Here is a 57671-nt window from a genome sequence, read left to right as displayed (position 1 = left end):
ACTTCTTCGGCAATAGCAAGGAAAAATCTCCAAAGAATTTCGGCTTATACCACAAAACATTGTCAACGCAGTATCACAAGGCGCTGAAAGATCAGCATTACGGGAAAGTGTTCTCGCTGGCCAATGCCATGCAGAATCATGTTTCGCTGGCATCGATCAGGCCGTCAGAATTGGCGCCCGGTGTATTGCCTCGCGTGGATGATGTCAAATCCGCAGCAAAAGGATTGTTCAAGGGCGCGCAGAACCAGAAATACATTAAGAAGGTTGCTGACGCGATGTTTGCCGGTACATTGGCGGGTAAAGGCGCAACCGACGGGCGCGTGTGGGACGATACCGAGCTTAAAAACGTGTTCGGTCTGGATAAAACCGGCATATCACTCTATCGGCAGGCGCGCGCAGCGGTCGATGCAAGTATCGACGAGCTGGCGGCGGCGGAAGGGTACGCGATGGCGCAGCACATTGTTCCCAAAGACATGCGCCGCATGATCATCGATGAGCCCGGAATTGCCGGTACATTGCTCAAGAGCGAGGTGGAGCGGCAAGCCAACGTGCTCAATATTGCGATACAAAGCGCCAGGAAGCGCGGCGACGATGAAGGTGCTGCGCGTCTCGCGGCATTGCAGGAATCCTACGCCAGCACGCTCAAAAACCTAAACACGATATTCGATACCGCTGCCGGGCTAAAGAAAGGTGGCTATGCTCCATTGATGCGCTTTGGCAAATGGACGGTGACGGCACAGGAAATCGATCCGCAAACCGGTGCAGTGGAACGCGATGAGAACGGCAGCCCGGCAACGGTCTACTTCGGCAAGTTCGATACCGAAAGCGAAGCTATGGCAGCGCTCGACCGGATGAAGGAAAAATACAAGGATCGCAATGATATTCGTGTCGATTCTGGTATTGATAGCGAAGATTCGCACCAACTGTATGCCGGTATTTCGCCGGAAACGGTTGCGCTGTTCGGTGAAGCAATTGGCGCCGGTGATGTGGCAAATAAATATTACCAGATCGCATTATCAGAACGCAGCGCGTTGAAGCGCCGCCTGGAAAGAAAAGGCACTCCGGGTTACAGCCAGGATTTGCCGCGTGTGCTGTCCAATTTCATTACCAGCAATGGCCGTTTTTCTGCGCAGCGGTACTATCTGCGCGATCTAAACGAATCCATCCGCACCATCCCGCAGAATAAAGGCGACGTGAAGGATGAGGCGATTCAACTGAAAAAATTCATTGTTGACCCGGGTGATCCTGCCGCGCCGCTATCAACCGTGATGTTCGCCTGGTTCTTGGGTGGTTCAGTCGCGGCGGCTATGATCAATATGACACAGCCGGTTATGATGACCGGTCCGTACCTGTCGCAATTCGGATTGAAGAGTGCGACGAGCGAATTAACCAAGGCAATTCCTTACGCTATGGGCAAAAAGGAAATTACCGATAAAAGTCTGAAGGACGCGCTGCAACGCGCAAGCCGTGAGGGCGTGGTCGATGCTCAGGAAATTTTCCACCTATATAGTATGGGTGCGCAAAGTATCGCATCCGGTTTGATCGGCACGCTATCGCGCATACCTGGAGCTGGCAAAGCGATCAAGGCCGGTAGCGACAATGCGCGCGCGCGTATCAATGCATTCCTGACGCTGTGGGGTTCCATGTTCTCGCTGGCGGAGAAATTTAACCGCAAGCTGACGTTCATCGCGGCCTGGAACATGGCCAAAGAAAAAGGAAATGCCAATCCTTACGCCTTTGCGGTCCGGGCGGTCAACGAAACCCAGGGCATATACAATAAAGTGAACCGGCCTAATTGGGCACGCAATCCAGCAGGGCGCACTATCCTGACGTTCAAGCAATTCAGTTTGATGTACGTGGAAATGCTGTCGCGCATGTGGAAGCGTGGCGGACCGGAAGGAAAACGCGCGGCACTCATCATGCTGGCGGTGTTGATGCTGGCGTCCGGCGAGGAAGGATTGCCATTTGCGCAAGACTTGGATGATCTGATTGATACCATCGGCCAGTTATTCGGGCTGGACACCAATATGCGCAGAAATAAGCGCGAAGCAGCGTATCAAATCTTGGGCGACAAGCTGGGCGATATGTTCTTATATGGTATATCGTCGCAATTGCCGCTGGATGTATCTGGCCGGTTAGGGCTTGGCAATTTCATACCGGGCACTGGATTGCTAAAAAAATCGGATGAGCAAATGCGCACCCGCAACGCAATCGAGTTACTCGGACCAGCGGCCGGCATGGGATCCCAATTGGGCGATGCATACGACGCAGCAACCGAGGGAAATAGCGGAAAAGCATTGCAGAATCTCGCGCCCAAGGCTATCAAGGATATTCTTGCTGCCGAAGAAATGGCACGAAAAGGATATTCCAGCGACTTCAAGGGCCGAAAAGTGACTGACGTGGGATTGAGCGATGCTGCAATAAAGGCATCCGGATTCAATCCGACCAAGATCGCCAATGTGCACAGAAAGACAATGCCGCTACAGCAGGATATTTCTTTACAGAAAATCACCGAAACCAGCATAGCGAATCAGTGGGCGCGCGGAATCATGGAAAATGACAAGGCCATGATCGATGAAGCGAAGAAACGCCAGGACGATTGGAACAAGAAAAACCCAAGAATCCCGATAGCCATTAACGGCAATCAAATCCGTGACCGGGTTCGCTCGTTGAATACCGATAAGAACACCCGGCTGCTGAAAGACTCTCCGAAGGAAATGCGCGGCAGGATAGGCTTGGAATTGTTGGATTGATGACAGCAAACAAACCCGCTCCGGCGGGTTTTTAATTCCGTCGAATTCGACGGAATTAACCAATGTTGATTTTTTCGACCACAAATGAGGTATGGAAAATCAACATCACTTCTGAAGTTGCATCAAGTCAGCGCAAGCAATTCGCTAAAAAAGTGCGGTTTTGTCAATCAGGCCAAAAAAGCAAACTGACATAAATGCTTGAGCATGAAAGCACAAGAAAAATCTGCAAAGTAACCCCGGTGTAACCCCGGAAAAAAGAAAGAGGTTGAGCATCGCTGCTAACCCCTTCTTTTTAATTGGTAGGTCGTGGCAGATTCGAACTGCCGACCAACGGATTAAAAGTCCGCTGCTCTACCGGCTGAGCTAACGACCCGAAGCGCAGCATTATACCTGAATCAATTACCGATAGAAATGGCTTTATCAGATTGAGTGTTTGTTCTTATGCTATAAGAGATACGGCTATAATGCCTAGCACACTGACAATAGCGCGAGTATTGGATAAAATGTATGCAAAAATACTGTAGGATTACCGGGAAATTTACTGTAAATTTCAATGCCATAAAAAATAAAATTTTTATGATCTCGCTACAAAATCAAATCCATATCCTTCTGGTATTTATTCTGCCAGAATCAACAAGTAACAAGTGGTATTGAAATCAAGTGGCATCATTAAGGCGACAGGAAGCGGAAGTCCGGTTCGTATTTTTAAAAAAACCGTAAGCCAGTCGAATAATGGTAGATCAACTCTATTTTTGTGATTAAGGAAAGTAACTGATAATGCTGACACATTTGCAGCGCTTAGAAGCGGAGAGCATACAAATCATGCGGGAAGTCGTCGCGGAGTGCGAACACCCGGTGATGCTTTATTCCATTGGTAAAGACAGCGCTGTCATGCTGCATCTGGCGGTAAAGGCATTTTACCCCTCGAAACCGCCGTTCCCTTTGCTTCATGTCGATACGACATGGAAATTCAGGGAAATGATTGAATTTCGCGATGTCATGGCGAAAAAACTCGGGCTCGAATTGCTGGTTCATATTAATCCACGCGGTGTGGAGAAAGGAATAAATCCGTTTACGCACGGCTCGGCGGTTCATACGGATATTTGGAAAACCGAAGGGTTGAAGCAAGCGTTGGATAAGTACGGTTTCGATGTGGCTTTTGGCGGCGCGCGCCGGGATGAAGAGAAATCCCGTGCGAAGGAACGCATTTTTTCCATCCGCTCGGCGCAACATCGTTGGGATCCCAAGCTGCAACGGCCGGAACTGTGGCGGTTATATAATGCGCGTAAGAATAAAGGTGAGAGTATCCGGGTATTCCCGCTTTCCAACTGGACTGAACTCGATATCTGGCAATATATTTATCTGAATGACATTCCCATAGTACCGCTTTATTTTGCCAAGGAACGTCCTGTCGTCGAGCGCGATGGCACATTGATCATGGTGGATGACGAACGTTTGCCGATGCGGGAAGGCGAACAGCCGATGATGAAGACGGTGCGGTTCCGCACCTTGGGTTGTTATCCGCTTACCGGCGCAATTGAAAGCGAAGCGAATACGCTGACGGCGATTATTCAGGAAATGCTGCTGGCAAGAACCTCCGAGCGGCAAGGCCGGTTGATTGATCACGATTCCGCCGGTTCGATGGAAAAGAAAAAGCAGGAGGGTTATTTCTAATGGCGCACGTATCGGATTTGATCGCAGAAGATATCGAGCTGTATTTAAAAACGCATGAAAACAAGAGTCTGCTCCGGTTTATAACGTGCGGCAGTGTCGATGACGGAAAAAGCACTCTGATCGGCCGATTGCTTTATGAATCGAAGATGTTATTTGAAGATCAATTGACTCAATTGGAGGTTGATTCCAAGAAAGTCGGTACGCAAGCGGGCGATCTGGATTTTGCGCTGCTGGTTGATGGACTGGCGGCGGAACGTGAACAGGGCATTACCATTGATGTCGCGTACCGCTTTTTTTCTACCGACAAGCGCAAGTTTATCGTTGCCGACACACCCGGGCACGAACAGTATACGCGCAACATGATCACCGGCGCGTCGACCGCTGATGTGGCCATTATTCTGATCGATGCGCGCAAAGGGGTGTTGACTCAGACGCGGCGGCACAGCTATTTGGTTTCTTTAATCGGCATCAAGCATGTGGTGCTGGCGATCAATAAGCTCGATATGGTGGGATATTCCGAAGAGGTTTTTAACCGGATCGATCACGACTATCGCGTATTCGCCAAAAAGGTCGGATTGCAAAATATTGTCGCCATCCCGATGTCGGCTTTGAAAGGCGATAATATTACCGAGTTAAGCAGGAATACACCGTGGTATAGCGGCGACACATTGATGAGCTATCTGGAGAATGTGCAGGTAGAAGATGCCGCTGAGCAATCCGGCGTTTTCCGTATGCCGGTGCAATGGGTGAATCGTCCCAATCTGGATTTCCGCGGTTATTCCGGCATGGTGGTACGCGGCAGTGTCAAGCCTGGCGATCCCGTCTGCGTTCTGCCATCCGGCAAGGAAAGCCGGGTGGCGCGCATCGTCACCCAAGACGGCGATCTTGACCGGGCGGTTTGCGGACAATCGATTACGCTGACATTGACGGATGAGATCGATATCAGCCGAGGCGATGTGTTGGCGACAACCGATTCACCGCCCGGCGTGGCCAATCAGTTTGCAGCGACTGTGGTTTGGATGATCGACGAACCGCTGCTTCCCGGCAGGCCGTACTTGATGAAGATTGGTGCAAAAACGGTAACCGCCACTATTTCCGAGTTGCAGCATAAGGTCAATGTGAATACGCTCGAGCATATTGCTGCTACGCAGCTTGAGCTCAATGAAATCGGCATTTGTACTCTCGCTACGGATCAACTGATCGCATTCGATCCGTATAGCGAAGATCGTGATACCGGTGGTTTTATCATGATCGATCGCCTGACCAATAATACGGTAGGGGCGGGCATGCTGCACTCGGCCGTACAGCAATCGCACAGCCGCGCCGGGTGGCAAACGGTCAGTGTGAATAAACAAGCGCGCGCCGCCCTCAAGGGACAAAAACCGTTCATCTTGTGGCTTACCGGATCCGGCAACAGCAAGTCGGCTATCGCTGTTTTGCTCGAGAAAAAGCTTTATTCGTTAGGCAAACACACTTATCTGCTGGATGGAGATACTATTCGTCACGGCTTGAATAAAGATCTCGGTTTTACCGATGCCGACCGGATTGAAAATATCCGGCGCACTGCGGAAGTAGCCAAGCTGATGGTTGATGTCGGACAAATCGTGCTGGTTTCTCTGATTTCACCGTTTTCCGACGAACGTAAAATGGCGCGTGAATTGGTGGCACAGGGCGAATTTTTTGAAATATTTGTCGATGCAACGATCCAGACGGCAGAAGCGCGAGAGCTGAAGGAATTGCAAAAAGGCGATCGCAGCAAAGTTAATTCTACCGGCGAAGCACCGGATAATCCGGAAATCCGTATCGATAGGGCTATTCAGACCCCTGAGCAGGCGGTGGAGCATATCATCCGTTACCTGACGCAAGCGGGCGTGCTCAGTTAATAGCACTATTGCCCGATAAATCATCGCATGCATCAGTGTGGCGCGATTGGCGGCGATGCGAACGAATGACCGTGCCACATCAAAGTCTCTGACTAGACTCGTAAGTTTTATGGTTCATTAAATCATTTTGTAACCGTTTTCATGCCACAGTGTCATCGTGCGCTTGAAAAATTGTAAAGCGTTCGAGCAAATCTATCACTTTTCATCGGATTAATTATCATGATTCTTGTTACAGGCGGTGCTGGATACATCGGGTCGCACACTTGCGTCGAATTGCTAAATGCGGGATTTGACATTACGGTTTTCGATAATTTTTGTAACAGCAATCCGGAAGCACTGATGCGCGTGCAGAAAATTACCGGCAGGAAACCTGGATTAATTACCGGCGATTGCCGTGATCGGGCCGCCTTGACGGCAGCGTTACAGCAAAGTAAAGCCAAAGCGGTTATCCATTTTGCCGGACTTAAAGCCGTCGGGGAATCGGTTGAGCAGCCGCTTTCCTATTACGACAATAACGTCGCCGGGACATTGCGGCTATTGGAAGCGATGCAAGCATGCGATGTCAAAACATTAGTATTCAGTTCTTCGGCAACGGTTTATGGTGATCCGGTACGCCTGCCGCTAACGGAAGATCATCCACTGACTGCAACGAATCCCTACGGACGCAGCAAGCTGATGATCGAAGAGATTCTGCGCGATTTACAGCGCAGTGACAATTCATTCCGGATCGGTATATTGCGGTACTTCAACCCGGTGGGGGCGCACGCCAGCGGACTGATCGGCGAAGATCCGCAAGGAATTCCGAATAACTTGATGCCTTTCGTGGCGCAGGTCGCGGTGGGGCGAAGGGAAACTTTGAACGTATGGGGAAACGATTACCCTACGCCAGACGGCACCGGCGTGCGCGATTATATTCACGTCGTCGATTTGGCACAGGGGCATCTCAAGGCTCTGGAGGTACTGGAAGCGTCGCGTCATACGCAAGATAGTCAATATTCCGGCTGTTTGACCGTAAACCTAGGCACCGGACGAGGGTACAGCGTATTGGAAGTGGTGCATGCCTACGAACAGGCAAGCGGACGGCCGATCCCGTACCAGATCGCTCCCCGGCGTTCCGGTGATATTGCTGCTTGTTATGCGGATCCAAAGCGCGCTTTCGAATTGCTGGGCTGGCAAGCCAAACTCGGATTGGATGAAATGTGCACAAGCAGTTGGCATTGGCAAAGCACCAATCCGAGCGGCTATCAAAGCTGACCGGAGCTACTTTTCCGGACTACCGGAATCGGATGAGGGCGGTTGTGGCGACTCACTATTAAGGAGAACTTAAATGAAAGCGATAAGAAAGGCTGTTTTTCCTGTTGCCGGATTAGGTACACGTTTTTTACCGGCGACCAAGGCGAATCCCAAGGAAATGCTGCCGATCGTCGATAAGCCGTTGATTCAATTTGCTGCGGAAGAAGCGGTTGCCGCGGGTATCGACGTACTGATTTTCATCATCGGGCGTAACAAAAGCTCCATACCCGATCACTTCGATAAGGCATTTGAGTTGGAAGCGAAACTGGAAGCGGATAGAAAGCATGAAATGCTGAATATTGTCCGCAATATCCTGCCGGCGCGCATCGATTGCGTTTATATCCGGCAAGCCGAAGCACTGGGACTGGGACATGCGGTTTTATGCGCACAATCGGTTGTCGGCGATGAACCGTTTGCGGTTTTACTGGCGGATGATTTGATCGATGGCGGCAAACAATGTTGTTTGAGTCAAATGGTGGATATTTACGCGCAGCACCATTGTTCAGTCTTGGGAATCGAAAAGGTCCCTCATCATACGGTTAACCGTTATGGCATTATCAACGGTGCATCGATTGCCAATAACTTGTCCAAAGTCAACGCAATCGTCGAAAAACCTCCGGTCGATGAGGCGCCATCCGATCTCGCGGTGGTCGGACGCTATATCCTGACACCGCGCATTTTCAAGTTGCTGGAAAAAACGGAACGCGGTGCCGGTAATGAAATTCAGCTGACGGATGCGATCGCGAAATTGCTGCAAGAAGAATCGGTGCTAGGCTACGAATTTGACGGCAAGCGTTACGACTGCGGCAGCAAATCCGGTTACTTGGAGGCTACTGTGGAATTCGCTCTGCAACATCCTGAGCTTAAGCAGGAATTTTCATCCTACTTAAATGATTTGGTTAAAAGCTTTCCCCAAATAACGAAATAACACACATTATGTTCAAAAAAACAGGGCGGTAAATCCAAATTCGGACTTACCGCCCTGTTTTAATTACCGGCTGATCGATTTCCGCCGGATTTAATCGGCTTTCTTTTTGCGGAACGGTAACTTATTGAACAGCGGCAGGCACAGTAATCCGACAAGTGCGCCGATCAACATCATGCCGTAGCTCTGCAAGTTATTATTGGTGAATGCCGTAATCTGCCGCACCATTGCGCTCTGTTCCGCTTTATCCGAAACTTTGGGCAGTTTTTCCGCTTCGTACGTATCGTTGATGTTATAAGGCGTCACACCGGGAATGCTCGGTATGTTTTCCGCTCCCTTGCCGACGACCAGCTGCGCTTTCATGCCTTTTTCCATGTGATGGGAAATATCGCAATGCACCAGAAACGTGTCATCCGATCCCGGCACGATGATGGTGCCGGTGACCGTTTTAGGTCCCGTCACTTCCAAATGGAACATGCCGTATTTATAAAGATATTTAGGCAATCCGTGCATCATGAATTGATGCCGGATGTTATCTTCGTTGACAAAGTGCCAGGTGACTTTGGAACAAGGTTTTACGTGCCATTGCTGTTGATCGAACGCGAAAGCGGTGCCGGGGAATCTGGCGGCATATTTTCTGCCGGCGCGTACGGTAATTTCCACTTCCTCGGAAATGCTCTTACAGCTGCTGGGCAATTTGTCGAGATTTTGCCCCATGATCATGGTGCCTTCGTGGTCCATAATATGATCATGATCCATATGATGATGGTGATGTCCGTCGCCATGTTCCGTGGATTGCGTGCTGGTGGAATGCATGCTGTGGTCGGTATGCTGCTCCGCGCTAATGTCGTGACCGCTATGATCGTGACCGCTGTGATCATCCGCTTGCTGTTCCTCTGTGCTTGCTTGAGTTGAATCCATGCTATGACTACTATGATCATGCTCGTGGGTTGTGGCTGCTTTGTCCTGAGCGGTGGCGTTCGTACCGACAGCGAGAATTCCAGCGAGTAAGAAAGTAATGGTTGTCGTCTTTATCATTTTTGGTTACTCCCTTTAATTCCTTTTAGGCGGGAAACTGCCGCGATAGCGCTTTGTTTGATTTGCTCTCGTTTGGCGAAAATCAGATAAATGACCAGTCCTATCAGCAGACCGATCGCACCATTCAGCAAAGAGGTCTGTGCCTGGGCGCTGAGGCCGGTTTGTCCGCCGGGGGAGCCGAGGCTTGACCATTCATCCAGATCCTGCCAAACGGGTAGCCTTCTTTCGAAATATTCCTTGGTAAAGTATTTGTTCAGATCGATGCCGAAGTGACTGACTTTCGGCAGGCCGCTGCCGTTCAGATAGGATTTGTACACGATCGAGCTCATACTGCCGCCTTCGGCCATGCCGTTGGTGGTGATACCTTTTTCCCGGTGATCATGGATCAGCCAGTCGCCTTCGCCGTAACTGTGTTTGCCGTCGTTGACGGTTTCCAGTTTCAGATCGAGGCGTTGCGCCGGTGCCATATCGAATACATCGCGCATGATCTGGGCAACCGGATTATGCTCCACGCCGTCATAGTGCGTGATCGTGGCATGATGGCCGTGCGTATGGACCGCGATCGACTCGCCGCCGCTATTGAGCAGGCGCAATTTAATTTTCTGATCGGGTTCAACGATAATCAGCGATTCTCTTAGCGTATAAGGAAACGACAATCCGTTCAACGTGTAATAATCCTCGGTCGAATCGGTGATGTCGTAGCGTTGATTCATATCGCGCGCGATGAGCCGCGGATCATTGTATTTCTGAATGATGTCACTCAGTTCCTTATCCATCGCGTGATAGTGGAGATCGTATTCCTGATCGAAATTTTCGCGCACTGCAACCGATGGATGGCGGACATGGCCCGCACCGATATTCAGGGTTTGCAGCCAATTGTTGGGCCGGTTTTCTTCTACGACGATCATCCCCGCCAGACCCATAGCCAAGTGCGTATGTGTCTGTACATGACAGTGATAGAACATGGTGCCGGGTTGTCTTGCCTGGAATTCATATACACGACGTCCGCCTGGCATCAATTCAACTTCGCTGGTCTGCGGTACACCGTCCTGACCGGCATGATCGCCGTGTGAGAAAGGATGATCTACGCCGTGCAAATGAATGCTGTGCGGGAAATAATGCGTGTTTTCCAGCACGATTTGCACGATATCGCCGACTTCGACGCGGATCACCGGAGAAGGGAGTCTCAATAACGGATTCGCCCGGACGCTCTCAAAATTCTCGGTCGACATGCCGCTGGTTTTCGGTGCAAATACCCAAGCACCCGGTTGAACGCCGGGAGCAATGTCGAATGTCGGTACCAGACCGGGGAAATCGGGCGACTTGCCGTTCAATTCCATGATTTCCAGTTTGATGATAATCCGGTCGGGATCACCATCGCCGTCCAGATCATCGGTTTTGATGATGGCATCCGGTGAAAGACCGGTCTTCATCAGCGTATCCATCGAAATATGGTTGGTTCCTTTAACCGCCGCCGCGATCCAGGCCGGATTATCCGGACTGCAACCGGGCGATGCTGCTATTTTGACTCCTTCAATTTCCTGAGCTTCGCGCCATGCCGGGGAGATTTTCGGATCACACATCGGCTCGACCGTTAACGCGGCCGGATCAACTTTCACCGTTTCGGGCAGCTTCAGCGATGCCTGAACCGCAGCTGGCGACAGCATGAAGAAAGTCAATAAGGCAATAAAAAAGTGAATAGGCATATCAACGCACCTTTAAAATTTATCAAGTATTAATAAATATGGCTGCTTAGATCAAAAGTTTTTACAAAACCGGGATTAATAGCCAATATCTATCTGATATGACAGAACTGTAGGCGTAATCATTGAGCGGTGTATTGGCTGGCAGGTAAAATTATGAGGTACATCTATCTTCATCTATGCAATACTTCTACATTATCCGTCAAGTTATCATCGGCAATCATTATACAGAACCCAATTCTGCTTTTGTGGTTTTTGCATAATCTGAATGAGATTGCGATTTTTTAATTTTTTAGTAACTATCCGAGTGACAATTCCAGATTTTTTCGCAAACTTAAATCAGCACAATTTGAAATTCCCGCAATCTGTCGAACAAATAAAGAAGGTATGCGTCATTTCCTTCTGCTGCGGCTTGACGGGTTTTCTGTTAACCGCCTGCGGCGGCAGAGCGCCCGCGCAACCGGCGCCGCGCATGGATCAAACGATACCGGTCACAGTCATCGCCATGCAGCCGGTAAAAATGCCGGTCAGTCTGGAAACGATCGCGCAAACCGAAGGTGCCAAGGAAATCGAAATCCGTCCACGCGTGGGCGGCATTTTGCTGAAGCGGTTGTATACCGAAGGGATGGCGGTGGAAGCCGGACAACCACTGTATTTGATTGATCCGGAGCCTTTTCAGAATGCGTTGGCGGAAGCACGGGCGGCGCATAACGAACAACATGTCCGCGTTCTGCGCGCCAAAAGCGATGAAGACCGGCAGCGACAGTTGCTGGCGGAAAATTTCGTCAGTCAGCGCGCATACGATCTGGCGAAAGCCGATCTGGCGATTGCCGAAGCGGCATTGCAAGCAGCGAAAGTCCGGGTGCAGCAGGCCGAACTCAATCTTTCCTACACCACCGTCAGAGCGCCACAAAAGGGAGTGACCGGCCGTTCGCAATTCTCCGAAGGCACCTTGGTATCCGCCAATAGCAGTCTTCTGACAACGTTGACGCAATTGTCGCCGATCTGGGTGCGCTTTAGTTTCTCGGATAACGAAGTCGCACCGGTAGGCGGGCATTTAAACGAGAAAAATGTGCACAGCGTGAAAATGATCTTGCCGGACGGGTCGGAATATCAGCAGGAAGGTAAAATCAATTTTGCCGCGAGCAAAATCGATCCGCTGCTGGGTACGCAGCAACTGCGCGCAACGTTTGACAATAGCGAGCAGCGCATATTGCCCGGAAAGTTCGTCCGTATCCGCGTGACTGCCGGAAAGCCGCGCACGGTGTTCATCGTGCCGCAGATCGCCGTGCTGACATCCGATATGGGGCGCTTTGTGTACGTGGTCAATGAACGGAATGAAGCGGTGCAACGCCCTGTGACCGTCGATAACTGGATCGGCAAGGACTGGATTATTCTGGCAGGATTAAATTCCGGCGATCGCGTGGTGGTCGACAATCTCATCAAACTGATGCCCGGCAAAGTTGTCGAGCCGCAATTGCGTGACGATTCTCCGGCTGCGCCAGCGGGCGCGGCCTTCACCCATTAGCAGCAACCGCATTCATTCATGGCCAGATTCTTCATCACCCGCCCGATTTTTGCATCGGTACTGTCAATCGTCATTGTGTTGGCCGGATTGGCTGCGGCGTTGCAATTGCCGATCGAGCAATATCCGAAAATAACGCCGCCGACCGTCATCGTAACCGCAACGTTTCCGGGCGCGAATGCCGATACCATGATCAAAACCGTGGCTGCGCCAATCGAAGAAAAACTCAGCGCCATTGAAGGGTTGCTATACTTTAATTCCAGCGCCGATTCCAGCGGCCGCTTGACAATTACCATCACATTCGAAATCGGCACGGATATCGATCGCGCCACCTTCAATGTCAGCAATGAAATCAATACCGCGTTGGCGCGGCTACCTGATGAAGTCAGGCGCTCGGGTATCACCGTGCAGAAGCGTTCCAACGACCTGCTGCTGGTTTTTGCGGTAACTTCGAAGGATCCCAATCACACCACGCTGTTTCTCAGCAATTTCATTACCAATAATCTTCTGGATGACTTAAGGCGCGCCTCGGGTGTCGGTGAAGCGCGGATCTTCGGCGCGCAGGATTACTCCATGCGCGTTTGGCTGCGCCCCGACCGGATGGCGCAACTGGGAATCACTACCACCGATATCGCCAATGCCATCCGGGCGCAAAATGCGCAGCCGGCGGTTGGCAAAATCGGCCAGGAGCCGGCGGTTGCCGACCAGCAACTGGTATATACCGTGACCGCCAAAGGCCGGTTATTGGAACCGGAGGAATTTGAAAATATCATCCTGCGCTCGGACGGGCCGCGCGGCGTGTTATATCTCAAGGACGTGGCGCGCATCGAACTGGGCGCGCAGGATTACGCCGCGCAGACTCTGCTGAACGGCGAACCGGGCCTGGGAATCGGCATTTTCTTGCGTACCGGCGCCAATGCGCTGGAAACGGCAGCTGCCGTCAAAGCCAAAATGAACGAGCTGCAACATTATTTTCCCGAAGGTTTGCAATATTTTATTTCCTACGACACCAGCGTGTTCGTCAAAGCATCGATCTGGGAGGTGGTGAAAACGCTGGGTGAAGCCATGCTGCTGGTGGTGCTGGTGGTTTATCTTTTTCTGCAAAGCTGGCGCGCTACGCTGATTCCGGTCATTGCGATACCGATCTCCCTGATCGGCACCTTTGCCGGATTGTGGTTGCTGGGTTATTCGATCAATACGTTGACGCTGTTTGCGATGGTGTTGTCGATCGGAATTGTTGTCGACGATGCCATTGTGGTGCTGGAAAATATCGAACGGCTGATGACGCAGGAAAATCTATCGCCGGTGGACGCCGCCCTCAAGGCGATGCAGCAGGTATCGACTGCGGTGGTCGCCATGACGATGGTGCTGGCGGCGGTTTTTATCCCGGTGGCTTTTCTCGGCGGAATCGCCGGTGAGCTGTATCAGCAATTTGCCGTGACCGTGGCGGTTGCCGCGATAATTTCCGGCATTGTGGCGCTCACGTTGACGCCTACGCTGTGTTCGGTATTGCTGCGTCCGACGCATCAGCATTCGGCTTTTTTTAGCTGGTTTAACGATCATTTCGAGCGTGTGCGCGGAGCGTATGTCGGCACGGTCGGCCTGAGTTTGCGCCATAGCGGACGGAGTGCGTTGTTGTTCGTGGTGATGATCGCGGGGTTGATCTTGCTGGTGAAAAATATTCCGGACGGCTTTGTGCCGCCGGAAGATCAAGGGTACGTCATTGCGGCGGTCATTTTACCCGACGGCGCCACGCTGGCGCGAACCACCAAGACCGCAAACGCCATCAGCACCGAGATGGCGAAGGAATCCGCCGTGGCTTTTCAGTTTGCCGTGAATGGCTTGGATTTCATCGGCGGCGGCAACAAGACCAATGTATCGACGATGTTCGTGCGCTTGAAGGATTGGTCGCAACGCACCACGACGGCGGCCGATATTGTGAGTAAGATGTTTGTAGCCGGCGGACAGCAACCGGACGGCATGGCGATTGCATTTAATCCGCCGGCGATACGCGGTTTGGGCAGCACCGGCGGCTTTGAATTGTACGTGCAGAGCCGCACCAATTCCGATACCGCGCAGTTGACCGCGGTGGTCAATGAATTGATGCGGGCATTGAAACAAGATCCAAGACTCGCTACGGTGAATACTTTTTTGCGTTCGTCGGTACCGCAATATTTTGTCGAAGTCGATGAAGCCAAGGCGATGACGCAGGGGATTGCCATCGCGGATATCTATGCCACGCTGCAAAGCACCATGGGGTCCTTTTACGTGAACGACTTCAATCGCGCGGGGCGGACGTATCGCGTGCAATTGCAGGCGGAAGCCGCTTACCGTATGAAAGCGGAAGATCTCGGTAAGGTCTATGTGCGCGCGAATTCCGATGCGATGATTCCATTGTCGGCGCTAAGCAAAGTCAAGCACATCGTCGGTGCGGAACAACTGGAACGGTTTAACGGATTGCTGGCGGCTAAAATAGTCGGCAGCGGCGCGCATGGTGTCAGCTCCGGTGAAGCGATCGCGCTGGTCGAAGAAATTGCCGCCAGAACGCTACCGGAAGGCTATCAGATTGCCTGGACCGGCACGGCGTTTCAGGAAAAGAAAATGGGGTACGCGGCGATTTTCGCTTTCAGTCTGGCAGTGGTAATGGTTTTTCTAATTCTTGCGGCGCAATTCGAAACCTGGGCGTTACCGCTGGCGGTCATCATGGCGATCCCGTTTGCCATGGTCGGCGCTTTGGCGGCGATTTTGCTACGCGATATGCCCAATGACATTTATTTTCAGATCGGCATGGTGACTTTAATCGGTTTGACGGCCAAGAACGCCATTCTATTGGTCGAATTCGCCAGTCAAAGAATGAAGGAAGGCGTCAGTATCTATGAAGCGGCGATTCAATCGGCGCAACTGCGTTTCCGCCCGATCGTCATGACGTCGATGGCGTTTATATTGGGGGTTGTGCCTTTGGTGATCGCAACCGGAGCCGGTTCGGCTGCACGGCAATCAATGGGAACCGGGGTTTTCGGCGGGATGATCATGGCGACTTGCGTGGCGACGATATTCGTGCCGTTATTTTTTTCCTGGTTTGTACGGTTCCGGCACGCCAAGCCGTCCGCAGGCATGCACAATGAGGCGCGGCCGCCGCTATCGTATAAACCGCTCAGAAGAACGCGGAATTAGTTTACCCGTAGCGCTGAATCCACGTGGGCATCTGCGAATGGACTGCTAATTCGGCTACAATCGCACCTATGAATTTAAGCAAAACGAAAATACTGCAACCAATCCAAAAAAAACTGGGGAATACCAATATTATTTTGGTCGGTATGATGGGCGCCGGTAAAACGACCATCGGCAAAGCGCTGGCGAGTTCCCTGGATAAAGAATTTGCCGACTCCGATCACGAAATTCAGGAGCGCACCGGGGTGAAAATTCCGGTGATTTTTGAAATCGAGGGAGAAGCGGGATTTCGTAAACGCGAATCGGAAACACTGTTTGAACTGACCAAGAAACGAAACATCATTTTGGCGACTGGCGGCGGTGCCGTGTTGCATCCCGGCAATCGTCAATTATTGCGGCAGAATGGCATCGTGATTTACTTGCGCGCATCTGTCAGCGATCTGTACCGGCGCACCCGGTATGATAAAAACAGGCCGTTACTGCAAACGCAGAATTTGTATGCGCGATTGAACGAACTGTATCTGCAACGGGATGCGTTATATCGAGAAACAGCGCATATCATCATCGACAGCGGAAAACAGGGTGTTCGATTTTTAATCCAGAAATTGATCAACAAATTACTATCCATAGATCTCAACACTATTATGCAAGGCGGTCACGGAAATACTATGCAAACCATTACGGTCGATTTTACCTCTTCGTCAGAAAAACGCAGTTATCCGATCCATATCGGACACGGCATTTTACAACGCGCCGATTTGATCGTACCGTATCTGCCGCAAAAGCGTGTCGCCATCGTCAGCAACGCCACGGTTGCGCCACTCTATCTGGAAAAATTGCAAACAGCGCTGGATAAACTGGGAATTCATTCTTTTTCGATCATCCTCCCGGATGGCGAGGCTCATAAAAACTGGGAAACCTTGAATTTGATTTTTGATGCGTTGCTGAAAAATCATTGCGAGCGGAATACTGCGCTATTGGCGCTGGGTGGCGGTGTAGTGGGCGATTTGACCGGATTTGCCGCGGCGACCTATTTACGCGGTGTGCCGTTTATCCAGATACCGACAACCTTGCTGGCACAAGTAGATTCCTCGGTCGGCGGAAAAACCGGCATCAACCATCCGCTTGGTAAAAACATGATCGGCGCTTTTTATCAGCCGCGCATGGTACTGACCGATAGCGCGACACTAGAGACTTTACCGGAGCGGGAGCTGCGCGCCGGTCTTGCCGAGGTGATCAAATACGGCTTGATTCGCGATCCCGCTTTTTTTGATTGGTTGGAACAAAACATGCACCGGTTGCTGGCGCGCGATCCGGTGACGATGAACGAAGCGATTCAACGCAGTTGCGAGAACAAAGCGGAAATTGTCGCGGCGGATGAAAAGGAAAAGGGAATACGCGCTTTGTTGAATCTAGGGCATACCTTCGGTCATGCGATTGAAAATGGCATGGGGTACGGCACCTGGCTGCACGGCGAAGCAGTGGCGGCCGGGACCGTATTGGCGGCGGAATTGTCGCGGCGCATGAAATTGATTAGTGACGCGGATGTACAACGCATTCGCAAGATTTTCACCCAAGCCGGATTACCGGTAACCGCGCCTAAAATGCCGCCGGAAAAATACGTGCAATTGATGGCGCTGGACAAAAAAGTGGAATCCGGAAAAATGCGTTTTATCGTACTGAACCGGATCGGCGAAGCGGTGATGCGTGCGGATATTGCATCCGCCGTGTTGAACGAAACCATTCTGGCGTGCATGGCGGAATGAGTCAGCTGGTTGCATATGCGGTTTCTACCGGTAATTCCCGCGGACGCACGATTCAGGAAGAGCCGCCGGTAGGGCGTAGCGAATTTCAGCGCGATCGCGATCGCATCATTCACTCCGCCGCATTCCGCCGACTGGAGTATAAAACCCAGGTTTTTGTCAATCATGAAGGGGATTTATTCCGCACACGCTTGACGCATAGTTTGGAAGTGGCGCAAATCGGACGCTCGATCGCAAGAAATCTGGGACTAAACGAGGATTTGGTCGAGGCCGTCACATTGGCGCACGACCTGGGGCACACGCCTTTTGGACACGCCGGTCAAGATGCCTTGAATGAATGCATGCGCGATTACGGCGGTTTCGAGCATAACCTGCAATCCCTGCGTGTCGTCGATGTGCTGGAAGAACGCTACGCGGCTTTTGACGGTTTGAATCTCTGCTATGAAACCCGCGAAGGAATAATGAAACATGTCACCAGAAAAAATATTCCGAAACTCGGTGCATTGGGAGAGCGTTTTGTGCAGCATAAAAGACCTTCTTTGGAAGCGCAGCTGGCTAATTTTGCCGATGAAATCGCTTACAACAATCACGATGTGGATGACGGTTTGCGCTCGGGTTTGATTACACTGCAACAGTTGCAAGAAGTATCGATTTTTTCGCGCCACCTAAAACAAGTGCAAGATCGGTATCCTCTGCTGCCGGAACGCAGAATGGTATACGAAACGGTGCGCAGTATGATTAACACCTTGGTGACCGACCTGATCCGGCAAAGTACGAGTAATATCCGGGACGCCGCAGTTCAGAGTCTTTCGGATGTGCATACAGCGCCGCCTTTGATCGGATTTAGCCAGCAAATAAAAAAAGAACAGCAGGAATTGAAGAAATTTTTATTTGATAATCTGTACCGGCATTTTCGTGTCGTACGGATGAGCAATAAAGCACGCCACACGATTGAGCGATTATTCGCGGCTTTTAGTGCGGAGATACAATTGCTGCCGGTTAAGTATCAGGAAAAATTCGAACTGGAGGGGCATCAGGCGATTGCGGATTATATTGCCGGCATGACGGATCGGTATGCGATTAAGGAATATCAACGCTTATTTACTATTGCAGAAAGTTAATTGTGCAGCGATTGTTGCAGCGTCGGCCGGTTTTTCACCGGATTAACAATACACGCGATCGCTATTCACTGGTAATATTAGAAGGATTGAAAGAAAACCTGGCGCTGGCTAGGAGCAGCCTTTCAAAAGAACAATAAAATTGTAGGCTTTGTTAATGACGACACTAAAGAACGATACATTTCTACGCGCTTTACTGAAACAACCTGTTGAGTACACACCTGTCTGGCTGATGCGCCAAGCCGGACGGTATCTGGCTGAATATAACGCAACCCGCGCGCGCGCCGGGGATTTTTTATCCTTATGCAAAAATCCGGGCTTTGCAACCGAAGTCACATTGCAACCCCTGGCCCGTTTTCCATTGGATGCCGCCATATTGTTTTCGGATATTTTGACCATACCTGACGCCATGGGACTGGGATTATATTTTGCCCAAGGCGAGGGACCGATGTTCGAACACCCTTTGCGAGAAGAAAAGGAAATCCGTGCATTGAAAATTCCGGATCCCGCAACGGATTTGCGTTATGTCATGGATGCGGTGTCGGAGATCCGCAAAGCATTGGACAATCGCGTGCCATTGATCGGTTTTTCCGGCAGCCCCTTTACGTTGGCTTGTTATATGGTGGAAGGGCGGGGCGGTACCGAATTCCGCGAAATCAAAACCATGCTGTATCAACGCCCCGAATTGTTGCACCATATATTGGATGTGAACGCGCAGGCCGTGACGGCTTACTTGAACGCTCAGATAGAATCCGGCGCGCAAGCGGTGATGATTTTTGATACCTGGGGCGGCGCGCTTTCGAACGGCGCTTATAAGGAATTCTCGTTGCGCTATATGCAACAGATTGTTGCCGGATTGAAGAGGGAACACGACGGCATGCGCGTCCCAAGCATCGTATTCACCAAGGGTGGCGGCCTTTGGCTGGAAGCCATCGCTGACATAGGTTGCGATGCCGTCGGATTGGATTGGACGATTGATATCGGCGATGCGCGGCGGCGCGTGGGAGATAAGGTTGCGTTACAGGGCAATCTTGATCCGTCGGTGCTTTTCGCTTCTCCCGAAGTCATTGCCAAAGAAGTCGCCAAGATACTGCTGAGTTATGGCAACGGTAGCGGGCATGTGTTTAATTTAGGTCATGGCATTTCGCAATTTACGCCGCCGGAAAATGCCGCAGCCTTGGTGAATGCCGTTCATACCCTAAGCCGTGAATTTCATGTTGTCAGGAATTGAGTGGATTTGAATTATAATTGCAGGTAGTTTTATGCATATATTGATCATTGAAGATGATTTGGCGATCGCTGCCAATCTTTACGATTTTCTGGAATCCCGGGGACATACGGCGGACGCCGCCGTCAACGGTGTCGCCGGACTTCATCTCGCAGTGACACAACGCTTTGACGCCATTTTGCTTGATCTGGGTCTGCCCGGTATGAACGGTATGACACTCTGCCGGAAACTGCGCCAGGAATCGCAGATTGATACACCGATTCTGATGCTGACGGCACGCGACACTTTGGAAGATAAACTAGCCGGTTTTGAGCAGGGAGCGGATGATTATTTGATCAAACCGTTTGCTTTGAAAGAAGTTGAAGCGCGCTTACTGGCAATGCATAAGCGACATGTCGGAAAAGTTGCCAACCGTACCTTGGAGTTTGACAAACTCTCCTTTGATCCCAAAACACTTTCCATTCGTTTTGAAAACAAAAATGTAAAACTTCCACCCAAGTGCATTCGGCTATTAGCGCTAATGATGAGCGAGCCGGGTAAGGTGTTCAGTCGGGAAGAGCTCGAACTGGAGGCATGGGAGGATGTTCAGGAAACCAGCGATACATTGCGCAGCCACATGCATATTTTACGGCGCGCTTTAACCAAGGCGGGTGGGTATGATCCGATCGAAACCGTTCACGGTCTTGGCTATTGCTTAACATCTCGTGCACAGATTTCCGATAGAACGTAGCCTGCGCTACCGGGTCGCCGTAGCATTGGCGACATTCAGTATTTTTACTGTCGGTACCTTATGTATCATTCTTTATTTCGCTTCCGATAACATTGAGGAAGCGCATATTGAACAAGTGATTAAAATGGAAATGGATCATCTTGTTCATCGCTATCAGAAACACGCCGATTTTATTTCCCAAGTCGGTTCGCATCTCAAAAGCTATGTCGTTCGCAATATGGAGGAAGAGCTTCGTCTTCCCGCCTATTTGCGTGGCCTTAATCCCGAATATCACAGAATCTATTATGGAACAGAGGATTTTCACGTCCTGGTGCATGCGATCGGCGAGGTTAAGTTTGTGGTTGCCTATCGGATAACATTACATAAGCAACGCTTGCATGAACTCAGGTTGCTGATTGTATTGTCATGGCTCGTTGTGGTTGCGATCGCTTTCTTTGTCGGCTACTTGCTCGCCAGAGTTTTGGTTCAGCAAGTGACCGATTTGGCGGAACGGGTCAACCGGCTGGCGCCCGGCGATGCTCAGCTTGGCCTTTTGGCGCAACAGGACATGGATGAAGAGGTTGCGCAATTGGCCCGGGCACTCGACGATTATCAGAATCGCATCAAGCGCATGCTACAGCGTGAGCAAGAATTTACCGCGAATATCAGCCATGAATTAAGAACGCCGATCACAACCATACTCACCAGTTGCGAGCTACTGATTGCAGATACCGATATTCCTGCTAAAGCTTATCACCGTATAAAGATGATCGAATCTGCCGCCACTCGCATGGGGGAGCAATTGCAGGCGTTATTGTTCCTTGCGCGTGAGCAAGCGCTTGGCGTTATAGAAACTGTCGCTGTCGCAGAGTGCGTATATGATGCCGCGGATCCGATCTGCACCGAAATCGCCCGGAAAAATCTCACTTTTGAAGTGTTGATCGCGCCGGATGTGGTGCTTACCGTCAACCGGCAAGCATTGCATACCGCATTGATGAATCTGATCCGCAATGCCGTGCAATACACCCAGCAAGGTTACATCCGGATTGAATTTAACAATCAACGTCTTTCCGTATCCGATACCGGCATGGGAATAGAGCCGGCTTATTTACCTTTGCTGTATGAACGGTTCTTCCGCGGTTCCTCGCAAGGAGAAGGACTAGGAATAGGGCTTGCGATTGTCAAACGGATTTGCAATCACTACGGCTGGACGATTGAAGTCGATAGCACACCAGGAAAAGGGACAACTTTTCATATCATTTTCCCTTGAATAACTTGATAAATAGTAAGTGTTGTCTTCACGAATTCTTCACATTTCCTGTGTTAACGTTTCTGCGTGAAGTGCAATTCAGTCACGGGTTTCAGGTCTAGGCAGGGTATTTCTGATCGTCACATACTTCAACCAAGTTGTTACGTTTCATAAAATCTCGGTGCAAGAATTGGATCTCCCAAAAATCTTATGACTTCTGGGATGCGCTGTTTTTAGTTCCGAGTTTGCAATACTCTGAGTGGTGCTGAAGAAGAATTTTTCATAAACCAGAATATACATAATCAATAAAATAGGGAGTGTTGCATGACTACTATACAACCAGTAGTTTTCTTTTTTGTCGCAGGAGTCTTGGCAGGGGTCATAAAATCAGACCTAAAAATACCCGAAGCTCTGTATAAGAGCTTAAGTCTCTTTCTCTTGATCGCCATCGGCTTTAAGGGCGGTGTATCAATGGCTAAGTACGAAATTATGGAAGTGCTGCCCATCGCCGGTTCGATGGTTGTTTTAGCCGCGCTTATTCCACTGACGGCTTATCCAATTTTACGATTCATCGGTAAATTCACCCAAGCCGATGCGGGCGCTATCTCCGCGCACTACGGTTCGGTGAGCGCGGTAACTTTTGCGGTGGGTGTCGCTTTCTTGGCCGCCAAAGACGAGCCTTCCGAAGGTTATATGGTACTGATTATGGCATTGATGGAAATTCCTGCGCTGGTGACCGGTACTGTCCTGGCGCGCGCGGGTGCCGCCGGCGAAAAAACCCAATGGGGTAAGTTGATGCACGAGATTTTGACCGGTACCAGTCTTTATCTATTGATCGTAGGTGTCATCATCGGTTACTACGCAGGTGTAGTTAAACTGGTATCCCCATTGGATAAAATGTTCATGGACCTGTTCATGGGTGTATTAGCATTTTTCCTGCTTGAAATGGGTTTGCTGGCATCGGCGCGATTGAAAGCAGTATTGGATAAAGGTATCTTCATTGTGGCATTTGGTATTCTGTTCCCATTAACGGCTGGAATGTTCGGTGCTTACTTGGGCTGGCTGTTTGGTTTATCGGAAGGCGGCACCATGTTGCTAGCTGTCCTGTATGCTAGCTGTTCCTATATTGCTGCGCCTGCAGCTATGCGCATTGCGGTTCCGGATGCGGATCCTGCACTGTCAATCGGTGCTTCTTTAGGTGTAACCTTCCCCTTTAACATCTTTATCGGCGTACCGATTTATTGGGAAATGTCACATTGGTTTCATGGCATCGCAGTATAGAAACTATTAAATAGTATTTAATGATTATCTGACCTTTCGGGAAAAAAATATGAATAATACAATTGCAATGAAACGATTCGAGATCGTCGTCGGTATTGAGCAACTCGAACAATTGACAGAATTGTTGGATAGGTGCTCAGTGCGTGGTTATACGGTTCTCAAAAATGCTGGTGGGCTTGGATCACGTGGTGTGCGGGACCCTGGTGATGTTTTACTGGAACAGGAAAATGTCATGGTTGTTCTCGCCTGTAAAGATGAACAAGCGCAAAAAGTAGCGAGCGAATTGAGACCGGCATTGAAGGGATTGGGTGGAATGTGCCTGATTTCCGATTGCTTGTGGGTTGAAGGACCGACCGTTTCTTATTAATCACTGTTTTTTAGGTTTTTGTAATTCAATTTGCTGCAATACGTGAGAACATATTTAAGTTCTGCTCGTATTGCAGCAAGCAGAATTTGTCATTAAAAGATTGGAATAGTCAGGTGCATTAGTTATTACCTTATAGAACTCACCTGCACATTTCTGATCATGCAGAAAAAAACTCCTCCGTTATTGCGCATTATCCGCCTGATCCGTTTATTGTTTCATGTAACCTCAGGCTTATTGCAATCGATTATTTATCCCTATTTTCCTCGTCATATTCAGCGAAATATGATGCAGCGCTGGGCCAGCGGATTATTGTCGATACTCGCCATCAGGTTATGTAATCACGGAAGATTACCGACGCTGGAAATGCCGCGTGTATTGTTTGCGGCTAATCACGTATCGTGGCTGGATGTTTGTGTATTAATGGCTGCGTGCCCGACTCGTTTCGTAGCCAAAGCCGAAATCAGCCGATGGCCGGTTTTAGGTTTATTAAGCCGGAATGCAGGCACATTGTTCATTGAGCGTGCAAAACGCAGCGATACCCTGCGGATCAATCAACAGATCAGCGATGTGCTGGATAAAGGGGAGCGGGTAACAATATTTCCCGAAGGCACAACAACCGACGGTACGCAAATTAATCATTTTCATGCTTCTTTGCTGCAATCGGCTGTAACCGCCGATGCTTTGCTTTATCCGGTAGCCATCCGATATCGTGATAGTGCGGGGAATATCTGCAAAGATGCAGCTTATATCGATCCTTCGCTCGTCTTGTCGTTGCAAAAAATCCTCAGTTTGACAAGTATTGATGCAGAATTGACATTCAATCAACCGATTCCATGCGGCATGAAAAACCGGCGGGAATTGGCGCGCTTGTCTGAGCAAGCGATAGCCAGCACGTTAGCGCTGCCTATCGTGCACATGGAAGTTGAAAAATTTTCCGATCTTCCAAACGAATAGCGGACAATTGTCCGCCCCACACACAACCGCTATCCAACGCGACGATGTTATCGGTTATATGCAAACCTAAACCGGACCAATGACCGCAAATAATGGTGGCGTTCCGGCTGACCCGGTGCGGCACATTGAACCAAGGCATATAGCCGGCTGGGATGGATTGCAAATCCCCCTTAAAAACAAAATTCATTTTGCCATCCGGTGTGCATACACGCATGCGCGTCATCGCGTTGATAATCACGCGCAAGCGGATATAACCGGTCAAATCTTCGTGCCAGTAATTGGGTTCGTTACCATACATCCGCGCAAACAATTCACGGTAATTATCTTGGCGCAATGCGGTTTCTACTTCGCGCGCGAGCTGTTCAGCTTGGACGATAGACCATGATGGCAGCAATCCGGCGTGCACCAAAGCATATTGATTTTCGCAATGAAATAACTTTTGCTGCTGCAACCAATGTAATAATTCATCCCGGTCGGGTGCATCGAGAATCGGCTGGAGTGTGTCGCTCGGATGGGTTCTCGCGATGCCGGCAGCGACCATCAACAAATGCAAATCATGATTACCCAGAACCATAATTACTGTATCACCGGCTTGTTTGATATAGCGCAATAGTGCTAAGGAATCAGGGCCGCGATTGACGATATCGCCGACCAGCCAGAGCTTATCCTGCGCAGGATCAAAGCGAATCAGATCAAGCAAACCCCGGAATGCGGTGAAACAACCCTGCAGATCACCAATCGCGTACGTTGCCATGGAAAAATGCGGAAGGATCAGCGCAGACCCAGCACATCCTGCATATCGAACAGCCCGTTTGGTTTATCCGCAAGAAAACGAACCGCGCGCAATGCACCCATGGCAAAAGTCATGCGGCTGCTGGCTTTATGAGAAATTTCCACACGTTCGCCGATACCGGCAAACATGGCGGTGTGATCGCCGACAATATCACCGGCGCGAATGGTCGCAAATCCGATTGTTTCCGGTTTTCTTTCCCCGGTTACACCTTCTCTGCCATAAACGGCCACCCGGCGTAAATCCCTTTTTAATGCGTCGGCGATGACTTCGCCCATACGCAAGGCTGTGCCGGATGGAGCATCCACTTTATGGCGATGATGTGCCTCGACGATTTCGATGTCGTAACCTTCATTCAGCACTTTTGCTGCGATTTCCAGCAATTTGAAGGTAACATTAACACCGACACTCATGTTAGGCGCGAATACAATCGCGATATCCCGAGCGGCTTCTTGCAGCAATATTTTTTCTTCCGGTGAAAAACCCGTGGTGCCAATGACCATTTTGACGCCTGCTTCACGGCATGCAACAAGATGCGCAAGTGTGCCCTGGGGGCGGGTAAAATCGATTAAGTGATCGCAGCTTTTCAATGCCTGTGTATAATCGCTGACAATCGGAACTCCGCAATGGGTACCGATCAATTCACCGGCATCTTTATTCAAATTAGGACTGCCAACCTGCTCCAAAGCAGCTGCAAGCCGCATATCAGGTGCTTGTGTTACCGCTTCCAGCAAGGTGCGTCCCATACGACCGGAGCTTCCGGCAATCGCGATTTTTTGCGTATTCATTTTTGCAATCGATAGTTAAGGTTTGATAGAAACTGTACTTGGAACATTGCAAAGTTCATCGGCATCATCGGTATCTTCGGCATTCATTTCTGGTTGTTTTGCTTTTGCTTCAACCGGCAGGGGTTTGGCTAGCTCCTGAGTACTTGCCAGATGATTATCAAAATTCACTAATGCATCATTCTCAAAAAAAACAGTTAATCTTTTTTGTTCAACGAGATCGCCTTTCTTGCGATAAAGGTAAACATAATCCCAGCGGTTGTCGCGAAACGCATCCATGATCAACGGGGATCCTAAAACGAACAATACCTGGGATTTAGTCATACCGGGTTTTAATTTTTCCAGCATTTCTTCGGTCACCACGTTGCCTTGCTGCACATCGATCTTAAAGAGAACATGGGGTAACAGTGAACACCCGGTTAGCAGCAGAAAAGCAATTAATGCGGAGATTTTTGCAACCATTTTGTTGATATTATATGTTTCCAAAGTGAACACAGCATATGATACAGTAAATAATTTTCGAGGCAGAGATAACCATGGGCAACTTCGACGATCTGAAAAGCATCGATCTCAAAAATATTGGTCTTAAAACGACACTGCCTAGACTGAAAATATTGAATTTGTTTGAGCAGAGCAGTGTGCGTCACTTGTCGGCGGAGGATGTTTACAAGGAGTTGATCAACGAAGGTGAGGACATCGGATTGGCGACCGTCTATCGGGTTTTAACGCAGTTTGAGCAAGCGGGATTATTGGAACGCCACCATTTCGAAAGTGGCAAAGCGGTATTCGAGCTGAAAGGGGACGGTCATCACGATCATTTGGTCTGCTTGCAGTGTGGCCGTGTCGAAGAATTCTACGACGCCGAAATCGAAAAGCGCCAGATCGCGATCGCGAAAGAACGCGGCTTTACCTTGCAGGAGCATTCATTATCACTGTATGCCGATTGCACCAAGCCAAACTGTCCTCATCGTAAATAACGCTACCTCAATGACACTTACGCACAAATTGCGGAAAAAGCTTTTTTCCATTCAACTCAGACGCTGGAAAAAGATTTACTGGCGAGGCTTAGTATTGATGGCGCTCGCATGGGGGCAGGTTGCGCATGCCAATGATAATAACTTTGGCGAATGTATCGCACGAATGAAGTCTCAAGCAAGAGCGGAAGGCATTTCAGATAGTACAGCCCATCAGGTGCTCAGTAGAGCCCGCTTTATGCCAAGAGTTATCGAACTCGACCGGCGTCAACCCGAGTTCACACAGACCTTTGCAAATTATTTTAATACGCGCATCAATGAAGAGCGTATACAGCGTGGACGGGAATTGTATGCCAAACATCGCGCGCTGCTTGATCGGATTCAACACGAAAGCGGTATTCCGGCGCAGTATCTGGTTTCATTCTGGGGATTGGAGACCAACTACGGCGGGCATTTCGGTGATTGGTCCGTAATCGACTCACTGGCGACACTCGCTTGTGATACGCGCCGTAGTGCATTTTTTACTCAGGAATTGCTGAATGCCATGCGCATTGTAGACGCAGGCGATATTACGGCGGAACGCATGGTCGGTTCATGGGCGGGCGCTATGGGGCATATGCAATTCATGCCGTCGACTTTTCTTCGCTACGCCAAGGATGTCGATGGTGACGGGCGGCGCGATTTGTGGGGTAGTATTCCGGATGCGATGGGATCCGCGGCCAACTTTCTGCGCCAGCTGGGTTGGGCTCCCGGTTTGAACTGGGGACAAGAAGTGAGACTGCCACAATCCTTTGACTATGCGCTTGCCGGACGGGATCAAATGTTAAGCCTGGCGGAGTGGACCCAATTGGGTATCACCACAATTACTGGGGCGCCGCTAGCGCCGGCAGAACAAAGAGCAGCGCTGCTTATCCCTTCCGGTTATCAGGGGCCGGCCTTTTTAGTCACCAAGAATTTTTATATCATCATGCGCTGGAACCGCTCCGAATTTTATGCATTATCTGTCGGACATTTGGCGGATCGTATCGCTGGTGCGGCACCATTGCATCGCGCGCCGCCTGCTGATCCGGTAAAAATATCCCGAGAACAGGTACGCCAGCTACAAATGGATTTATTAGCGCTGGGAATTGATGCCGGAGAACCCGATGGCATACTCGGCTCAGCCACCCGCAAGGCGATCAGCCGTTTTCAGCAGAAAACGCAGCGCATTGCCGACGGTCATTTGGATGCAGGCATTTTAATCGCCATTCGTGAAGCGGCGGGCGGCGAATTGCGTTAACAGTAAATGATTGATCAAAGACTGGTAGCGTCCTTTCAATTCGACGTACCGGCTTTAAGCCAGTAAGTGCTCAACCGCTTCCTGCTCGGCAAGCAATTCCTGATAGCTTTTCTGCATTCTCTCTTTGTCTGCCGGACTCGTTTCCAATTCTTCGACGATTTTGTACCGGCCGTTCTGACACGTGACTGGAAAGCTGTAAATGACGCCTGGCGGTATTCCGTAGCAGCCATTCGAAGGAACGCCCATCGAGACCCAATCGCCTTCCCGCGTGCCAAAAATCCAATCCTGCATATGATTAATGATCGCATTAGCCGCACTGGCTGCACTGGACTTGCCGCGGCGTGCTTCAATAATTGCCGTGCCGCGCTTTTGCACGGTCGGAATGAAGTGATTTTCTACCCACCCGGAGTCAGTGATGAGCGAAGAAACCATGTCGTTGCCAACAACGGCATGACTTAAATCAGGAAATTGCGTATTGGAATGATTTCCCCAAACAATCATCCGCTTAATATCCGATACCGGCACCCGGAGCTTTAACGCGACTTGCGACAGCGCGCGATTATGATCCAATCTCAACATTGCCGAGAAGTTGTTGGGATCAAGATCGGGAGCGTTTTTTAACGTAATGTAGGCATTGGTGTTGGCAGGGTTGCCAACGACCAGCACTTTGACATTTCGTTTAGCCGCAGCGTTTAACGCTCTTCCTTGTTCAATGAAAATGGGGCCGTTGGCAGCCAGCAGATCTTTACGTTCCATGTTTTCTCCGCGCGGCCGCGCGCCGACGAGTAAAACAATGTCCGCGTTATTGAATGCCACCTCCGGATGATCGGTGGTGATGATTTCGGTCAATAAAGGGAACGCGCAATCATACAGTTCCATGACAATCGCATCGAAAAAAGGCTGCGCATCGGTTATGTCATGTAACTGCAGAATGACCGGCTGATCTTTGCCCAGCATTTCACCTGCTGCGATACGATAGAGCAGGTTATAACAAATCTGTCCGGTAGCACCGGTGACGGCTATGCGAATAGGCGATTTCATTTTTTTCCAATCCTCGAAAAGCCACCAATAGACTGGAAAATTGGCGGTATATGGGGAAAAGTGGCCAAATTATACTGGTAATCATGCGCTCACGGAAGAGCAAGTTTACTGAAGAGAATATTATCGGTTTAAATTCAACACTCGTTGGCATATCATGTGATTCTTGAATGTCAGCACAGAATACTCATGAAATGAAATACAAGCAAATCTTGCTTAATGTCGTGTCATCACTATTGTTCATAAAAGGGGATCGTATAATGAAAAAAACTCTGATCGTCATCTGCAGCGCTTTAATCCTGTCATCCTGCGCATGGGTTAAGGTCACAGCGCAAGGTGAAAGCGTGCGCCTGGTGCATTCGGCCAAAGCGATCGAGTCGTGCAAAAAACTGGGACGAGTCAATGCAAAAGTTGTCAGTCATGTCATTTTCAACCGCAATGCAGACAAAGTTGCTGAGGAACTAGCCGATCTTGCGCGTAACGAAGCGGCTTTGATGAGCGGCGATACGATTATTCCCATCTCCGAAATTGTCGATGGAAGACGCAGCTTCGGTGTTTATAAGTGCTTCCCACAGCAGCCTAATTAAAAAATAGATTAATGCGTCTTACTGATTGCCATTGTTGATCCTGGGTGACGCAAGCTTATTCAAGCTATCTGAAATAGGGTTAGCACGTTGGGTTGAATGAAATGAAGCTCAACGATTGGCGGTTTCATTGATGATTCCTCACTGCAACTCACGAGCTAAACAGGAGAGTTTTGGGTAGCTGAATCGTCTTACGTCCACTTCGCTTTGCGCGGCCTTATTAAGATTTCCGGTCAACCAGGGGAGGGGTGCTTTTAGACGATGTTTATTTGTCCGGATCCGTGTTTTTTTTCTTTTCCTCGCTGTCGGGAATGACCGTGTCTGCAATTGCACCAGCCGCTTTAACCGTGACTTTGACTGCCGTCGCAGCAGCAGTGACGGCAGCATCGGCAACTGCCACGACAGCACATCCTGTCAAATGAAACAGGAATAGAGCTGCTATGAGTGATCGTAAAGTGGAAAACATAAGTATGTGATTATGGCAGTTATTAAGCCATAACGGCTGTTTTTTGGTCTGCTTGTTAACATCATAGAGAAACCCAACGGTTGGCGGTTTCGCTGATGCTGAGTTATTGTTGGGGTTCGTGCCTCACTCCAACCTAACAGCAAAACTCAAACATGCCACGAAGTAGCGTCAGTTGGAATTATTTGTTCGATATCGATTGTGCTTCCGATGGCGGCAAGAAGCAAAAAGCTAACAAAGAAAACGATAGCAAAAATCACCCGTAGCGGGCCAATCCGCTCATGCGCAACAGTGAATCCACTATCTCTGTCCCAACGGGTTATACCGTTCTTGGTCAATTTGTTATACGACACTAAAAGAGTGATGAAGCTGACGAGCGGAAATCCAATGCCAAAACCGAGCCACCAAACCTTAAAACTTCTTGATAAAGCAGTTGAATAATCCGGTGTCTCTCCTGACGGTGGAATAAGGCGGATCTTGAAAAGCCACTTGCCGGGCGTTGTACCTATTGTAGAAAGGAATAACGATTCGATGAACACCCAAGCAAAAAATACGGCAAGCCCGAACAATTGATCAAATTGATCACTAATCTGCTCGCTGAACGCGTCTGGATAGAGGATGCTGAGACTATGCCACTCACGATGGAGATCAAGTAGAGGTCGAACATACGCGCCCAGTATCGAATCCACGGGCGAATTTGGGCAACAGAAGCCGTAGCCTGTATTGGCATGGGCGAAGTCGTGGACAAAACTACATTGGGTTCTTGCAGCGTTTTCTGATCCGTGGCTTCCAGAGGTGCTCCGCAATGTCCGCAGAATTTCGCATCATCTATTATTTCCTTGCCACATTGCGTACAAAACATCGAATTTTCCCTTTGCTCCAAGGCTATGATTAAAATCGCGCATTCAAAATGTCGCAATATAATACGTCATGAATGAAATCTAAAATATGACGGTTTATGGCGCTTTCTTTTACTTCCAACTAATTGACCCATTTAGCTTTGTCATCATGCCAAATTTATTTCGTTTTCCAAGTTTGGGAACGTAATACCATTGATGTATAGCCAATCTGATTTTTTCCAAGACCCGCAAAACGATCTGTCTCGACGCCCCAATATTCAGTCACACAAAACCGCTGCCCTTAGTTCTAAATTGCACATCGGGATTCAGGCCGACACCGGCTTGGTGGATGAAGAAGCTCAATAGTTGGTGATTTTGTTGATCCTGAAGTTTGTGCTTCACCCTATCTACGAGTTGTTGATCCTGGATGACGCGAGCTTATCCAGGCTACTTGCTATTTGCAAAAGTATTTAAAAAGTCTCTTGATGAATGCATTCAGATTTAGTGTTATGCCGAATGCACCGGGTTTTGCTTCTATGATTTCGGGGGTGCTCTCGATGTCATGTATTAAATCCTGAATCGCCTTTCGCCACCCTGTATTCACATCTCTATTGCCAAGCTGATAATCGGCCTTTTTTAAAGCTGAAAGATCGTATTCATTAAGCTCAGAAGGGTCGCCAGATTTTTCATAGCGCTGTGCGGCGGCAACAATTTTCCATGATTCTTCATCAAGCTGAGCCATTAGATTCTCCTTTTGCCTAACGTGAAGATAAGGGGCAGCGCGCTTTTGCGCGATCCCGTTTGAGCGTAGGGTTATGCCTCATGGTCACTTGGAATAAACCTTTTTGCCTTGTGAATAGAAATGCTTGTAAAAGCATGATGCCTTCGGCGGCTCATCGTGTAAACGCTTTGTTTCTTCTTCGTTGGCGAGCAAGTAGTTATAAAGGAATAAAACACTCTTTCTTGCTACTTTGAGTTTCGGAATGTTCATTACTTTTTCGGAGTCGAGGTGCGCGACAAACTTGTCTCTATACGTTTTCATTTCCTTAATGTACGAGTCAAACTCAAGTGCCGTTTTGCCGATTGCAAGTAATAACCCTTCGAAGAAAGCCGCCTGATTTCTGATGACTTTTCGCCAGTTGTGTTGACCCCGTTTGTCGCCGAAAAGCTTGCACCATTCAAGGACACATACATCGATGAAGTTACCGTTAGCATTAACCCAGAATTGATCTTTGAATATCAACTCTCCCTTTCGCCAGCCAGCCTTGTAGAAAGCCAGATTTCGTAGAAAGTGGTGGCACAGAATTATTACTCGGCGAAGACGCTGTTCACGTGTCATAGCGAAGCAAAACTAGAATTATAAATTCGAAATGACGTAATCAGTTACATCATCAATGAAATATAATACGGTGTTGTTCATTGTATCCCCTTATTTATGAACATATTTACCAAATTTATCTGCCTGACTACCATTATGCCTAACTTGTTTGGTTCCAAAAGCCTGTTGCTGAGCACTATCTATGTTTGGCCCGTTTGATCCTTTCCAACACCCCCAAAACCGTCTGTCTCGATGCCCCAATATTCAACCGCATAAACCCGCTGCCTTCTTGGCCGAATTGCACGCCGGGATTTAGGCCGACACCGGCTTGGTGAATGAAGAAGTGTTTCAGTTGCGCGTCGGTCATGTGCCATTCGCGGCAGTCGAGCCAGAGTAGGTAGGTGCCTTCGGCTTGGATCACGCGCATGTCCGGCAAATGTTCCGCGACGAAGTGTTCGACACTGGTGCGGGTGTCTTGCAGGTAATTCAGCAATGCGGTGAGCCAGGCTTCGCCGTCGCGGTAGGCGGCTTCGAACGCGGCGACGCTGAACGGATTGGAGGCGCTGACGTGGAATTGGCTGAAGATGTGCGTGACGGCGTTGCGCACGGTTTTGTCGGGGATGATCAGTGAGGATAGATTCAAGCCGGGGATGTTGAAGGTTTTGCTCGGCGCGACGGCGGTGATCAGGTTGCTATTGTAGTCAGCGATGGCAGCCAGCACGTGGTGATGGTTGCCGGGGTAGATCAGGTCGTGGTGGATTTCGTCGGAAAATACGATCAGGTTGTGGCGGGTGGCGACTTGTTGCACTTGCTGCAATTCTTGCGGCGACCACACGCGCCCGACCGGGTTGTGCGGCGAGCATAGCAACAGCAGCTTGGCTTCTTTGGCGCACTGTTCCAGGTGATCGAAGTCGATGGTGTAACGGCCATTGTCGAGGCGCAGCGGGTTTTGGATCAGCTTGCGGCCGGTTTGCGTGACGGCGGAGAAGAACGGGAAATACACCGGCGGCTGGACGATGACGGCTTCGCCGGGCTGCGTGAACGCCATCACGGCGGCGTTGATCGACGGCACCACGCCGGGGCACATCACGATCCAGTCGCGTTGCACCGTCCAGCCGTGCCGCCGTTGCAGCCAATCGATCAGTGCGTCATACAGACTGTCGGGAAATACGGTGTAACCGTAGATCGGGTGTTGTGCGCGTTCGGTCAGCGCAAGCGTGACCGCGGGCGGGGCGGCGAAGTCCATGTCCGCTACCCACGCCGGGATGACATCGGCCTTGCCGAACACCGCCAAGCGGCTATCGTATTTGACGCTGTGCGTGCCTATGCGATCGATTTCCCGGTCGAAATCGAATGCGTCACTCAAGCGATGCGCTCCCAGAGGGTGACTTCCGCCAGCGTGTGCTGGAATTTGCGCTTGGTTTCGCGGATTACGAACGGCACCGCTTGCGGGCCTTGAATCAGGCGGAAGTGCGGACCAAGCATTTCTTTCAGGCCGTCGAGTGTGGTGAAATTCTCGCCGTCGCGCTTGAAGCCACCGACCCACGCTTCTTTCTTGGTGTGCTCGGTGAGCCAGGTATACGGCGACGTGATCATCAGCAAGCCGCCGATGTTGATGCGCGTGTGAATGCTGTTGAGCAACTTGGCCGGATCGTACAAGCGGTCGATCAGGTTGGCGGCGAGGATCAAGTCGTAACCGGTGAAAATCGGTTTCAGATTACAGGCGTCGCCCTGGAAGAATTCGACCTTGTGCTTGACGTGATCGAGTCCGAGATTGGTCAGCGTGCGTTCCTTGTACGACACCAATTCGCCTTCGTCGGTCAGCGTGTAGCGCAAGATGCCTTGCTGCACGAGTTGTACGCCTTGACCGATGAAGCGCGCGGAGAAATCGACGCCGGCGACATGATCGAACACTTTGGCCAGCTCGAAGGTTGAGCGGCCGGAAGCGCAACCCAGATCCAGCGCAGTGCGCTTGGGCCGGTCGCCCATCGCGGCGATGGCGATTTCCGCCAGCGCTTTGGAGAAATTGGGCACGTCAAAATACGTATCGCCGTAATGAAACTCGGCGTACTCCGACAACAATTTGTCGGTTTCGTAATTAGAACTTGGCAATGTCGCCGGAGCGTCCGACACCACATAGCGGAAACCGGCGTGTTGGAAGAAGTGGCGGCGAAACGCGTAGCGCGAGCTGCGGATCGATTCGTTGCCACAAGCGATCCACGAACCGCCTTTGATCAGATTGTGCTGGTTGTCGAACGTCGGCGTGGTGAAATCGTCGTACAGCGGATGCACGTCGAAACCTTCGAACGGATACGTCGGCGTTTCGGTCCATTGCCAGACGTTGCCGACGATATCGAAAAACTCGCCGTGCGGAAATTCATTGACCGGACAGCTCGACGCGTAATAATCCAAGTGCAGATTGCCGGTCGCCTTGCGGTCGTGCGGCACTTCACTCAGACCAGCAACATCGTACAGCCGGTACCATTCGTCCTCGGTCGGCAGCCGCACCGGTTGCTTGGTCGTCTCGGCCTTCCAGTTACAAAACGCTTTGGCTTCGTGGTAATTGACTTCGACCGGCCAGTCCCATGGCATCGGTACTTCTTCGGTCATCAAGCGCAGATACCAGTCGCTACCTTTTTTGACCCAAAACGTCGGATGCTCGGCTTGCGTGAACTGCCGCCACGAGCGGCCTTCTTCCGGCCAGTAACTGCCGGTACGGTAGCCGCCGGCTTCGACAAACGCCAAGAATTCCTGATTGCTGACTAAGTATTTACTGGCTTGAAAAGCGGCGATGTCCGCAGTGTGCAGACCGTATTCGTTATCCCAGCCGTAATGCTGATGATTGGTTCTGGTTTTATGCAGCGTCACCGTTCCGGCGGCAACATCGACCAGCGAATTTTGCGGCGCGGCGCCGGATTTCCGGCATGGCTGCCAATCCGGGTGCGGTTGCACGAAATGCAAGGCATGCTGACGGATCAAAACCGACGACGTTTCCAGATGGATGCGTTCATGCTCGATGCCCATCACAATCGGCCACCACGAACTTTCCCAAGTGATCGGCAGACTCAGCGGCAATGTGGCGATGAGGTTATCGACCATGGCACGCATGGTTTTGCGGTAGGCGCGCACTTCATCGACCGTCGGCCAATCATAGTGTGTGCTGTCGAGATCGTCCCAGCTCATTTCGTCGACGCCGACGGCGAAAATCGATTCCAATCGTGGGTTGATGCGTTCGGTAATCAACCCGGCGAGAACCAGTTTGTTGACGAAGAAAGTGGCGGTATGGCCGAGATAAAAAATCAGCGGATGACGCAACGAGATCGGTTTTTTGTAATAGGCTTCGTCATTGCGCAGCGTTTCGAATAATTGCTCGTAGCGGTCCAGCGTGATGTGAAAGTAGTTGCGGATTTCTTCACGTTTCAGGTTGATATCGTCGCCATCGAGCAGAGGAGTTCGTTGGAATAAGGTTTCTGACATAAGGTAATGTTTAGTAGTTTACTCAGTTATTGACCGGTATTATAACGCCTTGCGCTTTTCAGGCCATACCTCAACCGGGACAAATGTCATTAGACTTTGTTTTTGCGATAAAAAGGTGATGGAAATATTAACGATGCCCGGTTTTGCTATCAAAAGTTGTTATCTGAGTGCGCAAATTAAGTCAACAAAGGATGATTTTTGAGGCAGGTATTACACGGGAGCCCCTCCACGGCAGCGGCGGCGCATAGGGCAGGCCAAAATAGCCAAGAGAGCCTGAATCGGCTTGCCGGGTGCTATGATATCCACCCCAAGATGGGGCGAAGTGGATGAAGCGCAGTCATGTGGATGATTGCTTGTATGCTCTGCAAAGCAATATTTCCAGCCCGACGCGCTCCAGCCTCACCGCTTGTTTCAGCGTCATGACAATCCTGTGGTGATTCACTGATCCAGGGTTGGAGCGGATTCCGAGTGAGACCACCATTTTCAACTTCCGCTGGTTTCTGGCGCGTTATGAGTTAGCAACGGAGATTCTAGTCGATATAAAGTCGGGTTGCGCCTTCAATTAGCTCCGCGACAAACTACAACTGCATTCAAATCAGAGCAGTTTGGAATTCGACCTGAATGGTGAAGCCGGAAATCGGCTTTTTCAATTTGTGTATCAATCAAAGTGTTTTCGGGGTGATTGAGTTGGCAATGCTGACCACGATCAGCGGATACGCGGGCGGGCACACTCCCCATCGCAATAAGGCGGTTATATTCACTAGTCCGCACTGTTGCATTTCGAAACTTGTTGCCGGCTTTAACATTAAGTTCTTGGTTTTCTTTCCAACTAAACTCGCATGAAACTCTCGGCCGGCTAGCTTGCGCATCACGTAATGTTAGTGCAAATACGCTTAGAAATATCAATCCAACTATCAGAAAATTAGAAAAGATACTCATCGGATTGAAAGTATGACTGCTGGAATAAGTGTTGTATGGCTTTGCTTGATTTCTCATGACGTAATCTCCCTTTTATATAGAAATTGTTATCATCGAATGCAGGTAAATGAAAAAATACAAACTTCCTATTTAGAGTTGAATAAACCGTTTAATTACTCACTGCTGAGAAACTTTATTGAGTTCATTTTTTAAGTTTGTAGTTTACGAAACTAGTTCTAGATAAATGTTAATCTAGATCAAAAAATAATTTTGCTTGATGTATATGCATAGGCAATATAACCATAATTCCAGGATTTAAAGTGTAACAACCGACAAGTATTCCGGCAGGCTGGCATGCCAATGTAGCTTGTCGCGAATGGCATCAGCCAGCGCCATCGAATTGCTGAGCTCGCCGTGCACGACAAAAATCTTTTCCGGCATTTTCTCGAAATGACCCAACCATTTGAGCAAATCGGCCTGATCGGCGTGTGCCGAGAGTCCGCCGATGGTGTAAATGGCCGCCTTGACCGCTATTTCCTGACCGAAAATCTTGACCTGCTTGGCGCCGTCCACGAGCCGCCTTCCCAGCGTTCCTTCCGCTTGAAATCCAGTGATCAGGATGCTGCATTCCGGGCGGTCGAGATTGTACTTGAGGTGATGCTTGATGCGTCCGGCGTCGCACATGCCGCTGGCCGAGATAATGACGATGCCGTGCTTGACATGATTGAGCTGCATCGATTCCTCGATATCCTGCACGAAATGAATGCGCGGTTTTTGCGCATTGCTGTTCATCCATTGCAAGGCTTCGGTGGACTCCCGGTCGAGCAACGCAATATGTTTGAGCGTGATTTCGGTGGCGGCTTGCGCCATCGGCGAGTCGACATAAATGGCCATTTCGCCGAGCTTACCCTGGCGGTACAGATCGATCAGCAGAAACAGCAAATCCTGCGTGCGGCCGACGGTAAACGCCGGGATGACGACATTGCCGCCTTTCGTGATCAGCGTATCGTTGATGGCAAATGCCAATTCATCGAGGGTGTCCGGCATGCTGCGATGCAGGCGGTTGCCGTAGGTGGACTCGATCAGCACAACATCGGCGCGGCGAATGATCGCCGGGTCGCGCACGATGGGGTGGCCGGGTTGTCCGAGATCGCCGGAGAAGACGATTTTTTTGTAACCGCCGTCTTTTCTCACCCACAATTCGATGATGGCTGAGCCAAGAATATGGCCGGCATCGCGAAAGCAGCAGCGGATCCCTGGGCGAGGGTCGATTTCGGTGTTGTAATCGACGCGCCGCAACTGCTTCAACAACGCTTCCGCTTGCGTCACGGTATAGAGTGGCGCGAGTTCCTGAACCGACTGGCTATTGCGGCGGCGCGCTTGATTACGCCACTCGACTTCTTTTTCCTGAATATAAGCGCTGTCCTTCAGCATGACCTGCAGCAGATCCGCGGTTGCCGTCGTGCAATACACCGGACCGCGAAAACCCCACGCGCCGAGCCGCGGTAACAATCCGGAGTGATCGATGTGCGCGTGGGTCAGTAGGACAAAGTCGATGGTTTTGGGATCGTACTTGAAAGCCGTGCGGTTTTTCTTGTCCGCTTCTTGTCCGCCCTGAAACATGCCGCAATCGACCAGAAAGCGCACATCATCGGTCTCGATCAGATAGCTGGAACCGGTTACTTCCCCGGCTGCACCTAAAAAAGTCAGTTTCATCGTATCAATTCACAGTGTTTCCAATACCCGCAGCGTGCCATCGACCAGCAAATCCATTTCTTGCTCGTTGATGACATAGGGTGGCATAAAATAAACGGTTTTGCCCAACGGGCGCAGCAAAATTTGTTGCTTCAAACCGGCCTGAAAGCATTCGGCGGCAAAATCGGCATCGTCCGTTTCGATTTCAAACGCCCAAATCATACCGCAATTGCGGAAATTTCTGACTTTCGGATGGCTGGCGAGCGGTGCGGCGATGTTATTCAGGTACGCGGCTTTAGTTCTGTTGCTTTCGATCACCCGGTCGTGCTCAAAAATATCCAGCGAGGCTAAAGCCGCGCGGCAGGCCAGCGCATTGCCGGTATGCGAATGCGAATGTAAAAAAGCCCGTGCCGTTCCGTCGTCGTAAAAAGCCTGATAAACCTGATCGGTGGTCATCACGGCCGAGAGCGGCAAATAGCCGCCGCTCAATCCCTTCGACAAACATAGAAAATCCGGCGCGATGTCGGCCTGATTACAGGCAAACAAGGTTCCGGTGCGGCCGAAGCCGACGGCGATTTCGTCGGCGATCAGGTGTACTTGATAACGATCGCAAATTTCCCGGGTGCGTTGCAGATAAACGGGGTGATACATGCCCATGCCCGCTGCGCCTTGCACCAGCGGTTCCAGAATCAGTGCAGCCGTTTGTGCATGATGCTTTGCCAGATGATTTTCCAGTGCGGTTGCGGCACGCAATGCAAAGTCCCGAGGCGATTCGCCGGTTTCGGCGTAGCGCCAATCCGGTGTCGGAACATGGGTGCACGGTCTCAACAAAGGTGCATAGGTTTCGCGGAAAATGGCGACATCGGTGACCGATAACGCACCGAGCGTTTCGCCGTGATAATCGTTTTGCAGGCTGATAAAACCATTCTTTTGCGGCTGTCCGCACAACGACCAGTAATGAAAACTCATTTTCAGCGCAATCTCGATCGCCGATGCGCCGTCGCTGGCGTAAAAGCAATGACCGAGCGTGCCGGGGGCGAGGGTTTTTAACCGTTCGGATAACGTGACCACCGGTTCATGGGTGAAACCCGCCAGCATGACATGCTCGATTTTCTCCAGTTGATCGCGGATGGCCGCATTAATGATTGGATTGGCATGGCCGAACAAATTGACCCACCAGGAGGCGATTGCATCCAGGTAACGATTGCCATCGGCATCGTATAGCCATACACCTTGTCCGCTTACAATCGGAACCAGCGGATACGTTTCGTGTTGTTTCATTTGCGTGCACGGGTGCCATACCGCGGCCAGGCTTCGTTGTCGCAGTTGCGACGCGGATGAGGAGGGTTTATGGTGAATAATTGACATGTCCTTGCTTTGACTGAATGGCGGAAATTCCGGAAGACGATTGCAGCCGGAATGAGTCCTTGATGATCGGTCATTGTAGACTATGCCGGGCAGTTTTTCAGCGCTTTTGACCTGATGAGGGATCCTTGGTACATTCCGGTTTTCAACCGGAAACATTGGCTTTATCCGTATGCATACAATGATTGACACCGACCTGACCGACTGGCTGCCCGACAACGATCCGCAGCGCGTCATGCTGCACAATGAAGTGCATGCCCGTCCCAGCCAGCGTATCCGGCTGCCCGCATTGATTATCTATGTCGTGGTTATCAACGAAGGCGTTACACGTGCACAGGAATACGAGCATTTGCGGCGCTTGACCGGACAGCAGATGCTGATGCTCGAGCAATTGCAGAATAATTTTCTGCGTTTGCGTTTGCAGGGCTATACCTTGCGCTGGGAACGCCATACCGAATTCACGCGCTATTCGCTGGTGCAGCATTTGCCGGAAGCTGCGCATTTGGGAGCGACCGATCCGGAGCTGCTTTCGTACTTGGCTTTGCCGCCCGGCTGGCTGGCTGAGATTCCGGGGCGCACGTTTGCCGCGGTGAAAGTCGCGATGGTGCCGGGCGATTTGCATCGGTCCGATGAATTGCTCGTGCAAGCACGCAAGTGGTTCGGCGGAAACCCAGTGGTGGCTTCGCTGATCGGCAGGGAAGGACATTCGCTGGCGGTAACGGATTTCATGCTGCGCCCGAGTGGTTTCGAACGCATGCTGGTCATGATGTCGGCCGATGCATCCGAGACGCGGGCCGGGCGGGTTTCGCAGCGTTTGCTGGAAGTTGAAACTTACCGGCTGATGGCATTGCGCGGCTTACCGCTGACCAAACGCCTCATTCCGGAATTAGCCGATGCCGAGCGGCAATTGGCCGAAATCACCGCACAACTGGAAAACAAAGCCGCTTCCGATCAAGAGTTGCTGGATACGCTTACCTCGCTGGCGGCGCGTATCGAACGTGCGACAGTCGAGCATGGCTACCGCTTTGCCGCAACGCAAGCGTATAACAAGCTGGTAATGCAACGGATCACCGAGTTGCGTGAAAAAGCCATTCCCGGCACGCAAACGATAGGCGAATTCATGCAGCGGCGGCTTTCTCCTGCCATTGCTACGGTGGAGGCAACGGCGCAGCGCTTGAGCTATTTATCGGCTCGTGTCTCGCGCACCAGCGCGTTATTGCGCACCCGCGTCGATATTCTGGCGGAAACGCAGAATCAGCAACTGCTGGAGAAACTAACGCACGGCCAGGAATTGCAATTGCGATTGCAAAGCACCGTGGAAGGTTTATCCATTGCAGCGATATCGTATTACGTCATCAGCTTGTTGTTGTACGTGGCAAAAGCGGGTCAAGCGGCCGGATTGCCGATTCACCCGGAACTGGTGACCGGTATGCTGATTCCAATCGTGCTCTGGGCGGTGTGGCGAACAACACGGCGCATTCACGATAAATTGTTCAAATCGCATTGATTTTCTGGTGAGAAACTGATTAACCGCGGGTTTCCGGCAAATTAATCAGTTTTCGTGCAACGCTGAAGGAAGCCTCTGAAAAGGGCAGCGAGCGGCGGTCAGGCAAGGCGGAATCCGGCGAAAAAGCGCAGTTTGCAAAGGGTAAATGAGCATTTTAAGCCTAATACCAACACAGCATGACCGAGCGCAGTGTTTATTCGGAGCTTCCCTAATGCGACAGGTAACTTTCAAACGGCAGTAAGGCATCGGTCCTGCCCTCGGCGCCAACGGCCGGAATTGCGATAAATTCGTCGGCGGCCAGCGCGGCGCCCAGCGGGTTGGCTTTGGAGCTTGCGTCGTGACCATGAGGAACCGGCAGTTCAGGATGATCGAATGGCGCTTTTTCAAAGCGCACGCGATCATCCGTCAGGCTTTTTAGAAAATTGAGCAAATCTTCGCGGCGCTGCGGTGAAAGCCGCAGGTCAACCAAGGCAAAAACCTTGCCGAATTCCTTCGGCGGTGTTTCAAAGTTTCCGCCGCGCGTATAAAACTCCACTACTTCTTCCAATGTCGCCATGCCACCATTGTGCATATACGGCCCTGTCAGTTCGATGTTTCTGAGCGAAGGAATTTTGAAAGAACCTGTGGCGGCGCTCAAAAAGTGTTTTCTTTTCGTTTTTTTCAGTTCGGCGCGCGCCGTTTCCACGGTCGGAATGAAGATGCCGGCCGGGTTAAAACAACCGGCGGTATTCTGCGGCTGCTTCTGGATACCGTCACTGCGAGTGAATAGTAACGGGTGCGGTTTGTCGCGATCGATGGCGATGGCCGTGTCGAGATCGCAAGGCCGCACATCCGCGACATAGTGATCGAGAACCGCGGCTGTGTTACCGGCTAAAAGTTGCATATATTGATCGGCGAACGATAGCGGGTTGCCAAAGGGGTCGACAGCGCCGAGTCCGGGATCGTTTGCTAGCGGTGTGACACCGGTACCGGAAAAACCGGTATCTTGAAACATCATGCCGCCGGTCAGCGATAAATACGTCACCACGGTGGTGGTGCTGATGCGGAAAGCCTCATTGCCGAAAGCATGCGGATTGATTTTTTGCAAGATACCGTTGGTCACCACGGCGGCAGAGGTAAAATTCGGTCCAATATGGCAGAGCGCGCAGTGAGAATCGCGGAATATATCCAGGCCGCGCTGCGCCGATTCGTTCAGTCCGATCGGCATGCCATGTTCGTCGACTTCGCTTTGATCGAAAGGAGCATCGTCGGAAATCAAGGTAGCGATATACATTTGTATCGATAATCCGAAAAACATGGCGAAATTCGCTTCCGTTTGATTGTAAGCCAATGTATGGGTAGCCGATGTTGCCGAAGGAAAACCGAATTGCTCATTGGGGATATCGTTCCAATATTTCGGATTGAATGCCTTCTGGATCAGCTGGTAGTATTTGGTATTTAATCCTTTCTGCAGATTATCCGGAGTGCTGAAGGCCAAACTGCTCAGAACGCTATCGTTCCAGTGCACCTGCTGATGTTCCAGCGGTTGGCGGTAATGCAATTTGCGGCCCAGGTCGGCAAAAGTGCGGCCGTGGCAACCCATTTCAAAATCATCCAGCGGTGGAGCGACCGCTTGGGAAGCCAGCGAGGAATTGATGAGCCGTAAACGTTTCTTGGTGACTGTACCGTCGCTTTTTTTAATCCATACACCGGCATCGGGATCACGATCCCCCCACGGACTGCTGCCGTTGAAGATATTGTTGGCGCGGCCGTCCCAAAAGTTGCGGAAATTGAAAACGGCGTTGATGACTGTCGGTGTGTTGCGCGGCTCGACTTTGCGTACGCCTTTGGTATCGATATGGAAAACCGCATCGGCGCTGCGGTCGCACGGATCGTTTTTTTCCTGAAACCATTCGACATCGCGATAGGTGCCGCCGAAAGTTCCTGACGATGCCACGACATCGTCGCTGATATAAACCGGCATTCCGAGCGGATTCATCGGATCATCGGTTTGGAAAAACGGAAAATCGCTTTTTTTCAATGCGGTGTTGGGGCCGTGCATAGAGCCGTCGCTGGCAATGGAGAATTCTTTCGGCCGTTTGCTATTTCTACCGGTGGGTGAAAGCTGATTTTTTGTGCGCCGGTCGGCGCCGGCGTGAAAATGGCAGCTGGCGCAGGCAATGCCGTCGCTGCCGACATTAATGTCCCAAAACAAGGCTTTTCCCAGTGCGATCGCTTTTTCTCTGTCGATGATGATCGGATCGGAACCATCGAGCAAACCGGGCACTTCGGGAACCGGCGCGCCTTTCAGTGTCATCGGCATGGGGCCGAAGTCGGCGTGCAAAGTTGAACAGGTGAGCAGCGCAAGACAGCATGCCTTGGTGATGTTGATGATAGCTTTTTTAATTATTAGCATGATAATACTCCTGGCATTTCCATAACCCGGCATTCATGCTTTTGAGTATCCGAATTTTTTCGTGCCATTTTGTGCGCAAATACGGCACGTTTTTCTACTTTCGATCTTATCAGCAGCAAAATTCAGTAAATTCTTATGGCAGCGTAGCCGAGTGAATTCTTTAAGGAAAAGCGGCGGCTGAAAACTGCCGCCCCTTTTTTTCCTCTGGCTAAAATGGTCTATAGACTAAGCGATAGCCTGAAGCGGGTCTTTTTGATATTTGCGCATGCGCCATCCGACCAGGCCCAAACCGGCCATCAGCATGGCCCAGGTATCCACTTCGGGAACCGCGCTGACGGTCAATTCAAACGCGCCGCCCGCAGTCGCATGATCGGTGCCGCCGATATAGACGGTGTACCAACCCGGCGCCAAATCGTTGAATGTCAGTGACACGAGATGAGCGCTGGCGCTACCGGTAACGCCGTTTTCGAAGGTGTTGGTCAGACTGACATCCTGCGCGCCGGTCGAAATGGTTTCGCCCCAGCCGGTTGTCGCAGCGGCATGAGAAGGACCGGAAACTGCATAACCCAGGGTTTCGATCATGTTGCCGCCTTGGCCGTTAGCCATCCAGAGCGTCCCTGCGTCGCCCATTGCACCGGTGGCATTGAACGAGTGCGGTGTGCCGAATCCCGCCAGACTGATTTCTGAACCGAAATCGGTGGTGCCGCCATCAAATTCCGCGGCGCCGCTTGCCCAGACGGTCACGCCGGGTGAGAAACCGGAATCGCCGGAGACGGTCACGGTGACATCGGCGAATGCGGCGTCGTTTCTGAATGTCCACCAATCGCCGGTATGCGCCCAAGCGGAATAGTTTAGAAAGGGATTGTCGGAGTAGGCACTTTTCAAGCCACTTTCACCCGCGGAAATGGTACCGCCAAAATTAACAATGTTACCGCTACTCCAGCCCTTGAATCCTACGGCACCGGCAGCGTAGACATTGCTGCTTGCCAGCGCGGCGGCTGAAAGCAGGGCAGCAGAGATCAATGCATTAGTTTTGTTGTGATATGATTTTGTTTTCATATTCATTTCTCCAAAAATGACACTATGGGTAAGATTTCAAGGCGCCGTTGATTGCTTGAAGAATTGGGAAAGGGCAAATCGGCAGCGCCTCTTTTTTTGAATGATGCGCTGGAAACGGATTGATAGTTTTATACACTCCGATCCAGTCACTCCCCATCACTCCTGGGAGGCAACCTGGCTATCTCATAATGAGATCCATTGGCTTTCCGTACTTGCCTTGCGGCAGGCGTGGCTTTGTCCGATATCCTTCTTAATAAATTACGTTTTTATATTCTATGGGAATATTCCGACAAAACAATGTGACAAATTGTCGCTGCGGCAAATTGCCGCAGCTCAGGATCGATGCGGATTGCCTGGAAAATCCCGCAGCAATTTGCTGAAAAATTAACCGCCTTCGCCGCGAAGCAAGCATGATAAAATTTGTCCTTCAGAAAAACAGTCAATATCATGCAACCCTCCGTTATTACCGCTTTGTCGCCGCTGGATGGCCGTTATCACGCCAAAGTTGAACCATTACGATTCTATTTCAGCGAATTTGCTTTGATTCGTTTCCGTGTGCACGTTGAGATTGCGTGGCTCAAGGCATTGAGCAATGATCCCGGAATTGCCGAAGTGCCGTCTTTTTCCGCGGCAACCATTGCGCAACTGGATAATTTGGCGGCCAACTTCTCGACCGAAGATGCGGAAGCGGTTAAAACCATTGAAGCGACGACTAATCATGATGTCAAGGCAGTGGAGTATTGGTTAAAGCAAACACTCGCGAGTAATAAGGAAGTAGTTAAAGTCGCAGAATTCATTCATTTTGCATGTACCTCGGAAGATATCAATAACCTGTCGCACGGTTTGATGCTGAAATCGAGTCTGGACAAAGTCATGCTACCGGCACTCGATCGAATCATCGCGCGCTTGATTGAACTGGCGCATCAATTAGCGGATGTGCCGATGCTGGCGCGCACGCACGGCCAACCCGCTACGCCGACCACCCTAGGCAAGGAAATCGCCAATACCGTGTATCGCTTGCAACGCGGCAGAGAGAGACTTGCGGCCGTTGCCGTATTAGGCAAAATCAACGGTGCCGTGGGTAATTACAATGCGCATCTCGCTGCGTACCCCAATGTGGATTGGGAAAAATTCGCGCAATCGTTTGTCGAAAAATTGGGGTTGGTGTTTAACCCTTACACTACGCAGATCGAGCCGCACGATTGCATGGCCGAGCTGTTCGATGCCTATGCCCGGATCAATACGATTTTGCTGGATTTGAATCGCGATATTTGGGGTTACATTTCAATCGGTTACTTCAAGCAAAAAACCAAAGCGGATGAAGTGGGTTCTTCCACTATGCCCCATAAGGTCAATCCGATTGACTTCGAGAATTCGGAAGGAAATTTGGGGATTGCGAATGCTTTGTTGCGGCATTTGAGCGAGAAGTTACCGGTATCGCGCTGGCAACGCGACCTGACCGATTCCACTGTGCTGCGCAATATGGGCGTGGCGTTGGGGCATACCTTGCTGGCTTATGATTCCTGTCTCAAAGGACTCAATAAACTGGATGTTAACATGGCGCAGCTCGCGGCCGACCTGGATAATGCTTGGGAAGTGCTGGCGGAACCGATTCAAACGGTGATGCGGCGCTATGGTGTAGCGAATCCCTATGAACAACTCAAAGCGTTGACGCGCGGCAAAAGCGGAATTACCCGGGAAACCCTGCATCAGTTCATCGCCGGTTTGAGCATTCCACAAGCGGAAAAAGATCGTTTGCTGACGCTGATGCCGCGGAATTATACCGGTAAGGCCTATGAACTGGCGGAAAGGATCGAAAACTAAAAAATTATTTTGCTACGCAATAGACTGAATTGGCAGAACAATCTAATGAATTCATGCGTAATGCCGGATAAATTTTCATTGATGGCTTGAAATCCAGCTTAACTATCCCAATATCGCTTCCACAGTTTATGAGGAGGTACGATGCAAAGCTCAGAAAATTCACAGACCACGGAAACAAACCAAACCACAACGCCGGATTCTCAAGAAGAAATCAAAATACCGGGTATGACCGGTGACACCACCATTCAGACGGGAGGAATTGCCAATTCTCAACCTGATCTCGAGCATTTATTGAAAGAGGCGGAAATCAAAGCGGCCGAGCATCACGATGCTTGGATTCGCGCCAAGGCGGAAACGGAAAATATCCGTAAACGCGCACAAAGCGATGTGACCAATGCGCATAAGTATGCCGTGGAAAATTTTTCCACCGAGCTGCTGACGGTAATGGACAGTTTGGAAGCTGCTTTGGCGGTTGAAAATGCCACGGTCGAGAATTTCAAAAACGGCATGGAACTAACACAAAAACAATTGACCAGTGTGTTTGATAAATTCAATATCAAAGCGATTGATCCCAAAGGCGAGAAGTTCGATCCGCATCAGCACCAGGCCATGTGCATGGTGGATTCCGAGCAGGCGCCCAATACCGTGGTTCAAGTCATGCAAAAGGGCTACAAGCTGCATGACCGTGTTATCCGCCCGGCGCTTGTTTCGGTTTCGAAAGCGAAAGACTCTTGATTTTTTTCCAAGTATCTCCACTTTTAACCCCAATTTAATCTCTAAAAGGATCTAGACATGGCAAAAATCATCGGTATCGACCTGGGTACCACGAACTCATGCGTAGCCGTCATGGAAAACGGCAACCCCAAAGTGATCGAAAACTCGGAAGGCGCACGGACGACGCCTTCGATTGTGGCATATACGGAAGATAATGAGATCCTGGTTGGTGCTTCGGCCAAACGCCAGGCCATCACCAATCCGAAAAATACCTTATTTGCGGTCAAGCGATTGATCGGACGCCGTTTTGATGAAGATATGGTGCAGCGCGACATTAAAATGGTGCCGTACAGCATTGTCAGAGCGGACAACAATGACGCGTGGGTGGAAGTGCGCGGCAAGAAAATCGCACCGCCGGAAGTGTCCGCGCAAGTATTAATGAAAATGAAGAAAACCGCCGAGGATTATTTGGGTGAAACGGTAACCGAGGCCGTAATCACGGTACCGGCATATTTCAACGATTCGCAGCGGCAAGCAACCAAGGATGCCGGACGCATTGCCGGCCTGGAAGTCAAACGGATCATCAATGAACCGACCGCTGCGGCGCTGGCATTCGGTTTGGATAAAAAAGAAGGCGATCGCAAGATTGCGGTTTATGACCTGGGCGGCGGCACGTTCGATATTTCCATCATTGAGATCGCCGAAGTTGAAGGCGAACATCAATTTGAAGTGCTGGCGACCAACGGCGATACATTCCTCGGTGGCGAGGATTTCGACTCGCGCGTGATGGAATATCTGGTCGACGAATTCAAGAAAGAAACCGGTATCGATCTGAAGAAGGATATGCTGGCATTGCAACGGCTGAAAGATGCGGCGGAGAAAACCAAAATCGAATTGTCATCCAGCCAGCAAACCGAAGTGAATTTGCCGTACATTACCGCGGATGCTTCCGGACCGAAACACCTGGCCGTCAAGATCACTCGCGCGAAACTGGAAAGCTTAGTGGAAGACTTGATCGAACGCACCGCCGGACCTTGCCGCACGGCGATCAAAGATGCCGGGCTAACGGCATCCGACATTGACGACGTCATTCTGGTGGGCGGACAAACCCGTATGCCGAAAGTGCAGGACAAGGTCAAGGAGATATTCGGCAAAGAGCCGCGTAAGGATGTTAATCCGGATGAGGCGGTGGCCGTCGGCGCGGCTATTCAAGGCGGCGTGCTGAAAGGCGACGTGAAGGATGTTCTGCTGTTGGATGTGACGCCGCTGTCGTTGGGTATCGAAACGCTGGGCGGTGTGATGACCAAGCTGATTCAAAAAAATACTACGATCCCGACCAAGGCGCAGCAAGTGTTTTCGACCGCCGATGACAGTCAAACCGCGGTGACGATTCATGTGCTGCAGGGTGAACGTGAAATGGCATCGGGAAACAAAAGCCTGGGGCAGTTTAATTTGAGCGATATTCCACCGGCGCCGCGCGGCATGCCGCAGATTGAAGTGACGTTCGATATCGACGCCAACGGCATTTTGCACGTATCGGCGAAAGACAAGGCGACCGGCAAAGAAAATAAAATCAAAATTCAGGCCAGTTCCGGTTTGTCGGATGATGAGATCGAACGTATGGTCAAGGACGCCGAAGCGCACGCCGAGGAAGATCATAAGGCAGTAGAGCTGGTTGCCAGCCGCAATCAGTGCGATGCGATGATTCATTCGGTTAAAAAATCGTTGAAAGAGCATGGCGATCAGTTGAGCGGCGATGAAAAAGCGAAAGTCGAAGCTGCGCTGAAGGATGCCGAGGAAGTGCTTAAAACCGACAATAAGGATCAGATCGAAGCCAAAACACAGGCTTTGACCGAAGCTGCGCATAAGCTGGCTGAAAAGATGTATCAGCAACAGGATCAGCAAGGCGGTCAACAGGCACAACCGCAAGCGGATTCCGCTGCGTCAGGCCGCGGTGAGAAACCGGTTGAAGGCGAAGTCGTTGACGCTGAGTTTGAGGAAGTTAAAAACAAAAAGTAACGGTTGTTAAATCATCAAACGCAGAGATGCGGCAGGAATGATAAAAGATTCTTGCGCGCACTCTGCGTTTTAGTGTTTAAGTAAAGTTTAAATTAACCATTAAAGCGGTGATCATTATCACGCGAGCAGGAAGTCAATATGAGTAAGCGAGATTATTATCATGTACTCGGCGTCAGCCGCGATGCCGACGAAGCGGCCATCAAAAAAGCATATCGGAAACTGGCGATGAAGTATCATCCCGACCGGAATGCCGGCGATGTGAAATCGGAAGAGATGTTCAAGGAAGCCAAGGAAGCTTATGAAGTATTGACGGATGCGAATAAGCGTGCGGCTTACGACCAATTCGGTCATGCCGGGGTGGATGCCAGCGCGGGAGGAGGGGGCGGCGCGCATGGTTTCAGTGAGGCGTTTAGCGATATCTTCGGCGATATTTTCGGCGGGCGCGGCGGGCGCTCCAATGTGCACCGCGGCTCCGATTTACGCTACAACCTGGAAATTTCCCTGGAACAGGCGGCGCATGGAACCGAAACAAAAATCCGCATTCCGACCATGGAAAAATGCGACACCTGTAACGGCAGCGGTTCCAAACCGGGTACGTCAGCAAAAACCTGCCCAACGTGCAACGGCCACGGTCAAGTCAGGATGCAACAGGGATTTTTCTCTATCCAGCAAACCTGCCCGAAATGCCAGGGCAACGGCAAAATCATTGCGCATCCTTGTGCAAGTTGCCATGGAGTAGGGCGTGTCAAACAGCACAAAACACTCAATGTAAAAATTCCGGAAGGGGTGGACGACGGCGATCGGATCCGTATAGCCGGCGAAGGCGAGGCCGGGTTGAACGGCGGTCCGCCGGGCGACTTATACGTTGTGATTCATTTATCCGCGCACTCGGTTTTCCGCCGTGACGGTGATAATTTACATTGTGAAATCCCGATCAGCTTTACCGTGGCAGCACTGGGCGGTGAAATCGAGGTACCGACGCTCGAGGGACACGCCAAAATCAAAGTGCCGTCTGAAACACAAACCGGCAAGATCTTCCGGTTGCGCAGCAAAGGCATCAAGGGTGTGCGCAGCCACGACAAAGGCGACTTGCTTTGCCATGTCGTGGTGGAGACTCCGGTCAAACTGACAGCACGCCAGAAAGAATTGCTGGAGGAATTGGAGGCTATCAGCCTGAAAGACGGTTCACGGCATAGTCCTCGAGCAAAATCGTGGATGGATAAGGCGCGTGAATTTTTCTCCGAATAACAATTCATCGATCAATAGGACTCTATGAATTGAATGATTAATCATGAGGATACCTGATATTTATGCCTGCCGTGGCTACCCGTTTCGTTAATTTTGACTGATATTTAACAAAGAGTTTGCATTGTCTTCACAATTCGACTGCTTTACCGGTCTATAGTTACTCCTGTGTTCACAACAACAGCGACTACCGAATCAGGGTGGTCATGACAGGATTAATTAAGGAGACGATCATGGCAACAATATCATTTCTAGTTAACGGCGTAGCAGCACAACAACAAACCAAACCAATGGCATGGGTGACCATCGAAGAAACGGCGAACGGTTCCCTGTTGTTTAAAGTCAAGCAAGTGGGTGGTAGCATGGAGAATTTGCACGGTGTGTATTTTGATATCGTTGATGAAAGCATCATGAACACACTCCGAGTGACTGCTGTTTCCAACGATATTAGCGTGAGCGAAGAAGTGGTCAGCTGCCTGAAGAATGGCACCGATGCAAGTGAAGCGCTCGTTAGCAGTAAAAGTCGCAGTGCCGTTCAACATGATGTGAATAGTTACAGTTTTACTTTGCGTAGCACCGCACGCGCACTTAATCTCTGCGATTTTCCCCAAATTCAACTGGATTATTCCGGAAACGGCGGTGATGTCAATGCAAAAACCAATGATGATTTCAGTCATCGCTGGTTATACCTGGGATTGTTCTAAAAGAAATCAGCGCTGCTGAATGATCAGCACGGTGTTGTAGCAGGTTGTAGTCAGTATCTTCCGAGGTGTGTGTTTTTTGTTGTTGTGTTGAGGTCCAATACCGCCGGTTGTATGGGCGGTATTGGAAATCAGATTAAATGTTATCCCATCGTCAGGACAAGCTTACCTGCAGGGTGAGTTTGCTCAAGAAATTGCTGCGCTGCTGCTGCATCTGGAAGTGCAAAGCTACGCGCGATTTTTACTGTCAATTTGTTTTCATCAAACAACTGAGCGCATTGCTGTAATATTTTGCCCTGATGAAGCTTCGCTTCCGCCAATTCCATCAGAATGGGCGACAACATTAATTCCAGACTAAAACGCACATTGCGTTTACGTGCCTCGCTCCAATCCGTATCCGGTGACGGTTGCAATATGGTGACGACATCGCCGTAGGGTTTTACACAGCGAAAGCAAGTTTGCAATACTTCGGGACCCACGGTATCGAATGCGATATCCACCCCCTTACCGGCTGTCCAGCGCATCACCTCAACAACCACATCCTGCGTGCGGTAGTCGATGATTTGATCGGCGCCCAATTGCCGGACTAAATACGCTTTTTCTTCATTGCTGACTGTTGTAATCACTTGCGCGCCGGCCAGCTTCGCCAATTGAATCGCGGCGTAACCGACACCACCGGCACCGGCATGAATCAATACCGTTTGACCGCTGGTCATGCGCGCCCGGTCGTGCAAGGCTTCCCACGCAGTGATAAAAACCAGCGGCGCGGCGGCAGCTTGTTCAAACGATAACGTGCGCGGTTTGAGCGCGGCCAATCCGGCATCGACCAAAACATATTCGGCGTAGGTGCCTTGCCGGTTATTAAAGCCGGGCTGTGAGAAATAAACTTCATCGCCAGGGCTAAAACTTTTTACCTGAGAACCGGTGGCAATTACAATCCCGGCGCCGTCGCAACCGGGAATTACCGGAAAAGTGACCGGAAAACGCTCCGGCGCTGAGCGGATTTTACAATCGATTGGATTGATACCGGCGGCCTTGAGATGAATCAGCAGTTGATTCTCACCGCACTTACCGGGTAACTCGATATCGCCATACTGCAGCACATCGGCTGCCCCTCCCGTACCGAAATAGACCGCTTTCATTCGTTCGCTCTTGATCTTTTTAGTGATGTAAGGGCTAAGATTTTACCGGTGCATGCGGTATATTTGCACGCGATATTTTGCCGGTGCATGGGATATAACCCTCATTTTACTGTGCACCGGTGATGATGCAGATCAAAACTCAAGCGGGTCGATATCCAGCACCCAACGGACCTTTTGGCCGGGTAATGTTATAAGCTTAGCATACCAACCGGTCAGGAAAATTTGCAAGTGCTTGCGAGATGCGGATTGCACCAGCACATGACCGCGCTCCAGACCTTTTAATCGCACCATGTGTGCTGGAACTGGATCGAATAATTCGATGGTTCCAAGCGATTGGGCAAGTTGCTTTGCCTGGTTGAGAAAATCCAGGACAATCCGGATATCGTGTGCTTCCGCTCGCAGCAATGCTTGATAGACATACGGTGGAAATCCGGCAATTTTTCTTTCCGCCAGCAGAGTTTGCGCCAGCGCATCGTAATCGTGCTGCCGTAACGACTGGTATAGCGGGTGCTCGGGAAATTCGGTTTGAATCAGCACATGCCCGGCGACATTCGCACGCCCAGCGCGCCCGGCGACTTGCATTAGCTGTGCAAACAACCGCTCGCTGGCGCGGAAATCGGTGCTGTAGAGCGCATTGTCGGCGTTCAGAATACCGACCAAGGCGAGATTAGGAAAATCATGCCCCTTGGCGAGTAGTTGTGTGCCGATCAGAATGTCGACTTGCTGCGTTTGGATGGCGTGCAAAATTTCCTGCCATGCATGTTTACGGCGCGTGCTGTCGCGATCGATGCGCAAAATCCGCGCGGATGGAAAATGCGCAGCCAATGTTTCTTCGACACGTTGCGTGCCTTGGCCGAACGGTGTGATATCTTGATTACCGCACTGCGGACAAGCACGTGGGAACTGTACTTGATGACCGCAATGGTGGCAGCTCAATTTTTTATCGCGCAAATGCACGACCAGGCGGCTGGAGCAACGCTGACAAGCAGCGCTCCAGCCGCAGGATTTACATAGTAACACCGGTGCATAACCGCGCCGGTTAAGAAAAATGAGGCTCTGATGCTTTTCTTGCAAGCATTGATCCAATGCTTGCAGTAGCGGTTGCGATAAACCATCCTGAGTTTTGTTGATGCGCGTATCGATGCAGCGGATCGAGGGCAGGGCGGCATTTTGCACCGCACGGCTTAGCAGGCGCACATGCCGGTAACGGCCGGTGAGCGCATGGTGATAGCTTTCCAGCGACGGCGTGGCGGAACCTAACACCACCGGGATGTTGGCTTGCTTGCCGCGGAAAATCGCCAAATCGCGTGCGGAATAGCGCAAGCCGTCCTGTTGCTTGAATGAGCTGTCCTGTTCCTCATCGACGATGATTAACCCAAGGCCGGGTAAGGGTGTAAAAACAGCCAAACGCGTGCCTAATATGATTTTGGCCTCGCCGCGTTGAGCCTGAAGCCAACCGATTAAGCGTTCGGTGTCGTTGAGTCCGCTATGCAGACTCACCACAGGAATGGCGGGAAAGCGGTTGCGGAAAACCGCTTCCAGTTGTGGTGTCAAACTGATTTCAGGGATTAACACCAGCGTCTGTTTGTCTTGTGTCAGCATCGGCTCAATGATTCTGAGATAAACCTCGGTTTTGCCGCTGCCGGTTACGCCGTGCAGCAGCCAGGTATCAAATTGCCAGTTGCTGGAGGTAATCGCATCGACGGCGACCGCTTGTTCGGAAGTCAATGTGGGGATTTTTGCGGTGCCGGTAACTCGTGCAGTGGAAATGGGCTGCGCCGTTATCCATCCGAGTCGGATCCATTCCGGTAGCAATTTATTCGCGCGCGGTGAAATTTGCTTTACTTGCGAGGCGGTCAACGCAGCGGTGTGCTGAAACGCGTTCAATAAGTTTCGTGCCACGCGGCTGCGTGCCGGAATGCTGGATAAATCAATACTGGTTCCTGCCGCCGTCAGGACATAACGATCATCATGCGGATTTCTTTTTAAACTGACCGCCTTGTTGTTGCGCAATTTGACGGGTAGACCGTTCATGATCACCATGCCTAGCGGATGATGATAATACTGGCTGCAGAAATGAAATAAATTCAGCAACGCGACCGGTAGCGGTTTTATTTCTCTGAAAATGCAATGAACCGGTTTAAGCTTTTCCGCGGCAATCTGCGTTTCAGCGCCAACAGCGACGATGACACCGGTTAATTTCTTTTTCCCAAACGGTACGCATGCGCGCGCACCGATATCATGTTCATTGGCATCGTCAGCCTGATAGTCAAATAGCGTATCGACCGGAACACTGAGCGCGACGCGGATGACCGGCATAAGCGCTGAGAGAGAGAGAAAGAATCAATCCACGCGGCTCACCGGAATTTCAAATAATCCGGCGGACCGCTTGGAAGATCATGAGTCGAGGAGATTATTTTGAAATGCGGTAAAGGGTGACGGATTGTTCACCGGGTTTGTCCAATTTGGCGGTACTACCGTCAGAATTAATGGAAAAACCAATACCGCCCTCGACATCGGAGAAACCGGCACAACCGTTGGTATTGTAGGTATAGCTCGATAAATTCAACTTGCTGCTGCCTTTGTCATAGGCGTAGGAAGCGAATTCAATCCCGGGCTTTGCACATTTTGCTTGATCTTCACGTTGCGTGGCACCGGTCGGATCGATCATCATAAATTTACCGTTGGGGAAGAAAACCAAAGTTTGTGTTTTGATCGCTTCATTGTCATAGGCCCATGCGCCGGTAATACCGTTGGCATCGTTATCGATTTTTGAATAACGCGATTCTTTCACTTCTTTTTCGGCGACTTCGTTTTCATCGCTCAACTGAATGGGTTTGGCGATATGGAAAAGTTCGCCGAATACGCTGCCTTGTTCACGCGCCCTTTGCACGGTAACAATGTCGGAATTGATCAATTCAAAGCCATCGGTGCGCACGCGTCGAGTAGGGCCGGGATTGGAGAAACCGGCTTTTAGATTGGTATCGACGCTGGGTGTACTGACCAGCTTGAAGCCTCGGTTATCGAAGTCGGTTGCTTTGGCAACGCCGTATTCAACACCGGCCTGAAAGACGGTTTTTCCGCCGCAGACCCGGTTCTCGTCGCAAGAATCATCCGGTCTTGCATCGCCTTGCAAGTACTCTCCGCTGCTGTCGGCGGCTACCCGCAGTACGCTGGCAGTTTGATTGGTGTAACTGACCCAGACTTGTGCGCTAAGCAATGCAACGCCTTGTGACAGGAAGTGATTGCGGGCTTCTTCGAGTGTTCTGATTTCACCTTGGATGCCGCTGGCAGACATGATGTCTTTTAAACCGGCAGATTCGGCAAATGATTCCGGATTGCTATCCAAATTAATCGATCCTTTAACAGCCGCGGCGGTTTCACGCGAAATCGCGATACCGTTGGAAAGGTCGCTGTCGGAATCCAATGATTGCAGTAAGACCAGCAGATTTTGCAGTTTATTGTTGTTGTCACCGGCCAATTCAATCGGTGTCACAATTTGTGAACCCTGAATATTGCCCAGTGTCAAACTGCCCAATTTAAATTCAATTTTGTCACCATGATTGAAATTAAAATTGCCTTTCTCGTCAGTGGTGCCTGATTTTCCGGAAGTTGCCGCAAATGCTACGCCGGAAACGGGAGAATCGACTAAAATGCCGGTAGCCGGGCCTGTCGGTGTGTTTCTTTTAGCAGTGGCTGCTGCTGACGAAGCGGATGAAGCGGATGAGGTTTCGGATGCTTTTTCACTGCTGCTGTCGCAGGCGGCTAGACCGACAACAAATACTGTGGATAATATGGATATCCATGAATTTTTTCCTAACGGCTGTTTAGATTTCATTAAGGGCTCTCTTTTTGATTAATAATTCAATCTTGTACAATTTACTTTTTTGTTTGCGTAAGATATCAAGGGTGGCTGATATTTTACTATCAAGATTGCTATTATAGCCAAGCATTCGTTTTTTCGTTCCCGACTTGCTTAAATAGGTTTTAAATTTTTGTCTTTTCGTGTATTTTCGCCGCTAATTTTTTCTTTGGGAGATATAAAGTTTTATATGTCTAACATGGCTGAGATTTCACAACTGGCGGAGATGTCGACACAGCTTCCCGTCAACTGGTACTTGGATCCCAAAATTCTTGAAGTTGAGAAGCGTATTTTGTTTGATCACGGACCCGGCTACGTGGGGCATGAAGTGATGGTGCCGAATGTGGGTGACTATTATGTACCGGAATGGATGAATAATGCCAAGGTGCTGATGCGTAACGAACAAGGCATCGAATTGCTGTCCAATGTCTGTCGTCATCGTCAAGCGCTTTTACTGTCAGGCAGAAACAACACCAAAAGTATCGTATGTCCAATTCATCGCTGGACGTATGCGTTGAATGGCAAGTTACTGGGTGCGCCGCATTTCGACCAGAATCCCTGTTTGAATCTGAGCAAAACGGCCCTGCAAAACTGGAATGGTTTACTGTTTAGTGGTGAACGCGATGTTGCCAACGACATGGCCAATCTGAACGTGCTGCATGATTTCAATTTCTCCGGCTACCAGTTCGAGCGCGTGCAAATCGATCACTATCACTGCAACTGGAAAACTTTCATCGAGGTGTATCTGGAAGATTATCACGTTGATCCATTTCATCCCGGTTTGAGCCATTTCGTCGACACTAAAAAGCTCGACTGGCAACTCGGTGATTGGTATAGCGTGCAGACGGTTGCGATCGATAGCGCGCGCTTGCAAAAGCCCGGTACCTCGGTGTATGCCAAATGGCACGAGCAAGTGCTGCAGCAAACCAATGGCGAGATGCCGCCGCATGGTGCGATCTGGTTGCTCTATTATCCCAATGTCATGCTGGAATGGTATCCGCACACCCTCATCATCAGTACGATACTGCCGACCGGTGTTGAGAG

46 protein-coding genes, 1 tRNA gene and 1 riboswitch (2 of these 48 running past the window's edge) are annotated in these 57671 nt (G+C 50.5%); of the genes, 25 read left to right on the top strand and 22 right to left on the bottom strand.

Annotated features, from left to right (window positions below):
• A protein-coding gene (locus tag HRU77_01435; protein ID QOJ19473.1) for a PLxRFG domain-containing protein crosses the window boundary here: on the top strand, positions 1 to 2753 show its 3' end. It extends 11212 nt beyond the left edge of the window; the window shows 2753 of its 13965 coding nt (coding positions 11213–13965); its start codon lies off the left edge, out of view; the stop codon is at positions 2751 to 2753.
• Positions 2754 to 3050: 297 nt separating this feature from the next.
• Here HRU77_01435 and HRU77_01430 read toward each other — a convergent pair.
• A tRNA-Lys gene (locus HRU77_01430) sits at positions 3051 to 3126 on the bottom strand.
• Positions 3127 to 3530: 404 nt separating this feature from the next.
• Here HRU77_01430 and cysD point away from each other — a divergent pair.
• The 4 genes from cysD (at position 3531) to galU (ending at position 8531) form a co-directional block, all read left to right on the top strand.
• Complete coding sequence (gene cysD / locus HRU77_01425) at positions 3531 to 4427, top strand: sulfate adenylyltransferase subunit CysD (GenBank protein QOJ19472.1); 897 nt, start codon at positions 3531 to 3533, stop codon at positions 4425 to 4427.
• Complete coding sequence (gene cysN, locus HRU77_01420) at positions 4427 to 6310, top strand: sulfate adenylyltransferase subunit CysN (protein ID QOJ19471.1); 1884 nt, start codon at positions 4427 to 4429, stop codon at positions 6308 to 6310. The genes cysD and cysN overlap by 1 nt, the downstream gene beginning before the upstream one ends.
• A 219-nt stretch (positions 6311 to 6529) precedes the next feature.
• Positions 6530 to 7564: a UDP-glucose 4-epimerase GalE gene (gene galE / locus HRU77_01415; protein ID QOJ19470.1), complete on the top strand. Its 1035-nt coding sequence runs from the start codon at positions 6530 to 6532 to the stop codon at positions 7562 to 7564.
• A 73-nt stretch (positions 7565 to 7637) separates the two neighbouring features.
• Positions 7638 to 8531: a UTP--glucose-1-phosphate uridylyltransferase GalU gene (gene galU, locus HRU77_01410; GenBank protein QOJ19469.1), complete on the top strand. Its 894-nt coding sequence runs from the start codon at positions 7638 to 7640 to the stop codon at positions 8529 to 8531.
• Between the two features lie 90 nt (positions 8532 to 8621).
• Here galU and HRU77_01405 read toward each other — a convergent pair whose 3' ends face one another.
• Positions 8622 to 9566 carry a copper oxidase gene (locus HRU77_01405; protein ID QOJ19468.1) on the bottom strand — a complete coding sequence of 315 codons (945 nt, stop codon included), beginning with the start codon at positions 9564 to 9566 and terminating at the stop codon, positions 8622 to 8624.
• Positions 9563 to 11272: a multicopper oxidase domain-containing protein gene (locus HRU77_01400; GenBank protein QOJ19467.1), complete on the bottom strand. Its 1710-nt coding sequence runs from the start codon at positions 11270 to 11272 to the stop codon at positions 9563 to 9565. Before HRU77_01400 ends, HRU77_01405 begins: the two co-directional genes overlap by 4 nt.
• Before the next feature lie 265 nt (positions 11273 to 11537).
• On the opposite strand from HRU77_01400, the gene HRU77_01395 reads away from it, so the two are divergent.
• The 10 genes from HRU77_01395 to HRU77_01350 all read left to right on the top strand — a co-directional run bounded on the left by HRU77_01395 (position 11538) and on the right by HRU77_01350 (position 24634).
• A complete protein-coding gene (locus tag HRU77_01395) occupies positions 11538 to 12797 on the top strand; it encodes an efflux RND transporter periplasmic adaptor subunit (protein QOJ19466.1) in 1260 nt (419 codons plus the stop codon).
• 18 nt (positions 12798 to 12815) lie between these two features.
• Positions 12816 to 15968, top strand: a complete 3153-nt coding sequence (locus HRU77_01390; protein ID QOJ19465.1) for a multidrug efflux RND transporter permease subunit — start codon at positions 12816 to 12818, stop codon at positions 15966 to 15968.
• Between the two features lie 68 nt (positions 15969 to 16036).
• Entirely contained in the window at positions 16037 to 17731 is a 1695-nt protein-coding gene (aroB, locus tag HRU77_01385; protein ID QOJ19464.1) for a 3-dehydroquinate synthase, read from the top strand.
• Positions 17728 to 18849, top strand: a complete 1122-nt coding sequence (locus HRU77_01380; GenBank protein QOJ19463.1) for a deoxyguanosinetriphosphate triphosphohydrolase — start codon at positions 17728 to 17730, stop codon at positions 18847 to 18849. Before aroB ends, HRU77_01380 begins: the two co-directional genes overlap by 4 nt.
• Positions 18850 to 19003: 154 nt before the next feature.
• A complete protein-coding gene (locus tag HRU77_01375; protein QOJ19462.1) occupies positions 19004 to 20077 on the top strand; it encodes a uroporphyrinogen decarboxylase in 1074 nt (357 codons plus the stop codon).
• A 31-nt stretch (positions 20078 to 20108) separates the two neighbouring features.
• Complete coding sequence (locus tag HRU77_01370) at positions 20109 to 20804, top strand: response regulator transcription factor (GenBank protein QOJ19461.1); 696 nt, start codon at positions 20109 to 20111, stop codon at positions 20802 to 20804.
• Positions 20779 to 22053: a HAMP domain-containing histidine kinase gene (locus tag HRU77_01365; protein QOJ19460.1), complete on the top strand. Its 1275-nt coding sequence runs from the start codon at positions 20779 to 20781 to the stop codon at positions 22051 to 22053. Before HRU77_01370 ends, HRU77_01365 begins: the two co-directional genes overlap by 26 nt.
• Positions 22054 to 22356: 303 nt before the next feature.
• Positions 22357 to 23313 carry a sodium-dependent bicarbonate transport family permease gene (locus tag HRU77_01360; GenBank protein ID QOJ19459.1) on the top strand — a complete coding sequence of 319 codons (957 nt, stop codon included), beginning with the start codon at positions 22357 to 22359 and terminating at the stop codon, positions 23311 to 23313.
• 49 nt (positions 23314 to 23362) lie between these two features.
• Positions 23363 to 23680 (top strand): transcriptional regulator, encoded by a 318-nt coding sequence (locus HRU77_01355; protein ID QOJ19458.1) that lies wholly within the window; start codon positions 23363 to 23365, stop codon positions 23678 to 23680.
• Between the two features lie 159 nt (positions 23681 to 23839).
• Entirely contained in the window at positions 23840 to 24634 is a 795-nt protein-coding gene (locus tag HRU77_01350) for a 1-acyl-sn-glycerol-3-phosphate acyltransferase (GenBank protein QOJ19457.1), read from the top strand.
• Here the strand turns inward: HRU77_01350 and HRU77_01345 are convergent.
• Genes HRU77_01345 through HRU77_01335 form a run of 3 tightly spaced genes read right to left on the bottom strand, consistent with a single transcriptional unit; the run spans position 24585 to position 26671 of the window.
• Complete coding sequence (locus tag HRU77_01345) at positions 24585 to 25388, bottom strand: symmetrical bis(5'-nucleosyl)-tetraphosphatase (GenBank protein ID QOJ19456.1); 804 nt, start codon at positions 25386 to 25388, stop codon at positions 24585 to 24587. The genes HRU77_01350 and HRU77_01345 overlap by 50 nt on opposite strands.
• Positions 25389 to 25405: 17 nt before the next feature.
• A complete protein-coding gene (gene dapB / locus HRU77_01340) occupies positions 25406 to 26212 on the bottom strand; it encodes a 4-hydroxy-tetrahydrodipicolinate reductase (GenBank protein ID QOJ19455.1) in 807 nt (268 codons plus the stop codon).
• 15 nt (positions 26213 to 26227) lie between these two features.
• Entirely contained in the window at positions 26228 to 26671 is a 444-nt protein-coding gene (locus HRU77_01335; GenBank protein QOJ22023.1) for an outer membrane protein assembly factor BamE, read from the bottom strand.
• A 74-nt stretch (positions 26672 to 26745) separates the two neighbouring features.
• Between HRU77_01335 and fur the strand changes: the two genes are divergently transcribed.
• Together fur and HRU77_01325 are read left to right on the top strand one after the other, a co-directional pair.
• Positions 26746 to 27186 (top strand): ferric iron uptake transcriptional regulator, encoded by a 441-nt coding sequence (gene fur, locus HRU77_01330; GenBank protein QOJ19454.1) that lies wholly within the window; start codon positions 26746 to 26748, stop codon positions 27184 to 27186.
• A 10-nt stretch (positions 27187 to 27196) separates the two neighbouring features.
• Positions 27197 to 28462, top strand: coding sequence for a lytic murein transglycosylase (locus HRU77_01325; protein QOJ19453.1), 1266 nt, complete (start codon positions 27197 to 27199; stop codon positions 28460 to 28462).
• A 54-nt stretch (positions 28463 to 28516) separates the two neighbouring features.
• Here HRU77_01325 and HRU77_01320 read toward each other — a convergent pair whose 3' ends face one another.
• Entirely contained in the window at positions 28517 to 29503 is a 987-nt protein-coding gene (locus HRU77_01320; protein ID QOJ19452.1) for a malate dehydrogenase, read from the bottom strand.
• A gap of 257 nt (positions 29504 to 29760) precedes the next feature.
• Here HRU77_01320 and HRU77_01315 point away from each other — a divergent pair, with 257 nt between their 5' ends.
• Entirely contained in the window at positions 29761 to 30087 is a 327-nt protein-coding gene (locus tag HRU77_01315; protein ID QOJ19451.1) for a DUF4156 domain-containing protein, read from the top strand.
• A 262-nt stretch (positions 30088 to 30349) separates the two neighbouring features.
• Here HRU77_01315 and HRU77_01310 read toward each other — a convergent pair whose 3' ends face one another.
• The 10 genes from HRU77_01310 to HRU77_01265 form a co-directional block, all read right to left on the bottom strand.
• A complete protein-coding gene (locus HRU77_01310) occupies positions 30350 to 30550 on the bottom strand; it encodes a hypothetical protein (protein ID QOJ19450.1) in 201 nt (66 codons plus the stop codon).
• Positions 30551 to 30696: 146 nt separating this feature from the next.
• A complete protein-coding gene (locus HRU77_01305; GenBank protein QOJ19449.1) occupies positions 30697 to 31116 on the bottom strand; it encodes an RDD family protein in 420 nt (139 codons plus the stop codon).
• Complete coding sequence (locus HRU77_01300; GenBank protein ID QOJ19448.1) at positions 31053 to 31409, bottom strand: zinc ribbon domain-containing protein; 357 nt, start codon at positions 31407 to 31409, stop codon at positions 31053 to 31055. Before HRU77_01300 ends, HRU77_01305 begins: the two co-directional genes overlap by 64 nt.
• Before the next feature lie 431 nt (positions 31410 to 31840).
• The gene (locus HRU77_01295; protein ID QOJ19447.1) at positions 31841 to 32128 is read right to left on the bottom strand and encodes a hypothetical protein; all 288 of its coding nucleotides are present in this window, start codon (positions 32126 to 32128) and stop codon (positions 31841 to 31843) included.
• An 84-nt stretch (positions 32129 to 32212) separates the two neighbouring features.
• Positions 32213 to 32725: a hypothetical protein gene (locus HRU77_01290; protein QOJ19446.1), complete on the bottom strand. Its 513-nt coding sequence runs from the start codon at positions 32723 to 32725 to the stop codon at positions 32213 to 32215.
• Positions 32726 to 32900: 175 nt separating this feature from the next.
• A complete protein-coding gene (locus tag HRU77_01285) occupies positions 32901 to 34070 on the bottom strand; it encodes a pyridoxal phosphate-dependent aminotransferase (protein QOJ19445.1) in 1170 nt (389 codons plus the stop codon).
• Positions 34067 to 36181, bottom strand: coding sequence for a 5-histidylcysteine sulfoxide synthase (gene ovoA / locus HRU77_01280; protein ID QOJ19444.1), 2115 nt, complete (start codon positions 36179 to 36181; stop codon positions 34067 to 34069). Before ovoA ends, HRU77_01285 begins: the two co-directional genes overlap by 4 nt.
• A 558-nt stretch (positions 36182 to 36739) precedes the next feature.
• Entirely contained in the window at positions 36740 to 37177 is a 438-nt protein-coding gene (locus HRU77_01275; protein ID QOJ19443.1) for a hypothetical protein, read from the bottom strand.
• A 237-nt stretch (positions 37178 to 37414) separates the two neighbouring features.
• Entirely contained in the window at positions 37415 to 38815 is a 1401-nt protein-coding gene (locus HRU77_01270) for an MBL fold metallo-hydrolase (GenBank protein QOJ19442.1), read from the bottom strand.
• 9 nt (positions 38816 to 38824) lie between these two features.
• Complete coding sequence (locus HRU77_01265; GenBank protein ID QOJ19441.1) at positions 38825 to 40162, bottom strand: adenosylmethionine--8-amino-7-oxononanoate transaminase; 1338 nt, start codon at positions 40160 to 40162, stop codon at positions 38825 to 38827.
• Between the two features lie 169 nt (positions 40163 to 40331).
• Here HRU77_01265 and HRU77_01260 point away from each other — a divergent pair, with 169 nt between their 5' ends.
• Complete coding sequence (locus HRU77_01260) at positions 40332 to 41666, top strand: DUF3422 domain-containing protein (protein QOJ19440.1); 1335 nt, start codon at positions 40332 to 40334, stop codon at positions 41664 to 41666.
• Positions 41667 to 41874: 208 nt separating this feature from the next.
• On the opposite strand, the gene HRU77_01255 is transcribed toward HRU77_01260, so the two are convergent.
• Positions 41875 to 44064, bottom strand: coding sequence for a cytochrome-c peroxidase (locus tag HRU77_01255; protein QOJ22022.1), 2190 nt, complete (start codon positions 44062 to 44064; stop codon positions 41875 to 41877).
• Between the two features lie 222 nt (positions 44065 to 44286).
• The gene (locus tag HRU77_01250) at positions 44287 to 45120 is read right to left on the bottom strand and encodes a pyruvate-binding protein (protein QOJ19439.1); all 834 of its coding nucleotides are present in this window, start codon (positions 45118 to 45120) and stop codon (positions 44287 to 44289) included.
• Between the two features lie 165 nt (positions 45121 to 45285).
• Positions 45286 to 45363, bottom strand: a riboswitch (cyclic di-GMP riboswitch).
• 204 nt (positions 45364 to 45567) lie between these two features.
• Between HRU77_01250 and purB the strand changes: the two genes are divergently transcribed.
• From purB to HRU77_01225, 5 genes are all read left to right on the top strand, one after another.
• Complete coding sequence (purB, locus tag HRU77_01245) at positions 45568 to 46944, top strand: adenylosuccinate lyase (GenBank protein ID QOJ19438.1); 1377 nt, start codon at positions 45568 to 45570, stop codon at positions 46942 to 46944.
• Between the two features lie 141 nt (positions 46945 to 47085).
• A complete protein-coding gene (gene grpE, locus HRU77_01240) occupies positions 47086 to 47679 on the top strand; it encodes a nucleotide exchange factor GrpE (protein QOJ19437.1) in 594 nt (197 codons plus the stop codon).
• Between the two features lie 57 nt (positions 47680 to 47736).
• Positions 47737 to 49677: a molecular chaperone DnaK gene (gene dnaK, locus HRU77_01235; protein ID QOJ19436.1), complete on the top strand. Its 1941-nt coding sequence runs from the start codon at positions 47737 to 47739 to the stop codon at positions 49675 to 49677.
• Positions 49678 to 49815: 138 nt separating this feature from the next.
• Positions 49816 to 50925, top strand: a complete 1110-nt coding sequence (dnaJ, locus tag HRU77_01230) for a molecular chaperone DnaJ (GenBank protein QOJ19435.1) — start codon at positions 49816 to 49818, stop codon at positions 50923 to 50925.
• Between the two features lie 230 nt (positions 50926 to 51155).
• Positions 51156 to 51626, top strand: a complete 471-nt coding sequence (locus HRU77_01225) for a hypothetical protein (protein ID QOJ19434.1) — start codon at positions 51156 to 51158, stop codon at positions 51624 to 51626.
• A gap of 140 nt (positions 51627 to 51766) precedes the next feature.
• On the opposite strand, the gene HRU77_01220 is transcribed toward HRU77_01225, so the two are convergent.
• From HRU77_01220 to HRU77_01210, 3 genes are all read right to left on the bottom strand, one after another.
• Positions 51767 to 52765: a zinc-binding dehydrogenase gene (locus tag HRU77_01220; protein QOJ19433.1), complete on the bottom strand. Its 999-nt coding sequence runs from the start codon at positions 52763 to 52765 to the stop codon at positions 51767 to 51769.
• 132 nt (positions 52766 to 52897) lie between these two features.
• Positions 52898 to 55084, bottom strand: coding sequence for a primosomal protein N' (locus tag HRU77_01215; protein ID QOJ19432.1), 2187 nt, complete (start codon positions 55082 to 55084; stop codon positions 52898 to 52900).
• Positions 55085 to 55178: 94 nt separating this feature from the next.
• Complete coding sequence (locus HRU77_01210; GenBank protein QOJ19431.1) at positions 55179 to 56603, bottom strand: adhesin; 1425 nt, start codon at positions 56601 to 56603, stop codon at positions 55179 to 55181.
• A gap of 214 nt (positions 56604 to 56817) precedes the next feature.
• On the opposite strand from HRU77_01210, the gene HRU77_01205 reads away from it, so the two are divergent.
• On the top strand, positions 56818 to 57671 hold the 5' portion of the coding sequence (locus HRU77_01205; protein ID QOJ19430.1) for an aromatic ring-hydroxylating dioxygenase subunit alpha. It continues 256 nt past the right edge of the window; only the first 854 of its 1110 coding nucleotides appear in the window; the start codon lies at positions 56818 to 56820; its stop codon lies off the right edge, out of view.

This window comes from Gammaproteobacteria bacterium, assembly GCA_015709615.1.
In the GTDB taxonomy this organism is placed as follows: Bacteria; Pseudomonadota; Gammaproteobacteria; order Burkholderiales; family Nitrosomonadaceae; genus Nitrosomonas.
This window is presented reverse-complemented; position numbering and strand designations above follow the sequence as displayed.

Coding starts and splice junctions, on each gene's coding strand:
- cysD (QOJ19472.1), top strand. CDS start 3,531: ATGCTGACACATTTGCAGCGCTTAGAAGCGGAGAGCATACAAATCATG.
- cysN (QOJ19471.1), top strand. CDS start 4,427: ATGGCGCACGTATCGGATTTGATCGCAGAAGATATCGAGCTGTATTTA.
- galE (QOJ19470.1), top strand. CDS start 6,530: ATGATTCTTGTTACAGGCGGTGCTGGATACATCGGGTCGCACACTTGC.
- galU (QOJ19469.1), top strand. CDS start 7,638: ATGAAAGCGATAAGAAAGGCTGTTTTTCCTGTTGCCGGATTAGGTACA.
- HRU77_01405 (QOJ19468.1), bottom strand. CDS start 9,566: ATGATAAAGACGACAACCATTACTTTCTTACTCGCTGGAATTCTCGCT.
- HRU77_01400 (QOJ19467.1), bottom strand. CDS start 11,272: ATGCCTATTCACTTTTTTATTGCCTTATTGACTTTCTTCATGCTGTCG.
- HRU77_01395 (QOJ19466.1), top strand. CDS start 11,538: ATGAGATTGCGATTTTTTAATTTTTTAGTAACTATCCGAGTGACAATT.
- HRU77_01390 (QOJ19465.1), top strand. CDS start 12,816: ATGGCCAGATTCTTCATCACCCGCCCGATTTTTGCATCGGTACTGTCA.
- aroB (QOJ19464.1), top strand. CDS start 16,037: ATGAATTTAAGCAAAACGAAAATACTGCAACCAATCCAAAAAAAACTG.
- HRU77_01380 (QOJ19463.1), top strand. CDS start 17,728: ATGAGTCAGCTGGTTGCATATGCGGTTTCTACCGGTAATTCCCGCGGA.
- HRU77_01375 (QOJ19462.1), top strand. CDS start 19,004: ATGACGACACTAAAGAACGATACATTTCTACGCGCTTTACTGAAACAA.
- HRU77_01370 (QOJ19461.1), top strand. CDS start 20,109: ATGCATATATTGATCATTGAAGATGATTTGGCGATCGCTGCCAATCTT.
- HRU77_01360 (QOJ19459.1), top strand. CDS start 22,357: ATGACTACTATACAACCAGTAGTTTTCTTTTTTGTCGCAGGAGTCTTG.
- HRU77_01355 (QOJ19458.1), top strand. CDS start 23,363: ATGAATAATACAATTGCAATGAAACGATTCGAGATCGTCGTCGGTATT.
- HRU77_01350 (QOJ19457.1), top strand. CDS start 23,840: ATGCAGAAAAAAACTCCTCCGTTATTGCGCATTATCCGCCTGATCCGT.
- HRU77_01345 (QOJ19456.1), bottom strand. CDS start 25,388: ATGGCAACGTACGCGATTGGTGATCTGCAGGGTTGTTTCACCGCATTC.
- dapB (QOJ19455.1), bottom strand. CDS start 26,212: ATGAATACGCAAAAAATCGCGATTGCCGGAAGCTCCGGTCGTATGGGA.
- HRU77_01335 (QOJ22023.1), bottom strand. CDS start 26,671: ATGGTTGCAAAAATCTCCGCATTAATTGCTTTTCTGCTGCTAACCGGG.
- fur (QOJ19454.1), top strand. CDS start 26,746: ATGGGCAACTTCGACGATCTGAAAAGCATCGATCTCAAAAATATTGGT.
- HRU77_01325 (QOJ19453.1), top strand. CDS start 27,197: ATGACACTTACGCACAAATTGCGGAAAAAGCTTTTTTCCATTCAACTC.
- HRU77_01320 (QOJ19452.1), bottom strand. CDS start 29,503: ATGAAATCGCCTATTCGCATAGCCGTCACCGGTGCTACCGGACAGATT.
- HRU77_01315 (QOJ19451.1), top strand. CDS start 29,761: ATGAAAAAAACTCTGATCGTCATCTGCAGCGCTTTAATCCTGTCATCC.
- HRU77_01310 (QOJ19450.1), bottom strand. CDS start 30,550: ATGTTTTCCACTTTACGATCACTCATAGCAGCTCTATTCCTGTTTCAT.
- HRU77_01300 (QOJ19448.1), bottom strand. CDS start 31,409: ATGTTTTGTACGCAATGTGGCAAGGAAATAATAGATGATGCGAAATTC.
- HRU77_01295 (QOJ19447.1), bottom strand. CDS start 32,128: ATGGCTCAGCTTGATGAAGAATCATGGAAAATTGTTGCCGCCGCACAG.
- HRU77_01290 (QOJ19446.1), bottom strand. CDS start 32,725: ATGACACGTGAACAGCGTCTTCGCCGAGTAATAATTCTGTGCCACCAC.
- ovoA (QOJ19444.1), bottom strand. CDS start 36,181: ATGTCAGAAACCTTATTCCAACGAACTCCTCTGCTCGATGGCGACGAT.
- HRU77_01275 (QOJ19443.1), bottom strand. CDS start 37,177: ATGAGAAATCAAGCAAAGCCATACAACACTTATTCCAGCAGTCATACT.
- HRU77_01270 (QOJ19442.1), bottom strand. CDS start 38,815: ATGAAACTGACTTTTTTAGGTGCAGCCGGGGAAGTAACCGGTTCCAGC.
- HRU77_01265 (QOJ19441.1), bottom strand. CDS start 40,162: ATGTCAATTATTCACCATAAACCCTCCTCATCCGCGTCGCAACTGCGA.
- HRU77_01260 (QOJ19440.1), top strand. CDS start 40,332: ATGCATACAATGATTGACACCGACCTGACCGACTGGCTGCCCGACAAC.
- HRU77_01250 (QOJ19439.1), bottom strand. CDS start 45,120: ATGAAAACAAAATCATATCACAACAAAACTAATGCATTGATCTCTGCT.
- purB (QOJ19438.1), top strand. CDS start 45,568: ATGCAACCCTCCGTTATTACCGCTTTGTCGCCGCTGGATGGCCGTTAT.
- grpE (QOJ19437.1), top strand. CDS start 47,086: ATGCAAAGCTCAGAAAATTCACAGACCACGGAAACAAACCAAACCACA.
- dnaK (QOJ19436.1), top strand. CDS start 47,737: ATGGCAAAAATCATCGGTATCGACCTGGGTACCACGAACTCATGCGTA.
- dnaJ (QOJ19435.1), top strand. CDS start 49,816: ATGAGTAAGCGAGATTATTATCATGTACTCGGCGTCAGCCGCGATGCC.
- HRU77_01225 (QOJ19434.1), top strand. CDS start 51,156: ATGGCAACAATATCATTTCTAGTTAACGGCGTAGCAGCACAACAACAA.
- HRU77_01220 (QOJ19433.1), bottom strand. CDS start 52,765: ATGAAAGCGGTCTATTTCGGTACGGGAGGGGCAGCCGATGTGCTGCAG.
- HRU77_01215 (QOJ19432.1), bottom strand. CDS start 55,084: ATGCCGGTCATCCGCGTCGCGCTCAGTGTTCCGGTCGATACGCTATTT.
- HRU77_01210 (QOJ19431.1), bottom strand. CDS start 56,603: ATGAAATCTAAACAGCCGTTAGGAAAAAATTCATGGATATCCATATTA.